General features: G+C 39.2%; 49 protein-coding genes and 1 CRISPR repeat array (2 of these 50 only partly in view). Of the genes, 34 read left to right on the top strand and 15 right to left on the bottom strand.

Annotation, left to right across the window (positions count from 1 at the left end; genetic code table 11):
• The 4 genes from fumC to DI060_RS16225 all read left to right on the top strand — a co-directional run.
• Positions 1-863, top strand: partial view of a class II fumarate hydratase gene (gene fumC, locus DI060_RS16240; RefSeq protein WP_108978189.1) — the 3' portion only. The gene continues 517 nt to the left of window position 1, outside the view; the window shows 863 of its 1,380 coding nt (coding positions 518-1,380); the start codon falls outside the window, past its left edge; it ends in the stop codon at positions 861-863.
• A gap of 211 nt (positions 864-1,074) precedes the next feature.
• Positions 1,075-2,529 (top strand): Lcl domain-containing protein, encoded by a 1,455-nt coding sequence (locus DI060_RS16235; protein ID WP_108977967.1) that lies wholly within the window; start codon positions 1,075-1,077, stop codon positions 2,527-2,529.
• 157 nt (positions 2,530-2,686) lie between these two features.
• Positions 2,687-3,220 (top strand): hypothetical protein, encoded by a 534-nt coding sequence (locus tag DI060_RS16230; protein WP_108977966.1) that lies wholly within the window; start codon positions 2,687-2,689, stop codon positions 3,218-3,220.
• A 6-nt stretch (positions 3,221-3,226) separates the two neighbouring features.
• Entirely contained in the window at positions 3,227-4,783 is a 1,557-nt protein-coding gene (locus DI060_RS16225) for a 7TM diverse intracellular signaling domain-containing protein (RefSeq protein ID WP_369689630.1), read from the top strand.
• Between the two features lie 71 nt (positions 4,784-4,854).
• Here DI060_RS16225 and DI060_RS16220 read toward each other — a convergent pair whose 3' ends face one another.
• The 3 genes from DI060_RS16220 to DI060_RS16210 all read right to left on the bottom strand — a co-directional run bounded on the left by DI060_RS16220 (position 4,855) and on the right by DI060_RS16210 (position 9,436).
• Positions 4,855-6,036, bottom strand: a complete 1,182-nt coding sequence (locus DI060_RS16220) for a hypothetical protein (protein WP_108977964.1) — start codon at positions 6,034-6,036, stop codon at positions 4,855-4,857.
• 50 nt (positions 6,037-6,086) lie between these two features.
• The gene (locus DI060_RS16215) at positions 6,087-6,950 is read right to left on the bottom strand and encodes a hypothetical protein (RefSeq protein ID WP_135355080.1); all 864 of its coding nucleotides are present in this window, start codon (positions 6,948-6,950) and stop codon (positions 6,087-6,089) included.
• Positions 6,951-7,132: 182 nt separating this feature from the next.
• Positions 7,133-9,436: a sigma-54 interaction domain-containing protein gene (locus tag DI060_RS16210; protein WP_108977962.1), complete on the bottom strand. Its 2,304-nt coding sequence runs from the start codon at positions 9,434-9,436 to the stop codon at positions 7,133-7,135.
• A gap of 409 nt (positions 9,437-9,845) precedes the next feature.
• Here DI060_RS16210 and DI060_RS16205 point away from each other — a divergent pair, with 409 nt between their 5' ends.
• The 6 genes from DI060_RS16205 to DI060_RS16180 all read left to right on the top strand — a co-directional run bounded on the left by DI060_RS16205 (position 9,846) and on the right by DI060_RS16180 (position 13,041).
• A complete protein-coding gene (locus DI060_RS16205) occupies positions 9,846-10,175 on the top strand; it encodes a TRL-like family protein (protein ID WP_108977961.1) in 330 nt (109 codons plus the stop codon).
• Between the two features lies 1 nt (position 10,176).
• The gene (locus DI060_RS16200; RefSeq protein ID WP_108977960.1) at positions 10,177-10,506 is read left to right on the top strand and encodes a TRL domain-containing protein; all 330 of its coding nucleotides are present in this window, start codon (positions 10,177-10,179) and stop codon (positions 10,504-10,506) included.
• Positions 10,503-11,033, top strand: coding sequence for a TRL domain-containing protein (locus DI060_RS16195; RefSeq protein ID WP_108977959.1), 531 nt, complete (start codon positions 10,503-10,505; stop codon positions 11,031-11,033). Before DI060_RS16200 ends, DI060_RS16195 begins: the two co-directional genes overlap by 4 nt.
• 175 nt (positions 11,034-11,208) lie before the next feature.
• Positions 11,209-12,063, top strand: coding sequence for a helix-turn-helix domain-containing protein (locus tag DI060_RS16190; RefSeq protein ID WP_108977958.1), 855 nt, complete (start codon positions 11,209-11,211; stop codon positions 12,061-12,063).
• 59 nt (positions 12,064-12,122) lie between these two features.
• Positions 12,123-12,644: an SRPBCC family protein gene (locus DI060_RS16185; protein ID WP_108977957.1), complete on the top strand. Its 522-nt coding sequence runs from the start codon at positions 12,123-12,125 to the stop codon at positions 12,642-12,644.
• On the top strand, positions 12,613-13,041 hold the full coding sequence (locus DI060_RS16180) for a hypothetical protein (protein WP_108977956.1): 429 nt from the start codon (positions 12,613-12,615) through the stop codon (positions 13,039-13,041). Before DI060_RS16185 ends, DI060_RS16180 begins: the two co-directional genes overlap by 32 nt.
• Before the next feature lie 41 nt (positions 13,042-13,082).
• On the opposite strand, the gene DI060_RS16175 is transcribed toward DI060_RS16180, so the two are convergent.
• The 4 genes from DI060_RS16175 to DI060_RS16160 form a co-directional block, all read right to left on the bottom strand.
• Positions 13,083-16,844 (bottom strand): hypothetical protein, encoded by a 3,762-nt coding sequence (locus DI060_RS16175; RefSeq protein WP_108977955.1) that lies wholly within the window; start codon positions 16,842-16,844, stop codon positions 13,083-13,085.
• Between the two features lie 208 nt (positions 16,845-17,052).
• On the bottom strand, positions 17,053-18,666 hold the full coding sequence (locus DI060_RS16170) for a fumarate hydratase (RefSeq protein WP_108977954.1): 1,614 nt from the start codon (positions 18,664-18,666) through the stop codon (positions 17,053-17,055).
• Between the two features lie 56 nt (positions 18,667-18,722).
• Complete coding sequence (locus tag DI060_RS16165; RefSeq protein WP_108977953.1) at positions 18,723-19,166, bottom strand: DUF1801 domain-containing protein; 444 nt, start codon at positions 19,164-19,166, stop codon at positions 18,723-18,725.
• 67 nt (positions 19,167-19,233) lie between these two features.
• Entirely contained in the window at positions 19,234-19,848 is a 615-nt protein-coding gene (locus DI060_RS16160) for an NADPH-dependent F420 reductase (protein ID WP_108977952.1), read from the bottom strand.
• Between the two features lie 122 nt (positions 19,849-19,970).
• Here DI060_RS16160 and DI060_RS16155 point away from each other — a divergent pair, with 122 nt between their 5' ends.
• A complete protein-coding gene (locus tag DI060_RS16155) occupies positions 19,971-20,372 on the top strand; it encodes a winged helix-turn-helix transcriptional regulator (RefSeq protein WP_108977951.1) in 402 nt (133 codons plus the stop codon).
• 45 nt (positions 20,373-20,417) lie between these two features.
• Here DI060_RS16155 and loa22 read toward each other — a convergent pair whose 3' ends face one another.
• Positions 20,418-20,978, bottom strand: coding sequence for an OmpA family outer membrane lipoprotein Loa22 (gene loa22 / locus DI060_RS16150; RefSeq protein ID WP_108977950.1), 561 nt, complete (start codon positions 20,976-20,978; stop codon positions 20,418-20,420).
• 59 nt (positions 20,979-21,037) lie between these two features.
• Between loa22 and DI060_RS16145 the strand changes: the two genes are divergently transcribed.
• The gene (locus tag DI060_RS16145) at positions 21,038-21,976 is read left to right on the top strand and encodes an RluA family pseudouridine synthase (protein ID WP_108977949.1); all 939 of its coding nucleotides are present in this window, start codon (positions 21,038-21,040) and stop codon (positions 21,974-21,976) included.
• A 41-nt stretch (positions 21,977-22,017) separates the two neighbouring features.
• Here the strand turns inward: DI060_RS16145 and DI060_RS16140 are convergent, their stop codons facing one another.
• Positions 22,018-23,130 (bottom strand): hypothetical protein, encoded by a 1,113-nt coding sequence (locus tag DI060_RS16140; protein ID WP_167837031.1) that lies wholly within the window; start codon positions 23,128-23,130, stop codon positions 22,018-22,020.
• A gap of 109 nt (positions 23,131-23,239) precedes the next feature.
• On the opposite strand from DI060_RS16140, the gene DI060_RS19020 reads away from it, so the two are divergent.
• The 4 genes from DI060_RS19020 to DI060_RS16120 all read left to right on the top strand — a co-directional run bounded on the left by DI060_RS19020 (position 23,240) and on the right by DI060_RS16120 (position 26,835).
• Positions 23,240-23,962, top strand: coding sequence for a S1C family serine protease (locus DI060_RS19020; protein WP_209452060.1), 723 nt, complete (start codon positions 23,240-23,242; stop codon positions 23,960-23,962).
• A 54-nt stretch (positions 23,963-24,016) separates the two neighbouring features.
• Complete coding sequence (locus tag DI060_RS16130; RefSeq protein ID WP_108977946.1) at positions 24,017-25,471, top strand: hypothetical protein; 1,455 nt, start codon at positions 24,017-24,019, stop codon at positions 25,469-25,471.
• A 54-nt stretch (positions 25,472-25,525) separates the two neighbouring features.
• Positions 25,526-26,263 (top strand): TerC family protein, encoded by a 738-nt coding sequence (locus DI060_RS16125; protein WP_108977945.1) that lies wholly within the window; start codon positions 25,526-25,528, stop codon positions 26,261-26,263.
• A gap of 86 nt (positions 26,264-26,349) precedes the next feature.
• A complete protein-coding gene (locus DI060_RS16120; RefSeq protein ID WP_167837028.1) occupies positions 26,350-26,835 on the top strand; it encodes a DUF1569 domain-containing protein in 486 nt (161 codons plus the stop codon).
• Here DI060_RS16120 and DI060_RS16115 read toward each other — a convergent pair whose 3' ends face one another.
• Positions 26,836-29,022: a hybrid sensor histidine kinase/response regulator gene (locus DI060_RS16115; protein ID WP_209452059.1), complete on the bottom strand. Its 2,187-nt coding sequence runs from the start codon at positions 29,020-29,022 to the stop codon at positions 26,836-26,838. It abuts the gene before it with no gap.
• 111 nt (positions 29,023-29,133) lie between these two features.
• Between DI060_RS16115 and DI060_RS16110 the strand changes: the two genes are divergently transcribed.
• Genes DI060_RS16110 through DI060_RS16095 form a run of 4 tightly spaced genes read left to right on the top strand, consistent with a single transcriptional unit; the run spans position 29,134 to position 32,377 of the window.
• Positions 29,134-29,835 carry a response regulator transcription factor gene (locus DI060_RS16110; protein ID WP_244594454.1) on the top strand — a complete coding sequence of 234 codons (702 nt, stop codon included), beginning with the start codon at positions 29,134-29,136 and terminating at the stop codon, positions 29,833-29,835.
• Positions 29,836-29,880: 45 nt separating this feature from the next.
• Positions 29,881-30,393: a SixA phosphatase family protein gene (locus DI060_RS16105; protein WP_108977941.1), complete on the top strand. Its 513-nt coding sequence runs from the start codon at positions 29,881-29,883 to the stop codon at positions 30,391-30,393.
• Positions 30,390-30,911 (top strand): hypoxanthine phosphoribosyltransferase, encoded by a 522-nt coding sequence (hpt, locus tag DI060_RS16100; RefSeq protein WP_108977940.1) that lies wholly within the window; start codon positions 30,390-30,392, stop codon positions 30,909-30,911. Before DI060_RS16105 ends, hpt begins: the two co-directional genes overlap by 4 nt.
• Complete coding sequence (locus DI060_RS16095; protein WP_108977939.1) at positions 30,908-32,377, top strand: adenylate/guanylate cyclase domain-containing protein; 1,470 nt, start codon at positions 30,908-30,910, stop codon at positions 32,375-32,377. The genes hpt and DI060_RS16095 overlap by 4 nt, the downstream gene beginning before the upstream one ends.
• Here DI060_RS16095 and DI060_RS16090 read toward each other — a convergent pair.
• Complete coding sequence (locus DI060_RS16090; RefSeq protein WP_108977938.1) at positions 32,355-33,272, bottom strand: phosphate ABC transporter substrate-binding protein; 918 nt, start codon at positions 33,270-33,272, stop codon at positions 32,355-32,357. The genes DI060_RS16095 and DI060_RS16090 overlap by 23 nt on opposite strands.
• Here DI060_RS16090 and DI060_RS16085 point away from each other — a divergent pair.
• Entirely contained in the window at positions 33,271-34,614 is a 1,344-nt protein-coding gene (locus DI060_RS16085) for an OmpA family protein (protein ID WP_244594453.1), read from the top strand. The two genes, DI060_RS16090 and DI060_RS16085, sit on opposite strands and share 2 nt — an antisense overlap.
• A 3-nt stretch (positions 34,615-34,617) precedes the next feature.
• Here the strand turns inward: DI060_RS16085 and DI060_RS16080 are convergent, their stop codons facing one another.
• The 3 genes from DI060_RS16080 to DI060_RS16070 are packed head-to-tail and all read right to left on the bottom strand — an operon-like array spanning position 34,618 to position 41,374.
• Complete coding sequence (locus DI060_RS16080) at positions 34,618-35,883, bottom strand: lysophospholipid acyltransferase family protein (protein ID WP_108977937.1); 1,266 nt, start codon at positions 35,881-35,883, stop codon at positions 34,618-34,620.
• 50 nt (positions 35,884-35,933) lie between these two features.
• Entirely contained in the window at positions 35,934-38,234 is a 2,301-nt protein-coding gene (locus tag DI060_RS16075; RefSeq protein ID WP_108977936.1) for a sulfatase, read from the bottom strand.
• A 26-nt stretch (positions 38,235-38,260) separates the two neighbouring features.
• On the bottom strand, positions 38,261-41,374 hold the full coding sequence (locus DI060_RS16070; RefSeq protein ID WP_135355077.1) for a beta strand repeat-containing protein: 3,114 nt from the start codon (positions 41,372-41,374) through the stop codon (positions 38,261-38,263).
• 143 nt (positions 41,375-41,517) lie between these two features.
• Between DI060_RS16070 and DI060_RS16065 the strand changes: the two genes are divergently transcribed.
• From DI060_RS16065 to DI060_RS16035, 7 genes are all read left to right on the top strand, one after another.
• Positions 41,518-42,384, top strand: a complete 867-nt coding sequence (locus DI060_RS16065; RefSeq protein ID WP_108977934.1) for an alpha/beta hydrolase — start codon at positions 41,518-41,520, stop codon at positions 42,382-42,384.
• Between the two features lie 12 nt (positions 42,385-42,396).
• The gene (locus DI060_RS16060; protein WP_108977933.1) at positions 42,397-42,834 is read left to right on the top strand and encodes an FAS1-like dehydratase domain-containing protein; all 438 of its coding nucleotides are present in this window, start codon (positions 42,397-42,399) and stop codon (positions 42,832-42,834) included.
• Positions 42,835-42,851: 17 nt separating this feature from the next.
• On the top strand, positions 42,852-43,271 hold the full coding sequence (locus DI060_RS16055; RefSeq protein ID WP_108977932.1) for a MaoC/PaaZ C-terminal domain-containing protein: 420 nt from the start codon (positions 42,852-42,854) through the stop codon (positions 43,269-43,271).
• Positions 43,272-43,414: 143 nt separating this feature from the next.
• Complete coding sequence (locus DI060_RS16050) at positions 43,415-43,840, top strand: PH domain-containing protein (RefSeq protein WP_108977931.1); 426 nt, start codon at positions 43,415-43,417, stop codon at positions 43,838-43,840.
• A 364-nt stretch (positions 43,841-44,204) separates the two neighbouring features.
• A complete protein-coding gene (cas12a, locus tag DI060_RS16045) occupies positions 44,205-48,020 on the top strand; it encodes a type V CRISPR-associated protein Cas12a/Cpf1 (RefSeq protein WP_108977930.1) in 3,816 nt (1,271 codons plus the stop codon).
• A 105-nt stretch (positions 48,021-48,125) separates the two neighbouring features.
• On the top strand, positions 48,126-48,233 hold the full coding sequence (cas2, locus tag DI060_RS19340; protein WP_108977929.1) for a CRISPR-associated endonuclease Cas2: 108 nt from the start codon (positions 48,126-48,128) through the stop codon (positions 48,231-48,233).
• Positions 48,234-48,460: 227 nt separating this feature from the next.
• Positions 48,461-49,241: direct repeats of the CRISPR family, unit length 36 nt; unit sequence CTCTAAGAGAAGGTATAAATTTCTACTGTTGTAGAT.
• Between the two features lie 100 nt (positions 49,242-49,341).
• A complete protein-coding gene (locus DI060_RS16035) occupies positions 49,342-49,917 on the top strand; it encodes a Crp/Fnr family transcriptional regulator (RefSeq protein ID WP_108977928.1) in 576 nt (191 codons plus the stop codon).
• Here DI060_RS16035 and DI060_RS16030 read toward each other — a convergent pair.
• Positions 49,868-50,683 (bottom strand): type 1 glutamine amidotransferase domain-containing protein, encoded by an 816-nt coding sequence (locus DI060_RS16030; protein ID WP_108977927.1) that lies wholly within the window; start codon positions 50,681-50,683, stop codon positions 49,868-49,870. The two genes, DI060_RS16035 and DI060_RS16030, sit on opposite strands and share 50 nt — an antisense overlap.
• A 167-nt stretch (positions 50,684-50,850) precedes the next feature.
• Between DI060_RS16030 and DI060_RS16025 the strand changes: the two genes are divergently transcribed.
• From DI060_RS16025 to DI060_RS16000, 6 genes are all read left to right on the top strand, one after another.
• Complete coding sequence (locus tag DI060_RS16025) at positions 50,851-52,473, top strand: alpha-amylase (protein ID WP_108978187.1); 1,623 nt, start codon at positions 50,851-50,853, stop codon at positions 52,471-52,473.
• 178 nt (positions 52,474-52,651) lie between these two features.
• Complete coding sequence (locus tag DI060_RS16020; RefSeq protein WP_108977926.1) at positions 52,652-53,803, top strand: FecR family protein; 1,152 nt, start codon at positions 52,652-52,654, stop codon at positions 53,801-53,803.
• Between the two features lie 187 nt (positions 53,804-53,990).
• On the top strand, positions 53,991-55,043 hold the full coding sequence (locus DI060_RS16015; RefSeq protein ID WP_108977925.1) for an NAD-dependent epimerase/dehydratase family protein: 1,053 nt from the start codon (positions 53,991-53,993) through the stop codon (positions 55,041-55,043).
• Between the two features lie 25 nt (positions 55,044-55,068).
• Positions 55,069-56,157, top strand: a complete 1,089-nt coding sequence (locus DI060_RS16010; protein ID WP_244594452.1) for an AraC family transcriptional regulator — start codon at positions 55,069-55,071, stop codon at positions 56,155-56,157.
• 452 nt (positions 56,158-56,609) lie between these two features.
• The gene (locus DI060_RS16005) at positions 56,610-57,038 is read left to right on the top strand and encodes a hypothetical protein (RefSeq protein ID WP_108977924.1); all 429 of its coding nucleotides are present in this window, start codon (positions 56,610-56,612) and stop codon (positions 57,036-57,038) included.
• A gap of 7 nt (positions 57,039-57,045) precedes the next feature.
• On the top strand, positions 57,046-57,671 hold the 5' end (the start) of the coding sequence (locus tag DI060_RS16000; RefSeq protein WP_108977923.1) for a hypothetical protein. Its footprint extends 991 nt past the window's final position; only the first 626 of its 1,617 coding nucleotides appear in the window; it begins with the start codon at positions 57,046-57,048; its stop codon lies beyond the right edge, outside the window.

The raw sequence follows: 57,671 nt of genomic DNA, 5'->3' as shown, positions 1-57,671 counted from the left end.
ATGTGGATGATTTCTCAGAAATTATTAAGATTGGCCGCACACATTGGATGGATGCAACTCCCATAAGCCTAGGGCAAGAATTTTCAGGCTATGTGCAACAACTAAGGTACGGGAAAGCAAGGGTAGAAAAAGCTCTACCTGCGGTTTTGCGTCTCGCAATCGGAGGGACTGCCGTGGGAACTGGCCTAAATGCCCATCCCGATTTTGCCAGAGTTGTAGTTAATGAAATCAACAAGGAAACCAATCTAGCCTTTACCAATGCGGACAATTTTTTTGAAGCACTTGCGGCCAATGATTCTCTTGTAGAATTGAGCGGAAGCTTAAAATCACTAGCTGCCTCTCTATTCAAAATAGCAAATGATATTCGTTATATGGGATCTGGGCCCAGAGCTGGTCTATCTGAGTTGATTTTGCCTGAAAATGAACCCGGATCGTCGATTATGCCTGGAAAGGTTAACCCAACCCAGTGTGAAGCATTGAGTATGGTCGCACTACAAGTATTTGGGAATGATGTAGCCGTAAATATGGGAGGGGCTTCCGGACATTTTGAACTCAATGTATTTAAACCTCTTATTTTTATAAATGTCTACCATTCCATCCAATTACTTTCCGATGCTATGCAATCGTTCCAAAAACACTGTATTGAAGGTTTACAACCAAATACAAAAAAAATGAAACTATATCTTGAGCAATCTTTGATGTTAGTAACTGCTTTGAATCCTTACATTGGCTACGATAAGGCAGCTGAAATTGCGAAATATGCTCATAAACAAGAATTGAGTTTAAAAGAGGCGGCCTTCCAGCTCGGTTACGTAACGGAGACGGAGTGGGCCTTATGGATGGACCCTAAAAAGATGATTTAGCAGAGACTCATGAGTCATTATTTTAAAGGAAATTGCTGTCTCAGCCTGCACATAATACCTTAAAAATATTCGAAATTCTGATACTGAAATAAGTTCTTCCATGATTTTTGAGCTAAAAAAATTCTTTTAATGCATTTTTTGGTATAAAAAAAATTTCAATAAAGTAAACTTATTGGGGACTATCTTTCAATATAGATGGCACAGAAACTAAATGAAATATTCAAATTTATTCTTCCGCCAAAAGATAATAATCATCTCAGTTATCCTGCTTCCCTTCATCTTTCATACCTCTTGTCAAAGACAGGAACTAAACAATCAGTGCGATCCCAAATCAAGTCAGTTTAATAGTTTACACATAAGAAAATATATAAATGGCGAGACAGCCTTTTCTTGCTGGTCGCCATTACTAACTTTTTTTTCCAATCAAAATGATATAACAACGTTTATCTTCAAAGATTCCACAAACGAACTTTCGAATACTTATGTAGGTAAAATCGAAGGTTCAAGTATAACGGTAAATTTACCATATGGTATCATTTCGTCTGCTATTCCGTCTTTCACTACCAATGCTCGTACGGTAACGATAGGAAATGAGGTGCTGACAAGCGATACCTCTAGTGTGGATTTTTCTAATCCGATCATGATTAGGACTAGCTCAGAAAATGGCAGTTTCAAAATTTACAAGATTACCGTTAATCCTATTTTTCCGCTCACTGACACAGGACAAATTGGTTGTTGGGACGCAGGTGGTAACCCACAGACCTGTGTAGGCTCAGGAAATGATGGTGAGTTTACCAATACTCCGAATGGTCGCGCCTTTTCTGGACCTAAAGCTTCAAACGAGTATCCAAATGATTATACAACTCGGAACAAAGTTTCAGGACTTCTTTGGAAAACTTGTACAGAGGGAAAATCAGGTTCTACTTGTTCCGGAGGAACCGCCACGACTCAGTTTTGGACTTCCTCTTCAAATTTATGTTCATCTCTTAATTCTTTAAATAATGGAGCAGGCTTTGCTGGAAAAAAAAATTGGAGGCTCCCAACCATTCTAGAACTCGCAAGTTTAAACAACTACCAGAACACTTCACCTACAATAGATAATAATTTTTTTCCCCAATCTGTTGGATCAGGATATTGGTCAAATACAGTAAACAAATCAACTGTAGGTAATTATCAATATGTGAATTTTCTGAATACCACCATAGGTGATTTTCCCGACGCAACAGCGGGTAATGCTCGATGTGTTTCGGGAAATCTTCCTCCAAACCAGAGTTTTACGGACAATGGAGATGGTACCATTACAGATAATCGCACATCTCTTTTATGGCAAAAATGCTCAGACGGTTTATCGGGAACAAATTGCACCATAGGATCGGCAAATAATTCTACTTGGACAATTGCAAACTCTAACTGCATAGGATTGACCACAAATGGAAAGAGTTGGAGATTGCCAAATGTGATTGAGCTTTATAGTATATTTGATGAAAGTATAAGCACAAGCCCATACATAAATTCTTTATTTCCAAATACAACTTCAACTCAGTATTGGTCTTCTACAACATATACATCTGCAACCACTACAGGTGTTCTAGTTTATTTCAATACTGGAAGCGCAGCAAATTTATCAAAAGCAACGACTAGACCCTTCCGCTGCGTGAGTAATTAGCAGAGTATACCAGCCTTACTTTAACTCCCAGTGCTTTAAAATCCAATCCCAAACCTTCCCTTCCTGAGTTGCGGCAAAATGCGCAAATCACTCAAGAATTTAAAATAACGATTGTTTGTAATTTCAGGTATGTTTTAATTTGAACTGCAAATTTCGAATGAAAGTAAACCTGATCTTTATCTATCTTTGCAGTGTCTTAATCTTTCCGAATTGTTACAGAAAAGATACGAATCCAAATCCTCTTGTGCAGTCGGGGATGATTGACCTATCACAATCTAATTTTGAAGATGGTTTCATTTATGATCTGAATGGGGAATGGCAATTTTACTGGATGGATTTTTTGAAACCTGGCGCCGAGGATCAAAGAAAACGAAATTATCTAAACGTTCCATCCGAATGGCAAAACAATGGCTATCCAGAATTTGGTCATGCAACATATAAGCTCGACATAAATCTGCCTGCCAAAACAACAGACCTTGCCCTTGATCTACGAAGTGTAGCTTGTTCCTATGAAATATATGCCAACGGTGATCTGCTCGGCAAACAAGGAAAAATAGGAACGAATGAAGGAGAAAGTATCCCGCTTATCAGACATTCTATTTATACGATCAAAGAATCTTTGCTAGAAGATAATAGGTTAACAATTATCCTATATGTCAGCAATTACCATTATTTTAAAGGTGGGCTCTAGGATACAATTAGCATTGGTTCAGCACATCAACTTTCAAAGGATAAAAATCGTAAATTTATCCTGGATCTTTGCATTCTAAACTGTTTAATGTTTATGGGATTCTATCACCTAGGACTTTATTTTACCAGACGGAATGATAAATCTCCTCTTTATTTTGCTCTTTTTTCTTTTATCGTAGCAATTCGAACTTTAAGTATAGATGATCGATTGCTCTTAGATTTTGCTCCGTTGTTAAATTTTTCGGTAATTAACAAGATTGATTATTTTACTTTTTTTATTAGTGGTACTTTTTTTCTAAAATTTGTAGAATCTTTGTTCCCAGATGAATCGAATCCTAAACTTTCTCGATGGCTTCATTTTTTTTATCTTCCACCATCATTACTTGTTTTGTTTACCTCTATGTATACGTATGGTCGGGCAGTTACCTATGTGGAAATAGGAATATTTTTATCAATTATCTATATTGCCCATATCATAGTTAAAGCATTAAAAAATCATAAAGTAGGAGCAAAGTTATTCCTTTCTGGATTTATTATCCTAACAATCACTGCCATAAATGATATTCTAAAAGGGAAAGCAGTCGTATACACTCCGTACACATTGGGATATGGATTTACAATTTTTATCATTTTTCAAGCATCTATCTTAATTAGAAAGTATTCGTTTGCTTTTATTAAATCCGAAGAATTAGCAAGGGATTTGGAGGATAAGGTAATCAAAAGAACTGCAGAATTGCAGACTACATTAGAGCAGGTGAAAGAACTGAAGTTTCAACAGGATGGAGATTATTTTTTGACATCCCAATTATTAAAGCCTTTGAGTAAAAATAAAGCAGATTCAACCTCTATCAGTATAACGTTTCTTACTCGTCAAAAGAAAAGATTTCAGTTTCGGGAATGGCATGAAGAAATTGGAGGAGATCTTTGTATGTCAAACCAGATAATACTTGGAGAAAAGAAATATACAGTACTAGTTAATGCAGATGCAATGGGAAAGTCTCTGCTGGGAGCAAGTGGAGCACTTGTATTCGGAAGTGTTTTTGAATCTATCATAAATCGAAATCAAAATACAAAGGAGACCCAATATGAGACTCCTGATCAATGGATAAAGCAAACATTTCTCGAATTACATCGCGTTTTTGAAACATTTGATGGTTCTATGCTTGTGTCTCTAGTGCTTGTTCTCATTGAAGAAAAGTCTCGGTCTCTTTTTATGATCAATGCTGATCATCCTCCTGCAGTTTTGTATCGTGATGTTAAGGCGGTATTTTTATCGCCCGAACAATTTTTAAGAAAACTGGGTACAATTGGTGCCAATGAAAATATCTCAGTGTTACAATACCAACTTTTCCCAAATGATATACTGATTTTAGGATCAGATGGTAGAGATGATTTATTAATTAAATCAAATGATGGAACATTTCTTTTCAATGAAAATGATTCATTATTCTTATCACAAGTAGAGAAATGTAGAGGCGACCTTGAGTCTATTTATAATGAAATGATGAAGATTGGAGTATTATATGATGATCTAACTTTGATAAAAATTAGTGTGCATTCTTAATCAAATTAGATCTCGATCGACCGTTTACTTCATATCATTCCAAATAGATTCGTGCTTGTTGGCTACCTTACCTATCTATCTTTAAGAGCCTTCAATTCCGCTATACGATTTTGTTTCTCATCTGATTCATATATATCCGCTTTAAATTCTGAAAGTAAATATGCCTTTGTGGTAATTTCATCATCCCAATACGGGATTAGCTTTTTCTTTGGTCGATCATCTCTAACGGATCGGAGAGCTATATCAACTTGTTCAGGGGGTAAAGACAACATATCCTCTTGGATCACATCCGTATTCAATTCTCCTCTCAAAAAAGTCATATGGAAAGGACCATTTTCTCTACGTTTGGTGATAGCTCGACCGAAAAATAACAATGCGACTCTCTGTTTTCCCGTATTTAATTTCTGGTCTCGTCTAGCGTATGCGATTGGTTCACCAGTTTCTGTCATCAAATTTGCTTCTATTGTATATCGTCCTACCTCTTTCACATCCAATTCAACTTCAATCAAAAGGGATCCTTCTGATAAATAGTCCTCATACCTTCCTGTGAAGTTTGCAGGTGCGATTGGTGAGGAAAAAAAATGATGGCTTAAGCTGTGAATTGAATGGGTTTCATCTGCATCAATCGTAAACTTTGTCGTCAGATAAAAATCTGCCCAATCAGTTCTTTGTGGGCGAAAATGAAATGTATACACAAGATCCCCTTTCCTTTCATCTCCATCCATACCACTATCATTTGCCTGGAGAGAAGGAGGGAATATGCTTCGATTCCCGGCCTTTCCTTTTAAGTCCGATTCAATAATTTTGATGCTTTCTCTATTTGCAGAGCCAGTGCGAAAACAACTCAAAAAGATACGTAGTGTCTTTCCTTCTGTTACAGAGTGGTATTCAGGTTGTAAACTACATGAGAATCCAGAGGCCTTAATACTCCCTTTTTCCAAAATGGGCATTTCTTGTGTAACCACTGGAATCACTTTTGGGTTTAATAGATCAGTGTGAGATTCATGGAGAGGCCGACTATTGGGCGGGTATTCGGCCCAGGACATATAATCATCTATCACCTGTTCAATATCGATTTCAGTACTCTGCTCTGACAAATAGTTTTGATCTGATACTATTAAAGAAGGATCACCTTCATATCCTCCCAGCTTCTTGCTATTGCCTTCCTTCTGTATTTGTGATTTTGTTTTCCAAACTAGTCCAATGCCTACTAAAAGAAGGAGGACAAATAGAATGATGATCCTTTTCCTCATATAATTCTCCTTATGAAAGGATAGTGTTGAGAACACTATCCTCTTTAGCTTTATCGTATTGGTTCTTGGTAACGAACGTCATCATGGCCTTGCATATGACCAATCGCCAAACCTGTATTTGGAATCAATGGATGCATTCTATGTCCCTCCCATGGAGTCACATTCACTGCCCTCTCCCAAAAACATAGATCGCAAGATTTAACTTTTTCACCCATACATCTAGAAAATGCTCCGGCTTGGCGGTAACCGCAAGAACTATGCATTGCAACGAGAGAGTCGTCCTTACCGGGTAAAAATGGTTCTGCAATAAAGATTGATTTCGTCGCCGAAAGATGATAAAAAATAGTCCCATTATTTCGATTGTGATCGAAACTAGATCGTGCCTTTGTTACAACCAAGGCTTGAATGGCATCCCTTGAGTCAGCTAGTTGATCAAGAGGTCCAGATGTAATGCCGAAAACCAGTCGCAAAATTTCTATGGCTTTATCTCCAAGACTGGCTACCTCTGAGCCACCCTCTGCTGATACAAGTTGTGTTGCATACAGAATATTATAAATACCTGACTGGTTGTATTTAGAGATTGTGGCCGCTGCTGTGAAACCACCCAGAGATTCGGAAACCAATCGGCATGACTGGCCTCTATCCTTGCGACAGTATTTGTTAAGCATTTGCAATAGTCTGACTGTACCAGATGTTGGTTCTGCAAGCAGCGGATCCCTTCTTCCATCATAGCCGACTAAGACATAGTCGCCAACGGGTGTAATCCCTTTCCAAACATTGCAGTTAGGAACGCCGACTCTCTGGTCTTGGCAAGCCTCGTTGGATTCAACAAGGTTCATGCCATGGGTATAAATCACCTTCTCTGCAAATAAGGAAACCTGCAGACTTAAAAACACGAGTATCCACTTTATCATTTTCACAAACTCCTTGGGAATGTTTCTCCCTGGAGGACAAATCTCAGCAAATCTCGTGCCAAATGACCAATATATCGCAAAAACCTGATTTACAAGGCATTTTAGTGGCAAAATAAAGAAATAAAAGAATCTTCGTCAGAAAACTGACGTCAATTTTTTGACGATCGTTAATTTTCTGCCGATTAATCCAATATCCCCAAATCCTTCATCTTGTATCTTAGAGTCGTTCGTTTCAATCCTAAACGTAATGCTGCCTTAGTCATATTCCCTTTTTCAAGTTCTAAGGCTTGTAAAATCCTATCCTTTGACAGTTGTTCCAACTCTTCCTCTAGCTTCAGTCCTCGCGGCAAGGAGAAAGCATGATTGTCCCTATCATTTCTGAGTGTTCTGAGGAAGGGAAGGTCGGACTCTTCAATAAGCTCTTTGGGAGATTGTGTCAGTGTTTGGATCACCGTGTTCTGCATCTCTCGAATGTTCCCAGGCCAAGGATATTGAAGGATAGCCCGGAATGCATTCTGACTAATCTTTGGTTTTGTCATTTTGTATTCATTGCAAAAGGATTCCGTAAAGAAATCCCAAAGGTACGGAATGTCCTCTTTTCGATCACGAAGTGGGTTCAAAGGAATATTAAATACTTGGATACGGTATAGTAAATCTTCGCGGAATAATTTCTTTTCTACCATTTCTGATAGGTTTTGGTTTGTTGCAAAAATAAAACGACAATTTGCTATGTGCTCTTTGTTAGCACCTAATGGCGTGTAAGTTTTTTCTTGCAATAGACGCAACATTTTTGCTTGGATGGGCAAAGGCATCTCTCCAATTTCGTCAAAGAACAAGGAGCCACCATCAGCTTCTTGGATTCTACCTTTTCTGTCTACCTTTGCATCAGTAAACGAGCCTTTCTTTGCGCCAAAGATTTCAGCTTCCCATAAATTTTCTGGCAAGGTTGCACAGTTGACTGCGACAAATGGTCCATTCTTATTTTCTCCCAATTGATGGATCATTCTTGCAGCCAATTCCTTTCCAGAACCAGTCTCTCCAGTAATCGTAACAGGGTGAGGAAACCTCGCCGCCTGCTCTACTTTTTGGATTGTCTTTTCAAAAATACTACTTTTGTAAACCAATGAGGTATTTCCTATCTCCAATGTTTTGGGTTTGCTAGACAGATAGGATTCTAAAAAATCAAAAGTTTCTGAAACCTCTGGTAAATCCTTTTTTGCCTTTTGGATCATATCGGCTATGCGAAAGAGGGCATTCCGTAAAACCCCAAATTCAAAACTCTTTGGTGAATCTCGACTTTCTATACCTTGGAATTCCAATTTGATTTCTTCCATCAACTGCTGAATCGGTAAGAGAAAACTTTCTTTAAAGAAAATGGGAAAAAATAACAATACCAAGATCGAAAGGCAGATTTGAAACCAAACTGATGGAAGAATCAAGCTATGAATTGACTCTCGATACTTGAGATAATGGAAAATCTTCCACTCATTTCCATCTAACATGCGCAAGGCAATAAAGAAATTTCCTTCACGCTCAAAGAAAAAATGAGAATAGTTTCCAATATGCTGAACCTCTGCCTGAAGTCGTATTTGTTCCATCTCTAATTCCGGGATTGCCATTGTTTCCACAGTCGTATCGTATACCTGTTGCAAAATTGAGTTACGAAATAAAAATTCGTAATACCTAGATTGCAAGGTTGAAACAATCAGAAAAAAAACGAGAGACATCCCCAATAGTCTTGGGATAAATCCTGTTCTGCCCGTTGTAGAACTCGTATACAGTATTACATATCCTGAAAAGATAACGAGAATCCCTGAATTCATGATCTCAGCAAGGATCACAGCATCCAAAAGACGAGTATGGCCTAAAAAATAAATTCCAGTAAGAATCAGCTCTATGGTAGTCAGTAGGATCAACCAAATCGTCAATGATACTTCGTTTCGATTGCCTGCCAATTCACTTTGCATGTTCGTCACCTGACGTCTCTGGCTGTAAGAGGATAACAAACGTCTGATCGAAACCACAATACTATATAGATATGCGATAAAACTAAAGATAGGAATCCAAATAGATTTGAATTTAGAACCGTAGGCATGAAGCGAAAACGAAAAACCCAAAGTAGCCGAGAAACGAAACGCATAGTCCAAAAACGCGAAAGTCGCCAATATACAACCAACTCCCAAAACAAATACTCTTTCTTTTTTGAATACTTCCGAGGGAAAGGAATACGAGATTTGCAGGCGAGACAATGCTGCAAAAGCAATGGCACAGGCAAACAACCATCCGTATGATCCTATGGGATGGAAAATACTATATCCGAACCAGTAACCAAAGTTAAAGACAAACAAAAAACCAAAGTACAATGAAAACCAAAAGGAACCCAAATCTTTTGATTTTCTCTTATATAGAAAAAAAAAGCAACATAGCAGAGAGAGTATCATAGGAGCCACTCGTCCTGCGGAAAGATCAGTGAAATAAATGGACAATTTCTCTCCTAGTTGGGATTTTATTATCTAATTTCTAAGAAGAAACTCAATAAAAAAATTCCATTGTAAAGTATGATTTAGCTCTTCGGCTGATGGATGCTCGTTTCTATTTAAAACGAGATTTAAGAGCCATCGCTTTTCCCAGAAGTGTCACTCTCACTAAAAGGAAAGTATAAAGATTACTGATTGATCTTTACTTTTCTGTAACCATTCGAATACCACTCATGGTTTCATTTTCGGAAGGATTTTCTTTCTACATCTATGATTCCAGGCCAAATAGACAGATTTTATGTTTTATGCCTTGAAGTATTTCTTGGAACAAAAAACTCCTTGAAGATTCGATCGCGATAACATTTGATAACCCGTAGAAGATTGCATTCAATCATTCTGAAAACAAAAATTGGAGACTATGATGAGAAAACACAAGTTTGTAGAAAGGTTTCTACTCATTTTTTTATTTGCTGTGATGTTTACAATCCAGTGCAGTACAACAGGTTTTGGTCCGCAAGGTGGAATTTTCACCTCTACTAAAATCGGGATTCATGGAATCTCAAATACTGGAGCAAAAACCGGCTCTGCTTGTACGTATTCGATCTTAGGATTGATTGCCTTTGGAGATGCAAGTGTTACGGCTGCGGCAAATTCTGTTGGTATTGCAAAAGTGAACACAATAGATTTGGAAGGACTTTCAATTCTGGGTCTTTTCTCTAAGCAGTGCACAGTCATAAGAGGGGACTAATATGCTGCAAAGACTATCGCGAATTATGGGCTTGGGCCTGCTAACAATGATGCTTGGAAATTGTTATGCAGTCACCGTTGGCAACCCCGCAAACACTTATTTTTTTAACGATGGAAAATCAAGTTTTAGTGCATCAGGTTTTGAAGTAACAGATGCGGAAGGAGAAGCTTGTGCCAGGTCAATTTTTGCACTCGTATCAATTGGAGATGCTTCCGTAAATAAGGCGGCCGAAAAATCTTCAATCAAAAACATAAGAAGTGTAACCCATCGATTTTATCCAAATTGGTTTGGTATCCATACTTTTTGTACAGTCGTGAGAGGCTCAAGATGAAGAATTTCAGAATATATACTTTAGTTCTTTTCGTTGGCATTTTCATGAATGCTTGTATTACAATTGGATATGGAACTGGTTTTGGACCGCAAGGAGCTATTTTTAGTTCCACAAAACAAGGATTAGGTAGTCGAGGAAAGTTGGATGGCCCTTTAACTGGTAGTGCATGTGTTCACAATTTCATTCTATTGGCGGCTTTTGGGGATGCCTCAGCAGAAAAAGCGGCAAACAATGGTAGAATCACAAATATCTACACTGTGAATAGAACTACCTTCAATCTACTATCTCTCTATCAGAATTTGTGCACTGTCGTAACTGGTGACAATGTTCCGATCAAAAATGAGATTTCGAGTGGAAAAAACAATGAAGCCAACTTCAACGATGTGATCACTCTTAAAAACGGCGAAGTGATCAAAAACGTGAAAGCAGCTATTACTGCCGACTCAGTTGTCGCTGTGTCTTCAGATGGAAAAACCATAGTCTATAAGAAAAGCGAAGTTAAGGGGATTCAGAACAACGTAAAATAAATCCTCGCACTGGCAATTTTTCCATGGAATTTAGAAAGAGTCTTCTTTTGAATCCTTCATGGAAAAATTGACCAAAACTTATTACAAATAGAACCAAACATTTCCCCGATGGCAACACTTCTTTCTTCGAAAATACACTCACGAAGTAAAATGAAACCTAATAAAAAATTGTACTATGAAAAATGATTTAGCAATGCGATTGATGAGGGCTCGTCGCTACTTAGAAGAAAATTATTCAGAGACTTTACTTCTTTCCGATGTGGCGAAATCTTCGCATCTTTCTGTTTTTCATTTTCATAGGCTTTTTAAATCCTATTTTGGGCAAACATGTATCGACTACCTTAACCAGGTACGACTTGAGAAAAGTATTCAACTTCTTCTCATGACAAATGTATCGATTGCCGATATCAGTTTCGAAATTGGATTTGAGAATACGGAAACATATATTCGAAATTTTAAAAAATTGTTTCATCTCACTCCGCAGGCCTATCGAAAGGCAAAAGAATCTGTTCCGTTCCCAGGAAGGAGCATACTGACTCCCATCCAGTCCAAAATTTTAAAAAATCCATTCCGGAAAAGTGAATACAGAGACATGGAAAATGTTTGTATGATCAGGCATTCAGGATCGAACGGAAGTTATAGAAGAACAATGCAAATACTTTTGGATAAAAGTTTACAACTAGGATTATTTCGAGAACCATTCCTCATCTATGGACGGAGTATCGACCCACCCAAACTAGAAGATACAAGCCTTCGGAGAATCGAATTTGGAGTGCCGATTCCAAAGCATTTTAGAAAAGAGATTCCCTTTCCATTGGAAGAAGTCAAATTCAGAAAAGGTAAGTATATATCTTTGTATCATACGGAGAGCATTGCAAACTTAGAAGCAACGTATAAGATTGCGTACCATTTTTTATTGCAAAATCCAAACCTTTCCCTTTCTAATGAACCTGCTTGGGAAATTTATCATAAAATCCCACCCTTCTATCGAAACACAGAAATCGAAATCCTATTCCGCCTGAAAGATTAGCAAGAATCGTCAATTGGTTTTTCCTTAAGTCTGCTATTTTAGAAGTTAAGGAGATCAATATGAAAATCATACTAATCGTTGTCGGCATCCTCTTTGCTCTGGTAGCTTTTCTTGTAGTTAAGGCACCGGAAAAGCGCCTTGTGAAAAAGGAAGCGAGGTTCTCTACCAGTATAGAGCAAGTGTGGAAACAAATTCGAAATATCCAGGGGCAAACATCTTGGCGAAAGGACGTGGAATCAATCGAAGTGATTTCGCAAAATCCCGAAGTTTGGGTTGAAATCGCAAAACAAGGAATCCATACTAAATTCCAAACGATTGAGACCAGGGAACCTAACTATTGGAAAATGAAAGTTTTAGAGCCCGAATATTTGGATGCCGAATGGATAGGCATCCTTGAGAAAGACGGTGATGGAACAAAAGTAATCTTCCAGGAATCCGTGCGAGTTCCCTCTATCTTTTATAGAGTGATTTCATATCTTTTCTTTGACGTGAATCAGGTAATGGAAGTCTATCTAAAAGATTTGAGTTTGGCACTAGGAGAAACATTCGATGAAAGAAAAATCAAAACAACCATGGAATGATAAGCTAAATAAAAAGGCGGAGCCAAAAGTTAAACATATTGATAAACGATTTTCAGACATTGAAGAAGACTCAGATATGTTAGTGGCTACTCCAAAGATATTTGAAGAGTACATTCGAAAAATTCCCAAAGGAGAATTTGTGGATATCAAAAAGGTTCGAAAGGATTTGGCAAAAAGGTTTAAGGCAGACGCCACTTGTCCGGTCACCACGGGATTATTTTTGAGAATCGTTGCAGAATCTGCCTTTGAGAAGTACCAAGGAGGAACGAAGGCTAACGAAATCCCACCTTTTTGGCGAGTGATTGCACCTAACTCAAGCATTGCGAAAAAACTCAGCTTTGGTACTGAGTTTATCAGTTCTATGCAAAAAAAGGAAGGTATTGAGATTTCATCCTAATATGCAGAGGCAAACCATTTAAGTTTGCCTCTGGTTGTTTCTTAATTTTGAGGAAGTTTTCCTAAAAATGATGCCGATTGAGATGATGGGTTAGTAAGCAACTGATTGCTTTCAAAATAAACGTTTGTTCGCTTACTTCCCGAAACAATTACCGAATCATTCATATCCAGAGTAGTAGAGAGAAAAAGCCCTCCATCGCCAGAATACATTGATTTTATCCATTGTGCGATTCCTTGTGAGTTAAGTTTTAAGAGAATCGGATAGGATGTGCTCATAGGAAAAGTGATCTTTACGCCGTTTCCGTAATCAAAAGTGGCAGAGCCAGCATTGCTTCCAGCAGCATATACATTACCACTTACATCAGAGAACACAGAGTAAAAGTTAGCGGAAGAAAAACTTCCGTTTGGTTCCCCAGCTCGCAACCAACGAAATGTACCATTTGCTGCATAACTTAAAATGATACCTCTCTCTTGGCTATTTGTAGATAAGGTTGTTCCAATTGCGTAGCCTACTGTCGTATTTGGATATTGAGTTCCAACTACATAGATTTGGTTTTGGATATCTAGAGCCACTGAATTAAAGGTTGCTCCACCTTGTACGAATATAGAGGGCTGGTTAGAGGTGATTGTTCGATAGAATAATAAATTTCCAAATGAATTGATCTTCAAGACAAAAGGATTTGGACCAGTTGAGGGAGTAGTATGTATGGAGTTTCCGAACTGAACATTCCCATTTCCTTCTTGCACTCCAACTGCAATGACATCCCCATTTGTATCAATGGCTAATCCTTTGATCTCAGAGTGTCCAGGTGATGTTGTCACAGTTCTTGCCCAAACCGCTGTACCGTTCGCATCATACTTTACGATAAAAAGATTTCGAAACCCTGCCACTCCTCTTATCGGACCAGATCCATAGTTATAAGTTTCTCCATCCTGGTATCCGCCGACATAGACATTCCCATTGTTATCCACTTTAACAACAGAGAAAGTTGAGTAACTTCCACTACTCCCCACCAAAGACTTAGCCCATAAAGCATTCCCATTTGGATCATATTTTACTAAGGTCGGGTTCCATCCATTGGTGGTTCCAGTCAAAAATACACCTGATCCATAATGGAAACTACTCTGGCTATTTTGACCACCTGCAACATAAACATTGCCGGCGGAGTCCGTAGCTACCGAAGAATAAAATGACTCTTGCACACTATTGCTAACTGACCTAGCCCAAAGAGCATTCCCAGCTGAGTCGTATTTTACAAGTACTGAGTTTGAATTTGCAGATGGGGATGTGGCTGTGACTCCAGGACCATAGGTATAGTTGTCTTGTCCTCTTTGGGTTCCAGCCGCGTAAATATTTCCATTTGGATCAGTAGTTACTGCATCAAATGTTGAACCATAGAGACCCGTAGTAATGGACCGTGCCCATGAAAATTTTGGGATCACATTTAGTACAATACTTGCGACGGCAGTTTTTGCCACTCCTCCACAAATACCAGGATCATCCGTAAATTTGATCTGAAATGTATACCTTCCGATGCGATCAGGAATAACATTCGCATTTAATGTATTGCGGTTAATAATGTTAGAGCTTAGCAAACTAGAATTTGTTGGTTTTGATGTAACTTCCCATTCATATAAGTAATTGCTAATATTTGCATTACAAGCAGAGGCATCTCCATCCGCGACAATAGCACGTAGTTGAATTGAGTCTCCTTTCCCCCATTCGAGTTGGTAAATATTCATAACAACCGTTGGAGTGAGATTTGTTCGCGAAGTACTTGCAGAAACCACTGAGGTCCAGTTGCTAACATTTCCAACATCATCGTAAGCGATCACGCAGAAAAAATATTGTGTGTTATCTGAAAGACCACTAACTACTGCATTCAAAGGTAAGCCTGCAGCAACAGGTGTGACAGCGTGAGAAACTGCGATAGACGATTGGCAAGAATCAAGAGTAGCGATTACACCCGTTGATCTATATATCTCGTAAACCGAAGCAATTCCTGTTCCACCATCGTCTCCTACTGCGTTCCAGCTGAGTTGAATCTGGCTACTTCCTAGTGCAGTTGCAGTTAATGATGTGATTTCGGATGGAGGACTTGTATCGGGAGCAGAGAATGTTCTCAATGAGACCGTCATTGGTGGCCATTGATTAAAATTCCCGCTATCATCCATAGCTTTTATACAGAAATAGTAATCGGTATTTGGTACGAGCCCAGCGATATTTAATGATTCTCTGGCACCAGATTGTTTTGGTACTAAGCCGTGGGGAATTAAAGTTCCCGTACAAGTGGCATTGTTAGTGATCGGATTTAAGGACCGAAAGATCAAATAACCTGCTGCTTTTCCACTACTTCCATCATCTCCTGGTGCTGTCCATTCAAGTCTGCCTCTATTCTGAGATGTTGCGAAAGCAATAAGATCTGTTATATTATTTGGGCCAAGACTATCTCTCACAACTACTACTGCCTGTGCATTTCTCCCGTCTACTGTTGCAGTCACAGCCGCAGAGCCAGGTACGGACGGAGTGAAAACGTTTGCTACAATATTACCTATGTTCGAACCATTGAGCCCAATTCCGTTAGCCGTTATGTTAGCATTTACCATTCTAGGGTTGCCAAGATAACTTGCGCTAACACCGAACAAAACTTTCTCAGACAAGTCCATTGTAACTTCTGAAGGAAAAATTGTGAGAGAATCTATTTGTGGGTTTGCTTCTCCGTTAGGCGTTGTATCATCTGAGTTTGGTATTCCATCAGAGTCAGAATCTATTACAGAAGAAGCATCTGCACTTGTTGTATCAGATCTCCCGTTATCTCTTTCCCAAACGCAAAGCAAGCCATCATTGTCTGCATCTATATCATAGCCAGATATAAATGTCGAAACATTTGAACTTTCAGGGTAAATGAAAACATTGTTGCCGGGAACAAAGGAGGTATTTCCGAAGGAATCCTTGGCTGAAATTTGCATCTTTATCCCTGCTTGGCTAATTGCTTCATACGGGATAAGGGTAGAATACCAATTTGTACTTCCCTCGCGAGTCATACGGATAGCAAACGAACCACCATTTTTTGGTCCTGTAAGTAAATAAACCTCTAGCGCATCTCCGTCCGGATCAATCACCTGAGTTCGAATCATATAAGGAACGAAACTACATCCAGGTTTAAATACGTAAAATGCACCAGAATTAATAGGAGCTCTATTGCCTATTGGAGGGCTAGCAAGTCCGAAAATTGAAAATGTGTTTGTTGTAAACACTACTTTGTCGCCATTTACGCTTGTCTGGTGCATACTCCAGCTTGGCATTTTTCCTGCATTTTCTTCAGCACTTGTTGTACTATACGAAAACGCGAGCGAGTTTGATTTTTCTAAATTTAAAGATTGTATCTTTGTAGTGTCCAATGACATAGAAATCGTCACTGGTTTTTTGAATTTATAAGAAGGAGAAATTATATAGGCTGGGCTCGTTGGAACGTAGCTGGATGGATATGTTGTATCTTCCGGCGTGTATCTACTGATTTGAAATTCAATATTAGAATCTACTGCACCCTCGGGAAAATCTATGGTGATCATACCATCATTCGAGCGTAATGTGGTACCAGTAGATGTCACCTCACCCGAACCAACGGGAGTAGAAACGACGGTGTCTTCTAAATTTGTTGAATTGGGAGAAACGGCACCAAGAAGTGCACCGAAAAAGTTAACAAATCCTTTGGTAGACGATTTCGATAACTCGCCATTTATCACTGCAGCACACGAAGAAAATCCGAAAGAGAGCAAAAGCGCAAAAATAAGTTTTCTCATAATTTTTCCTAATCATTTTCAGTTAGCGTCCAGTTCGAAATGTACTAAAAAAAATGAAAAGGATTTTTTGAAATTTTCTCTGTGTAACACCCCTGCTATGGAGTCTCTCCAATCAAAATCTGGGCAGAAAGTTATTGAACGAGGATCAAACAAGTGTTCAGAGACCTGAACACCTTACTCCATGCCACACTAAGAGAATTTTGACAGCTCAGTTTAACATTTGGAAAAAATCATTTCCTTTATCATCTACCACAATAAAGGCGGGGAAATTCTCGACTTCAATGGCCCATATAGCCTCCATACCCAATTCTGGGTAATCAAGAACTTCCACCTTTTTTATGTTCTCTTTTGCTAGAAGGGCTGCGGGGCCACCAATCGAACCGAGGTAGAAACCTCCGTTCTTTTTGCAACTGTCGGTCACCAATTTGGAACGGTTGCCCTTCGCCAATGAAATCATCGAATAACCTTTCTCTTGGAAGAGGGGCACATAGCTATCCATACGACCTGCAGTGGTCGGGCCAAAGGATCCAGATGGCATTCCCTCTGGAGTTTTGGCGGGTCCTGCATAATAGATGGGATGGTTTTTGAAATAATCAGGGAGCGATTCACCCTTATCCAATCTTTCCTTTAATTTTGCGTGAGCAATGTCGCGAGCCACAACTAGCCTACCGGACAACATAACTCGTGTCTTGACGGGATGTTTGGATAAAATTTGAAGAATATCCTTCATAGGTTGGTTGAGATTGATATGGACTGCCTCACTCTTCGCTTCTACGTCATCTACACTTGGAAGGAATTGTGAAGGATCATATTCTAGTTGCTCTAAATAAATCCCCTCTTTGGTGATCTTTGCTTTGATATTGCGGTCAGCACTACAACTCACTCCCAATCCTACTGGGCAAGAGGCGCCATGCCTTGGCAATCGAATGATTCGAAAATCATGGGCCAAATACTTGCCACCGAATTGTGCCCCAATACCAGATTTTTGTGCGGCTTTGAGCATTTTCTCTTCTAGCTCTAAATCTCGGAAGGCAACACCTTCTCTGTTGCCTTTTGTAGGTAAATGGTCTAAGTAGCCAGCAGAGGCTAGTTTTACGGTTTTTAAATTCATCTCGGCGCTTGTACCACCTATAACAACTGCTATGTGATAAGGTGGACATGCTGCGGTTCCAAGACCTGCCACTTTTTCTGAGATGAATTTTTCTAATGATGCTGGATTTAAGAGAGCTTTTGTTTCTTGGTAGAGGTATGTTTTGTTCGCAGACCCACCACCTTTTGCAAGAAAGAGAAAACTATATTTGTCGCCAGGAGTACTATAAATATCCACTTGTGCTGGTAAATTTGATCCCGAATTGACTTCTTCGTACATAGAGAGTGGTACCACTTGTGAATACCTTAAATTACGATTCACATACGTGTTATAGATACCTTTCGAAAGTGCTTGGGCGTCGTCTCCACCTGTGATTACATATTCTCCTTTCTTTGCGACGACAATGCCAGTGCCTGTATCCTGGCAAGAAGGAAGGAGTTTGTCGGCGGCAATTACTGCATTCTTGATGAGTGCCATCGCCACAAAACGATCGTTCTCTGTTGCCTCTGGATCGTCTAGAATCTTGCGGACCTTTTTTAAATGCTCTGTTCGTAGGTAAAACGAAACATCTTCCATTGCCTTTTCGGCAAGAAAGGTTAAACCCTCGGGATCCACTTTTAAAATTTCTTTGTCTCCAAAGGGAACAGTAGAGACGTAGTCTTTTGTCAAAAGTTTGTAGGTAGTTGTATCAGTACCTAACGGAAATGGATCTGAGTAAAAAAATTCGGGCATGGCTTCCTCGTTTTGAAAAACAGTTTCCTATCTTTAGACAAACCGTAAATGGTTTTTTAAGGGAGCAATTTCTTTTCGTATAGACCTATCCAATCTTTCACCGTTAGCTTTTCCACGAGCTCCCCAATCAATGCGTAGGGAATCTCATCCATTTTTTTGAAGCGGATGCAGCTCTTTCCCATATCCAATTTAGATTTGCAATGCTTCGGATATTCTGCTTGGAACCATTGTAAAAGTTTGGGATCCGCATAGATTCCCATATGGTACAAAGCGATGAACTGCTTCTGAGAGGCTATTTGAAGGAAAGGTAAGGGAAGAGATTTGTCGCAATGGTATCCATTTGGGTAGATCTTTTTAGGTACCACATAGCCTACCATTTTGTAAATGATTGTCTCTTCAAATCCTTTCGGTAATTGTTTTTTGATGATGGCCCGTAGTTTTGAAAAGGCAAGCTTGCGATCTTCTGGGAGACTTTGGATGTATTCGCTGACCGTGTTCATAAGGATTGAACCGTAAATACAAACGGTACGATTTCAATCCTTATTCTAAGTGCTAATAAGAAATCAGTTAACGTTTTAAAATTTTGAACCCAATCTCCCGACCAAGGCCTTGGAACATTGCCAGGTTGATCCAGAAATTTGCAAAATGTTCCATGAGTTCAAATTTATCATTTCCGCCCACATCTATACAGTCGGCAAAACCCATATCCAACGCTAATTCTTTTGCGACTGCCTTGCCACGTATAGAATTACCTGCCACAAAGGCATCTATTGCAGCAGACGGGTATTGGGGATTTGCAATGTTGTTTGCTCCTGTAGTATTGAAACATTTCACAATATCTTGGCTTTTTGTATGGGCGAGGATGGCATCTGCAGTATTGGTAAATCCTTCAGGTCCTCGTTTCATGACAACATTCATGGTATCTATGATGACCTTAGAACCCGTGTCTCCTAAGGACCGAGCCACTTCAATGGCAGCCACCGCAGGTGTTGCTAAAATCACTGTCTCTGCCTTCTGAACGGCTGCTTCAATGCTTGTCACTTGCAATCGTTCCAAGGGAAGGCTTTCTTTGCCTTTAAACGTATCTTGGTTTCGCACACCAATGAAGACTTCATGTTTTTTGGACAGGCCACGAGCAAGTGCACCGCCTACATTTCCCGTTCCGATAATCGCAATTTTCATACATGCCTCTAGGCTTAATATTAAGAATCGAGACTATGTTTTGAATCTAATTTTTCTTGAAATATGCGCAATTTTATCTATACCATAATATATTGTAAGTAACTTACACATTGGTGAGTGTAATGCCAGAATTTAAATACAAAGACAAAATCTATTTTAATCCCGTGGAATTTCTTTTGGACTGGATAGGCGGTGCCTGGAAGATGCCCATCTTATGGCGACTCAGAGAAAAAACTCTAAGGTATAGCGAGATCAAAAAAACCCTCAACCATATCTCGGACAAGATGTTGGCACAATCATTACGAGAATTAGAGGACTGTGGCCTTGTCTCTAGAAAGGTGTATGCCGTCGTTCCACCAAAAACAGAATATAGCCTAACAGAGCTAGGGAAAAAAACAATACCTTTGATTTCGGACATGCGTGAGTTGGGAAATGTTTTGATGAAGAGTTCTGGCATTTATGTTGAGGACCAGACTTCCTTTCCCAAAGAAAAAGTGAGTCGAAAGGCAAACAAAAAAAAATAGCCCGATCTGCACCGGGCTATCTCAATCAATCCTTGTTTCTGTGGATTATTTAGAAACGACTTGGAAGGTTACCCTTCTGTTGATCGCATCTGTCTCAGAGAAACCAGAAATAGGGGAAGAAGATCCTGCAGCCTTCGTTACGATACGATTTGCTGGAACACCTTGTTTCACAAGAGCATCCTTCACTGCATCGGCACGGATTTGAGAATAATATCCGTTACCTTTTTTGTTGCCTTCTGCCTCTTCTGGTCCAGAAGCATCGGCATGGCCAATGATCTGTAGAGAGTAGTCTTCAGGTAATTTTGTGAGAGCTTCTTTAATATACGCTACGTTATCCTTAGCCCATAGATTGAAGTCTTCTTTTTGGATATCAGCTTGTTTATAAGCGAAACCTCTTTTTCGAGCTCCATCTGGGTATCGATAATCTTTGAGAGCTGTATTGATCTCGTCTAACAGAGCCATGTTTAAATCTCTAGATGATACTTTAGTATCCGCAGCTGGCTCTTGCGTTGTTGTTTCCGTTTTTGTCTCAGCCGAAGAACAATGTACGATAATGAGAGAAATTCCGGCGATGAGCGCAAGTTTCGTCAAAATTGCTTTTTTCATCAGTTGACCTACCTTCGATCGTCCATGATTTTGTTCTTTTCACTAGATAACAACCGAAAATGCAAATTCAACTGACTGTTTCCGAAGATTACGCTGACGCAAGGCTGGACCTTTTTCTAAAAGACCAGGCGGGAGATGATCTGTCCCGTTCCACGGTACAAAAATGGATTGAATCGGGTTGGGTAAGAGATGCTGAAACAGAAGAGATTTTGGGTAAAAATGGGCTGAGGCTCCGTGCCGACCAAAAACTCAACATCCAACTCCAGCCCAAAGCGGAGTCCCATTTAGAGCCCATCCCAATGGACATTCCCGTCCTCTATGAAGAAGAGGAATTTATGGTAGTCCATAAAAAACCAGGGATAGCCGTGCACAGCGGCCCTGGGGATGACCAACCTTCCCTCGCCAATGGACTTCTCTATCAATTCCAACAGTTGTCTTCTGTTGGTGGAAACCGCAGGCCAGGAATCGTCCACAGGCTAGACAAACCCACGGAAGGGGTCCTCCTCATTGCCAAATCCGACCGAGCCCATGCAAAATTATCAGCGGCCTTCCAAAATAGGCAGGTGGAGAAAACATACCAAGCATGGGTCTTACAATCACCTGTTGAGGGACAGGGGACAATGCGATTGCCAATCGGAAGGCACCCCGTAGACCGAGTGAAGATGTGCATCCGGGAGACTGGCAGGGATGCCATCACGCACTATAAAACCGAACAGATTGTCCAAACGCAAACTGGTAGAAAGTATTCGTTTTTGACGATACAGATTGAAACGGGAAGGACACACCAAATCCGTGTCCACTTACAGCACTTACATTGCCCTGTAGTGGGAGATAGTTTGTATTCTAGATCTGCAAAAGATTATGCGCAGTTTGGATTATTGTTACTAGCAAAAAAGATAAAATTCCCACATCCTTTCAGCCCAGAACAGTATTTAGAAGTGGAGATTGATCTGCCAGATAGGTTCAAAACCTTTGAACGAAAGTGTAGGAGTTATTGAACATCGGGCATTTAAAAAGCCCGATGTTCAACAGGGTCGATTTAGGTATCGAAATCTACCAAGAGTGTTTCATTGACGGCGCTGCCACCAACTGTGCCAGTGATCGTAATTGTATACTTTCCTGTATACTTCAAGGTCGAGTTGTTATAGCTGTAGGCAGCAATTGATTTCAAAACTAGATTAGATATGTTGAAGTTTGCTGTTTGTCCATTCTGTGAAATAGTGATCCCATTCGCAGAATTTGAGGTAGACGTGAATGTACCTGCTACAGAAAAGTTTGATCCAGAAATCGTCGAAGTGAATTCACTTACAGTGTTGTAACTAAGTGTACCAGTTAGCTCTGCTTCGTTATAGACACTCATGAAGTCATTGTAAAAGGTTTGGTAAGTCTCACAAGATGGCTTTGTGGAAGAAGAGGCAGCAAATGCCGCGCTATTGCCATTGTATTTTTTAAACAACGCAATGGATTTGTAGAGATCTCCATAAAGCGTTCCATATCCTGTAAATTCAACAGTTGCAGAGGATTTTGTGGATCCTGTCTTCGTTTTAAAACTTCCGTCAGTAAACTTTGCGGTTCCCTTTCGAGTGGAGGATGTTGTAAAGCTGGAATAACCTGTCACATTACAAGTCACTGTCGGTGCATTCGTAAAGGCCTTAATATCTTGAGTGACTTTGGTGTAAGCATATCCAGATACTGTGCCGCTAAAAGTATAGGAGGTATAACCCTCTGAATCTGTTGTTGCAGAACTCCAAGCGGTGAGACGTCTATTCACTTTTTGATCTTTCTGTGCAATCGATTCTGTCTGCTTCTGAAGTAAGGTTTTTAGGGCTGCTTGCGCCTCTTGTGATTCCTTACCCTTCGAGAGAATTGTATGGATTGTCAAAAGCTGGAGCTTATCCATTTCCTTTGCCTTTCGATCTCTCATCGTGAAATTCGACGTGTTAGACGTAGAAGTTACGGAGCTTGAAATGTTTGACAATATGCCTGAAACCGAGACTGCTCTACCTACAGGCGTATTTAAATCACTTGTGGATTCGGACGCCGGCCTTTGCGTTAGCAAAAATAAGGCCAAAAGATTATTATTGTCGTTGTCCTTTTTTTCATTACAATTGATGAGAAAAAGAATGATTAAAAAACTGATTATCGTTTTCATTGTTCACCTAGCACTTATAAGAATGAAGCCAATTCCTATACTTCTTTTCAAAAATGTCAATAATAAATTAGATTTTCATAATTTACGAATAAAAAAGGAGTCTAGATTCATGATCTTGCACGCGTTAATGAACAAGAGTCGACTGAATCGCATTCAGCGCATAAATAAACAATACTTCAAACTTAAACTAATGACCGCTAATTTTTTGTTTTTTTTAACTTTTTTTCCAAATTGTGCAATAAACAAAAATGATACAATCGACCTTTTATCGAAATCAACGGTTCGACTTGGAGAAAATCAAACCATTCATGTAAACAGTACTTTTGGAACAGGTTTTTTTATTTCAGATAATTCATATATTCTAACATGCTCACATTTTGTAAACCAAGTGGAGACAGTTTATGTCTACCATTTGGAAAAATCCTATAAAACCAAATTGGTTCGCAAAGATAACCGAAGTGACCTTGCCCTCTTGGAAATCCAAGGTCTGGATTTTGGTCATGGTTGGATCGAAACCGAGAAACAAATCCCAGCAGAGTATGGTTTAGAGGTTTGGGGGATGGGAAGTCCATTCGGAGAAGAGAAGTCTCTTTACCGAGGCATGGTTTCAAAGCCAGCCGTTCTGGGTGGTGATCCCACAGAACCCAACCTTTCTTTTATACAGTTTGATCAAATTTTTTTACCGGGATTTTCTGGTGCACCCTTAGTCGATAAGGCTCACGCGTTTGTTGGGATTGCCCGCTACCAAATGACTCTCTCGGAATCGAGACACTCAGGATTAGGTTATGCTATCCCTGCCAATAGAGTCAGAGAGTTTCTAGAAAAAGAATAAATCTGTAGGCAAAACCGTTGGACACGACTATATTTATATGTATAGATTCGGAACATGCTTACTTCAACTGGGTGGTTCCGGGAAGGCATTTTTTGTTGTGCCTTTTTGATTCTATTTTCCTTGCTAGGTTTCCAAACAGAAGCGATTTATTATTACCACTTTGGCGAAGTTACCAATAGTGATGCTCTCTATCCTTACCTCTTTGGACTTGATTTACATGATAGCATTCAAAATGTAAGGACTTGGAATTTTCCACCCTCTTCCACATGGATACCAGATGTACTTCTACTATGGTTTGTAGAAAGTTTCACATCGAATCTCGAAACCCTTTTCAATGTATACTTGGTGTGCGTATTGTATGGATTGGTCTACTTTCTGAGGGTTCTAGGTTTACATTTTTTGAATGGAGTATTCCTAAGTTTCTCTTTTTTACTTCTGGGAGTTACTTATCCAAGGGAGTGGGGTCAATTTTTTTTACCGAGTTTCCACGGCATGGAATTTTTGATGATGGGCATCCTTTTCCATCAAATAAAGATAAGAAGATTGGTTCGTTTTCGAGAGATGTTCCTTGTCTCTATCTTATTTAGTCTTTTTTTGCAATCTGAGCTCTGGCTTTTCGTACACTTTGTCCCTTTTTTGGCGCTCTACTTCCTATTCACCAAGAGAATTCAATCTGGAATCCTGATCCTGATTCTCACTTTGGTTGTTTTTTTAACCATGAAAAAATGGGAACGGATGGTAGGTCTCGGAAGCTTTCAAACGCATCAACTGGGATGGCAGGGAATTTTTCTCAATCTCATGCAATTGCCTACCATGGCTTTAGATGGTTTGCGTATCCATCTATTTGGGCTAACAAGCGTACCACTTTCCGAATATATGTTTCCGATGACTACAGTCTTAGCGATTTTTATGTTCGTTCTTTATAGAAAACTTGGTACTATTGAACCACTTTTACTCACTCTTTCTATCTTTCTCACATTACTCTTTCTAATATGTTTAAAGATCGAAATGAATGCAAGGTATCTCTACTCACTTCCGATAGTAGTTCTCTATTGTCCCCTTTTTTTAATCCAGAACATACTGTCCAAGTATGTTCAGATCATCGCAATGAGCCTACTCCTTTTATTCTCTTACTTATGCGTAACGAAAATTGAACCGATCAACCAACAAAAGATATCTGCCTATAAAGAAAAATTTCAAATCCGCATGGAATGTTTGCAAAAACTCGAAATAACCCTCTCGAATGAGGCTGTTTTTTCAGAGTATTGGCTCACAAAATATAGCCGTGCCTATAGTCAAAATCGGTTACATTTAGTACCCTTCACCCCAGATGGAATCTACTACCCTTGGGTTCACAATACAAAGTGGGATCAAGGGCTTGTAAGTAAGGAAATATCTTCTTTCCGCTGGAAGATCCTACGAAACCCAAATTCTGCCCAAAAAGAGAGCGGGATTTTATACCCAATCCCGTGTTTGGATTGGCAGATCATCGGTCCCAAAATCCCATAAATTTTGCTCGATTTTTTGCTTTCACAAGGTTCACTTACTCACTAAGGTTATCCTATGTTTGAAATTTTTACTGACCCTGCCTCACTCGCTGCACTTGTCTCACTAACTGCTTTGGAAATTGTCCTGGGCATCGATAATATTATATTCATTTCTATTTTGGCATCGCGACTTCCTAAGAACCAACAGAAAAATGCCAGACAAATTGGTCTTTTACTCGCAATGTTAACAAGAATCCTGCTATTGTTTTCTTTATCTTTGATTATGAAATTAACCGAACCTTTCTTTGTTTTGGTAGGCCATGAGATCAGCGGACGAGATTTAATATTGATCGTAGGTGGACTCTTTTTAATAGCGAAGTCGACAACAGAAATTCATCATAAATTGGAAGGAGACGGAGAGGATAAAGATTCGGATAGAAAGAAACTTACCTTTACAAATGTCATCATACAAATCATGTTATTGGATATCGTTTTTTCTTTGGACTCTGTGATAACAGCGGTTGGTATGACAGACCATTTGATGATCATGATATTGGCTGTCATCATCTCCGTGGGCTTCATGTTACTTGCCAGTGGTTCTATCTCAGACTTTGTCGATAGGCACCCTACTGTAAAAATTCTTGCCCTAAGTTTTTTGATCTTGATTGGACTAGCGCTTGTGGGAGAAGGATGGGAACTTCATATCCCGAAAGGATATATTTACTTTGCAATGGCCTTCTCTGTCATCGTAGAGATGTTAAATATACAATTGAGAAAATCTGACAAAAAGCCAGTTGTATTCAAGGACAAATGACGATGAATCGAAAGCGTTTTCTGAAAAATAGTATAGCGACGGGTTCAATACTGATTACGCAGCAAATATTGGGAGAAACAAAGGTTATGTTATCATCAGATCAGTTCCAAGAACGCATCTCAGGAGCAAAAAACCTAACACAGATTTACACAGTCCTGGATGAACTAAAATTATCTTATGATAAAATACATGTGGTCGGGGCTTGGGGCATAGGTAAAATTCTCTCTCATTGTGCACAAAGCATTCAGTATTCGATGGATGGTTATCCGGAAATGAAATCTGCATTCTTCCGAGGTACTGCTGGTTCTCTTGCATTTACTTTTTTTTCATTGCGTGGTAAGATGAGCCATGGATTGGAAGAACCTATCCCGGGAGCCACTGAACTAAACCCAAATGCAAATTATAGTGAAGGTAGTTTGGAACTCCAAAAAGCAATCGAAAGATTTTCCTTGGCAAAAGCAGAGGAGTTAAAACCACACTTTGCCTATGGGACTTTGGACAAGGAAGAGTATGAAAATGCTCACCTTTTCCATATCAAAAACCATTTGGAAAGAGTGAGCTTAGTTTCCTAATCAACGAAAGGTCTTTGTAATACGGTCAGCCATCTTGGAGATCGGAACAAGTTTGGAAATGGACATCATCACGATTTCATCCAATCCTTCGCTTTCGATCAAATTTTCTCCGCCTGAAAGTGCTAAATCGGAACTGATAAACACGACTGGAATAAAATGTGTGCCCCGTATGGCTTCCCATTCGTGTAAGAAAGAAATACCATCCATAATCGGCATCTCTTTATCCGTAATGATCAAACTTGGTTTGATGCGGCTCAAGTGATCCAAGGCCTCTTCACCATTTCTTGCTTCAATCACGATCCATTTTCTTCGCCTTAAATCTTCAGCAAGGCTTGATCGATAGGCATCCGAATCATCGACTAACAAAACGGATCTAAGATTTTTAGAAAATTGAATTTCAAAGGTAGAGCCTTTGCCTGGCTCACTGTGGATCTTGAGTTTGGCGAAATGAGCTTCTAAAATATTCAGACAGAGTTTTAAACCAAAACCGCTTCCGAGTTCTCCGTTTGTACCAGGCTGACTTTTGGGGTTGTCCTCGCCGAATATTTTGGCAATCGCATCTTCATCCATTCCAATCCCAGAATCTTTGATCTCAATCGAGATCCAATCACCTTTCATTCGCTCTGCGATTTCAATCTGCGAATGAGGATAAGAAAATTTAATCGCATTTGTGATAATATTTTTAAAAACTTCTTCTAACAATGCTCTATCTGCAATAATAGATGTTTCACTTTGTACATTGAGTATTAAAGTGATTTCCTTTACCGTTGCAATGGGATCCAATATGGACACAACATCTTGTAAAAGAGTCTTTAGGTCAAATTGTGACTGCTGTAATTTGATCCCTTCAGAATCAAAGCGACTAATATCTAGAAGTGATTTTAACATTCGAAGAGAGTTTTGTATCCCTTCTTTTGACATATTTAGGAATTTTAACTTTTCCTCATCAGAAGTAGTACTAAATTTAAATTGGAGGACATCTAAAATCTGACTAACACCAATTAATGGTGAGCGTAAATCATGAGACATCAAAGATACAAAGTTCGCCTTCCATCGATTGGCTTTTTGCAATTCTAGTGTTCTTTCTTTCACTTTATTTTCTAAATCTTCGTTACTTTTCATCAATTGCCTAGATGCAATCTCTTCTGATTTAAAAATTTGAAAAATTGATCGCGTTAAAATATAAGTTTGCGGAACCAAAAAGAATAGTAGATTGTAATAACCAAATCCTTGAAATCCACTTACATAATTTCCATTGTAAAGAGTGTCATAGATTGATCCTAAACTAATCAGAACTAAACTAAAGAGATAAAGTAGACTATCCTTCTTTCTTTGGATGACAGCGATTACAGTTAAAATCAAACCGAGAGCGATGAATCCTATCGACCAAAACTCAAAAAGATATGTCCACTCAGCCATCTGAGCTTTTGGACTAAATAAGGTTGTTAAGATATATAGGATCACATAAAGCTTTGTTACTTTTATTAAAATCTCATACTTATGATTTAAAAAAACATGAAAAAGAACTCTTGTGGCCATATAGATACTTATAGGCAAACCTATATTAGAGAGCCGCACTAAAAGCAACCAATAGCTATCGGAAAAAGTATTAAATAAAATTCTCCCTTCAGCGAGACTCAATATCATCACCAAGATTCCGAGATATAAAAATCCTAAATAGAATGAACCTCTTTCTGAGTTTCTTAAAATATACAAGAAGAAATGATAAAGGGATAAAAGACTCAAAAAAAGAATAATAATCCAATTTGCGACATATACATCTGAAACTTCCGAATAAATATTATCGATACGACCAAGATGGATTACTTCTTTCATGCCAGCAATTTTATGGCTATAGTTCGAGATATCGATCTGTAGACGAAGGTGTTTTCTGACGCCTCTAAGGGCAATCACCTTGGTGTGAAAGGATGGCTTATGTATGTTCTCATATTCGGAAACTATACCATTCTCATAAACCAATTCACCATCAACATACAAGCGATAGGCGGTATGTAAAACGGGGATCGAGAGCGCAAGAGTCTCTCGGTTGTCAGGTAACAAAACATTGAGTCGATAGGTAGCATAACCAAAGCTAGGGAGAGGTTTTCCCTCTTTTTTCAAGGAAGTCCAGTGGGTACCTGCTTGGACCAAAAACTTCTCTTTGGGATCGACCTCATTTGGATTCAAAAATTGTTTCCAAAAGAACCTCCATTCCCCTCTAAGCTCCAAATTTGAATTGGCAATGTACCAATTCTCAGCATTTAGCAATCCATCTTGCGCTAAAATTAAGGGTTTTCCATGATTACAGGAGGAAAGGTTGGCAAAGACCAAAAGCAGAAAAATCGCTTTGCATTGGGCAATCCGTTCCATAAGTTGAAAACCAAAAGTTTTAAAGTAGCTCACGTGGAACCCATTCGAATCGCCATATTAGAAGATCATTCCGTTGTTACAGAGGGAATCCTATCCGTTCTGAAAAACCAGCCTAAATTTCAGATTGTCGGACAGTTTCGTACTGGCAATGATTTACGCCAATTTCTTTCGGAAGAAAAGCCAGATTTCCTTTTGTTAGATATAGACCTACCGGATGCAAGTGGAATTGATCTTCTGAAAGAAGTAAAACAAATTTCTCCCAAAACGAAAGTGGCAATGTTTACTCTGCATGCTGGGCAAATGTATGTAGAAAATGCTCTAAAATCCAAGGCCGATGCCTATATTTTAAAATCGGATCCAATCGCAGATCTACCTCGAGTCATTGAATCCATCTTAGACGGGGAAATGTTTGTATCAAAAGGCATCAGCAATGTTGCTCTCCCTTTTTCTGCATTTCAGATAGAGATATTGAATTTGTTAGTTCAGGGACTCTCTCAAAATGAAGTGGCCGAAAAAATCAATAAATCCAGAAAAACAGTTGAATACCACTTGAACCAAATGCGCACCAAATTCGATTGTAAAAACAATAACGAATTGATTTCTAAATACCAAAAAGAAATGCAAAAATAGCAGAACTGTCATGAGTGTCTGATTCGGTAAAATATAATTATCTTTATGAAACATTTATATTTACTCAGGCATGCAAAATCGGATTGGGATGAAGCATACGAGTCTGATGAGGAGCGTAACCTCTCTGATCGTGGGAAAAAACAAACAAAAGCCCTTCGAAACTTTCTATTAGATTTTAAGTTCCAAATCGATCTAGCCTACGTATCTCCTGCCGTACGTACTGAGCGAACCTACCACGCACTCAGAAAAGATATGATTCGATTGCCAAAGCCAGAATTTAAACCTGCGATTTATGAAGCGGATGCAGAGGATCTTTTGTTTTTAGTCCATGGAGTTCCTGAATACGTACGATCTGTTCTAATTGTTGGCCATAATCCTGGTCTAGAAGAATTTGCAACTGGCTTACTCAGAGGAAATCCTGAACGGTCGCTCTTTTCAAAATTTCCTACTTCGGCACTCGTTGGTTTGCAGTTTGCCGCAAACACTTGGAAAGAAGTGGAGTGGGGAAAGGCGGCATTGACTTTATTTTGGATTCCAGGCCAATTGGGTAAGGAATGAAAGTTCTCTATTCAGAACAACAGATAAAATCGCGTGTCGAGGAGATAGGTAAAGAGATCGCTAGAGATTTTTTAGGTGAGCAATTACTCCTGTTAGGCGTCTTAAATGGCGGATTTATCTTTACTGCCGATCTTTGTAGATCAATTGCCATCCCACATGAAGTTGATTTCATTGGAGTCAGTTCATATGGGGACGGTACAAGTTCCTCGGGAAATGTACAATACACAAAAACTCCAAAAGAAAAAATCAGAGACCAAAACATAATCCTTGTGGAAGATATAGTCGATACGGGAAATACAATAGAATTTCTTTGGAATGCATTGAAACAATATAATCCAAAAGAGATTCGCATAGCTGCTCTCTTTTGGAAAAAGGAAAAAGCGAAAAAGACGATACCTGTCCACTACCCTGGTTTTGTGATTCAAGATGAGTTTGTGATAGGATACGGCTTAGACTATGCGGGAAAGTATAGAAATCTTCCGTATGTGGGAATCTACGAGTCTAATGAATTGCAATGAAAGATGCAATCCTCACACAAAAATTTGAAAATCTCAGGTTATTTCCAAAACTAAGACCAGAGCTTTTGAGTAAGGCCGAAGGTTATATACGAAAATCTGCTACAGCAGAATTACTTCGTGTTAATCCTTTGCGATTTGCCAAAGATCAGAATGTTTCTGAAGAGGAAAGTATCGATCTCTTTGTCCATGCAACGAAAGTGGGCCTTTTTGATTTTGCTTACAATCTACTTTGCCCGCTCTGTGGCGGTATCGTACACACTCATCATAAATTAGATGAGATCCAGAATAAAGAATTTCATTGTGTAGCCTGTAATGTCTCTATCCCAACTCTGTTAGATGACCAAGTTGAGGTTGCCTTTGAATTGCACCCTTCCCTTCGAGAGGAGGAAGTGAACCCTTTTGTCAATATTGATGCCTACTATCGCTATTACTTTTCTTCCAATTTTAATAAATCTTCACAATTGCTATCTTGGATACAAAGTACGGTTCGTGATTTTTTTCCATTGGAACCTGAAACAGAAAAAAAGGTAACAGTAACACTGAAAGCAGATGCTGAACAGGGAAAAGTTGTACAAATTGTATCTATTGATCGTAATGCCGCAGTCTTTTTTAGCGTTGACCCAAATGCCAACCCTGAGCCGGAAATACAAGTAGTGGATCTCCTAGACTCGGGTTTTTTACCAAAGACGAAATCCTTACCACCAGGGACTTACACATTTGAGATACACAATCGATCTCGCTGGCATGCTGGAATCCAAGTAATCACTCCAAATCCAGACCGATTGAACGAAATTTATACTGCATTTCCAACAAAGGTAGATCCTTTTTTGACTGCAAAGGTACTATTGAACAACCAATCCTTTCGCGAACTCTTCAGAATCCACAAATTGTCACCCGACCTCAATTTAAATGTAAAATCACTTACCATTATGTTTACCGACCTTAGAGGCTCTACAGAGATGTATGACAAAGCCGGTGATCTCTTTGCTTATAAATTAGTACAAGAGCATTTTAGAATATTAACAGATACTGTTAGAGAGTTCAAGGGTGCCATTGTAAAAACAATGGGAGATGCTATCATGGCTACATTTTCTTCACCTCTGGATGGGCTAATGGCATCTGCTGAAATGTTACAAAAAATTGATAAAATGAATGATTCTTGGAAACAGGAAGGCCATGAAATCGGCCTAAAAGTTGGTTTGAATGAAGGACCAGCTCTTGCCGTGATCAACGACGAGAGATTGGATTATTTTGGACAATCGGTGAACATTGCAGCAAGGGTGCAAGGATTGGCAAGCTCAGGGGAAATATGGATTTCAGAATCGGTCTGGAATGCGCCAGGTAGCCAAGACCAAATCCAAGAAAAGGGATTTACGATAGAAAAACACAGTGCCCGATTAAAAGGAGTTGGTGTACCGACCACTGTGTTCAAACTTTCGAATGCTACTTCGGTTGCTCCACAGTAGCATTGACCTCTACTTCCGGTAGACTAGCTCTTAGATAACCAGATTTTAAAATCAGAGCCTGCCCTTGTTCACCAGTGATGAAAGTTATGAACTCGTCGATCTTTCCGCCCTGATCTGTTTTATAAACGACAAACAATTCTCTAGACAGTCTGTACTTTCTTTCATATACATTTTTAATAGATGGTGTCACATAGGGATCATTGGGTCGTTTTGCGTACTCTAAAGATTTTAATTTGTCTTTGTTGTCAATCACTGCGCTCCCCATACCCATATAACCAACAGCATTGGGGTTCTCACTGATAAACTTAGCCATCTCTGCATTGTCTTTAACGATCTTTGCTGTTGGACTAAAATTTCTTGATTTGTGTTTTTCAAAATCTGCAGGTGATAAATCTTTTTGGCGGAGAATATGATTCTCTATGTAGTCTTGCGTACCCGATTTGTCATTGCGAATGACTAACTGTATCGGAGCATCAGAACCTCCCACCTCTTTCCAATTCTTTGCTGTTCCGGAAAGTATATCGGAGATTTGGCTCAGATGCAATTTAGCGACTGGATTGGAAGGGTTTACAACAATGGCGACTCCATCGTAGGCAACACGAACTTTGTCTAAATTACCGGTCTTGCGTAAATCATCAAACTCTGCTTGGTTCAGATCTCGAGAGGAGATCGCTAAATCTATCTCGCCTTTTCGCAGGCGATCGATCCCAGATTCTGAGCCACCACCTTCAACCGTAACTTTGATAGAGGAATGGCTCTCTTCATACTCGGCTGCTAAATACCGAAACATGGAATTCATAGTCTCTGATCCAGCAATCTTTAAGGATTCTTTTTCTTTGCAGGAAAAAAGGAAGGTTGTCACACAAATGTAAAACAGGATTTGAAGGTGTCTCATGTTACCAATCGGAATGCCTTGTTCCAAAAGAGACGTCAATCTGAAAAAAAAACCCGTTCATTTTTTAACAAATTATTATCTTTTCGGATTTTACCCCGATGATGAGAAGGTGAAGAGATTTCTTTTTTTTAGTCTATTGTTATCCTTCTCCTGTTTGTTTGCGAGCGACTCCCCTAGTTTTTTGTTTCGTTGGAAATGGAATGAGGGACAAGTTCTTGAACTGAATGAATACCACGATGTCATCTTTCGTATGGGAAACCGGAGCATAGCTCGTGAGGATAGAAATCGCGTCTTATTAAAAACGCTTCGATGTGACAACAATGCTTGTGATGTATTTTCTTTCTTCGATACATACATTCGTTATGGAAAAACTGAGGGTCCTTTCCAAAAAGATAAGGCCTTCGAATCAAAATTTACGATTTTTAGAAATGGGAAATATGTTGTGCCTGATGAATACATCATGCCAAACCTTCGGAGTTTCCCAACCTTTCCAGATGCACCCATCCAAACGGGTGATAGCTGGAAATTACCAGCAGAGGAGTCTTTCGATTTTAACGGAGAAAGAATTAAGGTAAAGGTCGAACCGGAGTATATGTTGCTTGGGAGAAGTCGTTGGCAATTCCAAAATAACTCTGGGAATGCAGAAAAAATCACCTACACCTATCCTATTTTTTACGATGCACGTGAGGAAAGGAAAACACGAGGACAGGCACCAGTAAAAATATTTGGTTTTGCAAGAGGGTCTGTTTTTTTCAACGTTGAAAAAGGACTTCCTGAATATAAAGAGGTAAAACTTTCGTATACCTTCATCCTTGCGGACGGGACTATCCAAGAAGCAAACTATGATATCAAAGGGATCTACCAATACAGAAAAAGTTTAAATCCCCTTGAAAAAGAAAAAGTCACTGCAGACGTTTTAAAAGATCTAATCGTGTCAGGTGACACACCGGGGAAAGACAAAGAAACACCTGTTACTGTGAGACAAACAGAGGAAGGTGTCACCTTCTCTTTGGATTCGATATTGTTTGATTTTAATGAATCAAAACTTAAGGAAGAAGCAGAAGAAGCTGTAAAAAAGATTGCATCCATTTTAAAAAAATACCCTGATCGAGAAATCAGAGTTTCTGGTCATACAGATAATATCGGAAAAAAAGAATACAATGAAAGGCTTTCCGAAGAAAGAGCAAAATCAGTCCTAAAAGAACTTGTGCAAAAACATGGAATGGATGAGAGCAAAATTTCGTTTAAGGGATATGCTGATACTCAACCAATAGTGAGCAATGATTCAGAGGAAAATCGCGCAAAAAACCGTCGCGTTGATATCACAATCATATTAGATTAAAAGCTATCCTATATGTAAATCCAAACCAACTGAATAAGGAGGAACGATTGGTTCACTTAAATTTCTTCCTCTTTCAACTAAAGTTTCCATAGAATTTCGTATATCAGTCATTAGATGAGAAATTCCTTCTCGTTTATTGCTTTGGTAGGTTTTGAGATATTCATTCAAGGAAAAGGACGGTGCAAGAAGAACTTCGGCTTTCCTTGCTCTATCTCCAGATTTGCCAAATACATGTTTTTCGAAGCTACCTATCCATTCCATCAAACGTTCTGCACTCGGAAATTGGATTAAATTCTTTGGTTTTGTAATGATAAAGGTATAAGCTGTGTCTACCAATTGTCTTGCCCGACGGATGTTTTGGGGTGTTAAACCCTTCTCTTTTGCAAACTGAAAATCAGTATCTAAATGATCTAAAACAGCAAGCAACTGACGTATTTTATCTATAGCATGGTCTGTATCTTTAAATTTTATGTTGAGGATATTTCCTGCCTGGTTCAATGCAGTGTGCCGAGCTCTACCTAAACGATAGTCAAAATCCTTACCTTCGATTTCTGATTTTGGAACACCTAACTCAAATTCCGTTTCTTCTAAGAGAACTCTTCCTATTGTCAAAAACCTTCGCAGTATGGTGCGACCTCCAGGAAATAGTCTCAGTTTCCTTTCGATTCTCTGAAGTGAATTCTCAATCTCTCTGAGGATCGATTCTTTACTTCCCGAGATTAGGTACTTCACGAAAGCTGGTTGTACGATTAGCTCAGCACTTGGGTCTTTTTTTAGAGCATCTTCTAAACCGCCAAAGGCAATCTGTGCAACTCCAGGAAGAAAGGATGCGAGATTGTCATTCTCACCCGACATGATCCCTTCTGGATAGAGAACGAGTTTTCCAGCTGGCTCCGATAAAATCTTTCTAGCCATTTTGATGGCATCTCTGTCGGCACTTCCAGTAATGATGGAGAATGCCCCCACACGTTTGATCAATTCGCCAATCACTCCAAACCCTAAATTGAAAAGACTCCTGGATGCCATAAAATGAAAACGTGATCCCATTTCATTCGCCACATAATAAGCGATAGCTGGTTCAAGATTTGTTGGATAGTTTGATAGATAAAGTAGTCTTTTATTTTTTAATCCTGATATCAAATGTTGGTCATCTTTGTGAATTTGGATGCTATCTAAATTAAATAATAGTTTTGCAATGAAGGGAAAGCTCAGATCAAGTGTCCAGGCAAAGGGTAAATCAAAAGCGGGCGGGATAAAAGATGCTTTCATAAACTTTGGTCTATACATTCGACCGTTGGACTTGGAGTTAAAGCATTTTTTTACTCGTGTATGTAACCCCAAGTTGAAAGAATCTTTTTGACCTCTTTGCCCATCTCTTGTTGTGAACTCGATTCAGCTCCTCCACTAAAGGAACCATCATTATAGACCCAAGGCAAATGACTGCTCTCCCAGCCCAAAGGAGTCGCGTCTGAAAGAATAAATTCTTTAGGGATGGTACTGGGAAGGTTCAAGCCCTCAATCCCCCACCTTCCTGTCCGATAGTTCCAGAATCTACCATTGCGATAGCATTGGATCCTAGTCTCAAATTCTGGATTTACAGTCTCTATCGTAATATCGATGGGATTTTTTTTTGTCACTATCTCCATTTGCAAATTCTTTGCAGATGAGGACAAAAACTTTACATCTGCAGAACTTTCGTACTGGTAGATAGAGCCTAAGACATTTACGATCACTCTATCTTTGCAGGCATCATCTTCACAGGCTGGAATTTTGATTTTGATTCGATTCCTATTTAAAAATCTGGAATCCAGAAATTCGCTTCTGGCTTTAACTAACAATGGATGACTCTCATCTATTGGAACTAAATTTGTTTTTTCTTCCGGATCCTTTACTAAATCGTATAACTCTTCCATCATAAAATGAGGTTCGCCTGCTACCGTTCGCCTTACGGTTGTAAAACCAGGATATCGACGGATATATTTGTAGCTTGCTGTGCGCATAGATTCTGACATACGGCCTTCCGTATAAATTGTATTTTCTTTTGGGCAAGGTTCATCATTTAAAATACATTCAGAAAAGTTTATACCTTTAAAATCATATATATCTTGTTTGATCCCCAAAAGGCCAAGAACGGTCGGAAGGATTGAAAGTAAAGATACTTGTCCAGGGATGAATCTTTTTTTTGGAACCAAATCATTAGGCAATTTGATAAAATAAGGCACGTTGATTTCTTCATCATAGTGGGTCTCACCATGTCCAAACCGAGTTTGCATTATGAAATGATAGCTATAATCATGGTGAGGGCTAAATAACTCCCCATGATCTCCCGTGAGAATGATTAAACTTTTTTCATACAATCCCAATTCTTTCAATTTTGAGAAGAGTCGATTGACTTCTCGGTCCGTATAGTGTAATTCCCCCATATAACGCTGCACTGGTGATTCAAATCGATAAAATTCTTGAGAGGGAATCAGCTCCCGAACCGCTTTCATATGTTCAGGAGGTGGTGAATACGAGGCATGAGGTGTATTGAGATTAAAATGTAAAAAGAAGCTTTTTTCCTTATTTTGTTCTACAAATTGTATGGCTTGGTTTGTTAATACTTCTGTATCCAATATATCCATTCCGACCTGAAAAGAGTCGTGAAACCCTAAATCAACTCCTACAGTGGTATAATCCAGGAAAAAGACATTGTTCATAATAGTCTGGCTTACATAAGAATTTTTTCGCATAATATTTGCTAAATTATATCTAGGTTTTCCATAATAAACAACCCTTTGGTATGGTTTTGTTGTAAACCATGAGTTGCCCAAACCTAAATTAGAGGAGTATTCAGAATGGAAAAAAGACATCATGGATGGCTTTGTCCAATTCCCATTTGAAAAAGGATTTTCGAAGACAACAGACTCTTTTGCAAAGGCATCCATGTTTGGTGTTATGGGGTATGGGAATCCATAGGTCTGAAAAAAGTCCTTTCTGGCACTGTCCAAAACGATGAAAATCACATTGTATTTTGTCTCCGCATTCGTTTTGAGTAACAGTGGCCTACCTAAAAATAAGTGGTCAGAGTTGCTTTTCCAAATCAATTTGATCCGTTTGGAAATCTTGAGAGGTTTTGAAAGACGATTCCAGGATTCTACCATCTGGTCCTTACAGTCCCTCTTTTCTAATACTATACCATCTACTTCAATGGCCAATTCACCTTCAGAATTTTTTTGATTGGGATTGCCTTTTAACAATCCATAATAGGCTTCGAAGGTATATTGACCTTCCTTAATCTCAAACTCATAACTTGTATTTGGTGGAAAATAAATCGCATCTAGAGAGTGGTTGATAAATAGTTCTTTATCTGTATTGAAAGTGATTTGGGTATTTTGCCATTTGCGTTTAGTTGGTAGCGAGGTCTGTCTACCTGGGTTTTTTTTCCAATGGTAAACTAAAGGATCGTTTGCAACAAACTGTCCTTGGAAAGAAGTTGTTTCTTTTTCCAAGTCCAAAACCAAATCATAGGCAATGGAGAGACTTTCCTCTTTCTCTTTACATCCTGCAAAGAGCAAACAAAAGAGAATGGCAAGGATACCAATTTTGGCATTCAGATGGGAACCGGAAAAGTAATCCATTTTAGCCTAAGCTAAATTGCCAGGCCTCATTGGCAAGTCCCGTTGTATTCCAGCGGTCCTGCACTAACGAAAGTATCAGATCCAGGCCTTGCATTCCCAAAGGCATCGGTAGTCGGATTGGCAAGTGTGTTGGCAATTCTAGTAGCGGAACAGGGTGATGCCGATGTGAAGTATCGGTATAGCATTCCATAAGAAGTACTCAGTGCGGCCAATACCGGATCAACATAGACATTCAAAGTAGACGGAGTAGAGATATTGGTCGTGGCACAAGCCCCATCGCTCACAACACCTCCTGCACAAATGGAGTTTGCTTGGATGCTTGGAAATCTGACGAGGATGGGGCAACCAAAGAAAACATTTCCTCTCAGTGTTGTTAAATTTGTATTTTCGGTAGTGCCTTTGTGGTCCAAACAAATCCGAGTACTCGCACCTACCTGCGTATACAAAATATTGTTTTGGATATCGCCGAAACGAGAAGCGGTAGACTCATAGTGCAATGGCGCGGAAATATCTTCTGCTGTTCCTGAATAAAGAGTATTGTAGTATACCCCTGTGAGTATTGTGTTGTTACTAAGTGTCACTCCATACGACTGTGCCGTATTTGCTGATATAGCCACAGAACTTGAGCCACCATCGACCATGTTATTAAATATGGAAACTGGAGTATTATTTACTTGGTTTAAGAACATACCGGCGGTGTAGGCATTGCTTGAACCTGTGTTTGATGACTGTCCTGCGGATATATGATTTCGGACCAAATTGCTTCCAGATCCTAAATTTGTGAAAAAGACACCATAACTTGCACAAGCGGAACCACCACTACAGGTGCTCGTACCTCCGTAAATACGATTTCCATTTAGAGCCACCACACCTGAACCGACAAAGATCCCATAACTAATTCCCGTTGTGGATGAGCTTACATTTCCGCCATGCACTGAGTTTGAGAAAAAATTTCCACTTTGGTTCGATCGAATGCCGTAAGTGGATGAGCTGGCCACCCCTCCATAAATGGAATTTCCTGTCCGAGAGACATCATCACCAATAAACAATGGCAAGGTGGTAGTATTCAGATACACACCCATGGACGTTTCCGCTGATCCACCATTGATTTGGTTGCCATATACTTTCCCTGTAGTCGTGTTGCTGCCTACATAAAAACCAGCACTTTCGGAACTGGCAACAGAGGTTGTGATCGAACCCCCTGTGAAGGTATTGAATCGAATTGCGGTGAGGTCTGTATTGTTTCCTGTAGGCATATAAAATGCGTACGATTTGCACCCGATTGTGGAACAAGTTCCGCCAGTGATTGTACTCAATTGGACAAAAGGAAAGAGAGAAGCTGTCGTGGCAAAATAGGCAACACCTGCTGTCACACAGTTGCCTGCTGTACAGGAACCACCCGTTACCGTATTTTGGGTAAATGCACCTTGAGTAGTATCGGCTATTGAACTTCCTCCGAAGTTAAAGAGGAGAACAGCAGCAGAGGCTGTAGCAGCACCACCCACGATGGTATTGTTGGAAATGATGGGCCTTCCTCCAGCAACAGCAATCCCAACGGTCTCAGAAGAATGGCTCGCTCCCTCTATCCGAAAGCCATCAATAAACGTAATATTGGTAACAGTATTCGGGACTAAAATGGTTCGGCAGGCAGTATTTGGAAAGGTGGCACCTGTGCAGGATGCGGGAGGGCTCGTGTTTCTAACTATGGTTTGTCTAGCCCCAGCATTCCTCGTTGCAAAAGAGGAACCAGCAGTATAACCGCCATATAACGAAATGCCATTTACAACTGTAATGAAATCTTGGCCAAAATCATTGGCTTCATAGGTTCCATCTTCCACATATACAACGCAAGGTGGTGTTCCACAGGCACCCAAGACTGCAATGCCTCTTTGGATCGTCCGTACGGAAGTTGCGGGCGTAGTTCCTGCATTGACATCATTGCCAGAAGCTTGGCTTACATAAGATACTGTTGATGGGATGACAAATCGGAATGTATAGGTCCCGGCTGCTAATGCATTGCCCGCAGCGCTCGTACAATTGATTTGTTGCACAACCGAAGCTGGATTCCAAGTTGTGGATGTGGAAAGGACTAAGGTATCATTGGTGATATTGATCGTAGAAACGGCAAAAGATTGAGTCCCGCCTGTTGTGAGATTTCCTGTTCCTAATGAGCAGCTAACTATAGTTATTGGTGCAGAAAACTGAAAAACTATATTTTGGTTCGGTTGGAGTACGGAAAGATTGGCTGGGCTTGTCGCAAGCAAAGTAAAACAGTTCACCGTAATGTTTACATCTGCTGCTGCGATCGTTCCTGTATTCCCAGTTAGAGCACAGGTATGCCCACTTGGCGCAGAGGTCACAAGGACTGAGTATGTAGATCCTATATTGACATCTGTCGGAAAGACAAAGCTACCATTCCCACCTATGACAAGGTTGTCAGATGCGTTATTTGTTAAAGTGAGGGAACCAGAAGCTATCCCCGAAACAGTAGCACGGATCGCATAACCGGTCGTCGTACATGTGATGGAGATGTTTGTCACATTGCTCGACGGCATTGTACCTTGCCCGTTTGTAATCACACAAGATTGGGAGGGATGGATGGGGGCAGTGGCAACTGTAACGGAATAGGCTGTTCCGGCAGCGTAAGCGGTTGTGAAGGAAAAGCTTCCGTTTGCGCTGATAGTTTGGCGGTCATTGCCATTTGCCAATGTCAGTCCAGAACCAAGGAGCCCTGAAATGGTGCCACTCAAAGCATACAAAGCTGAACCACAATTCACCAAGACCGAGCGCACTTCACCAGAGACATAGGTCCCCGATCCTCCCGTCACGACACAATTTTGTATTGGGGAATTGGGTTGTGTTTTGACAGTGACTTCGTAAGTTTCCGATGCTCTGAGGGTACGGGTAAAGGAATACTCTCCATCTGCGGAAACGCTTAGGTCTTCAGCCCCGTTCAAAGAGAGAACCAGTCCAGAACCTAAAACGGATGTGACAGAGACAAAGACTTTCCCATTGCCGCCTTGGGCCCTAGCAAAACTTAAAAGCTCAACTAAACTGCGTTCTACCTGGGGTAGGCAAGAGCTGAAAGCCAGCATCATCAGTAGGGAAACACATCGCTTACAAACCTTCTGAATTGACATAATCTTTAGAATCCGCTCACTCAATATGTACAACAATTAAGAGCCTTATTTTTGTCCAGAGAATCCAAACCGTTCAGGAGAAACGACGAGCTCTCTGGAAAAGTTCTTTCTTTTTCCCTTTCTGTTCACGAGCCTAGCATTCTATGAGCAATTGGGAATCCGCATACAATCGGGAAGAGTCCAACTTCCAAAGCAAAGATGGCAGCAAAATTTACTACCAGGTATACAGACCAAAGTCTGGAGCCAAAAAAGCCATGGTCGTCCACCACGGATTTGGCGAGCATGGGGGCCGATACACAAACTTATTGGAAGCCCTTTCCTCAAAAAACTATGCCGTTTACCTAATCGATGCAAGGGGGCATGGTAAGTCCGATGGCCGTAGAGGCGTTGTGAATCACATCTCCGATTTTTTTACTGACTTAAAACAATTAATCGAAATCGCCAAACAAAAAGAAGGCGTAAAGAAAGTTACTCTTCTTGGCCATTCCATGGGCGCGGCGATCACCTTTCTCTATACAGGCACCGACAACTACCAAGATGATTTAGATGCGCTTGTGACAAGTGCACTCCCGATCAAAGTACAAACTGATTTTGTTATGGATGTCAAAAAAGCTATGGGCGGATTCTTAGCAAAGGTCCTTCCAACTCTTACCATTCCTGCTGGATTGGATGTCAATATGCTCTCTCATGACAAATCTGTTGTAGAAGCCTATGTAAAAGATCCTTTGGTTCACGGAAATGTCTCCACTTACCTTGGCGATTTTTTACTCAATTGTTATGAACTCGCTTTGAATACTGCAACCAGAATCAAACTTCCCATCTATATGTTCCATGGAAAGGAAGACCAAATTGCGATATCAACTGGAACCATTGATGCTTTCGAAAGGTTAGCATCTACAGACAAAACTTTGAAATTATTTGATGGATTGTACCATGAAACCATGAACGAGGTCCCTAAAGAACGAGCGATCGTCTTGAAAGAGTTAGTTGCATGGCTCGATAAACACTAAGGAGAAAAGCCAATGGCTGTTACAAAAGATATCGTTGGAAAAAAACTAGATCGTTTTGATTTCACCGTAGAACGCGGAAAGATCAAAGAATTTTGTTTAGCGATCAACGAAAAAAATCCCATTTACTTTGACATTGAAGAAGCAAAAAAAGCAGGTTACTCTGATGTTCCTGCTCCACCTACCTTTCCCACTGTCATTATGTTTTGGGGATATCCAAAAATTTGGAACGATATGGCGGAGCTTGGGATCGACCTTTCCAAAATCCTCCATTTGAAAGAAGAGTATACTTACCACAAAGTTTTGTATCCGGGCAAAGTGTACGCACAATCTGAAATATCCGATGTCAAAACGGGTCGAGCAGAAATCGTTACTTTCAAAACTACGATATACGATGAAAAAAATGATCCTATTCTCTCTGCTGAGATGGCGATTTTCATTCGTAAAGACTAATCATAGGAGAACTTACAATGGCTAAAATAGAATTTGATAAAGTAGAAGTAGGGCAAACTCTTCCTCCGATTGATGTGCCTGTGATTGAACATGCAAATTTAGTGCGTTATGCGGGAGCTTCTGGGGACTTCAATCCGATCCACAACGATCCTGACTTTGCTAGAAAAGCTGGATTAGATGGTACCATTTCACATGGTATGTATGTAATGGCGCAGGTTGGAAGGCTATGTACATCTTGGGCAGACCAAAAGGACATAGAGTTTTTTGGAGTAACCTTCAAAGCTATGACCAAGTTAGGTGAAAAGCTCACTTGTGTAGGAACCATCAAAAAGAAATTTGAAAAAGATGGCAAAAAAACTGTCACTGTTTTGGTCGAAGCAAAAAACGAAGCAGGTGAAGTAAAAGCAGGTGGCGATTTAGTCGTGAGAGCAGTTTAGAAATTTTGAATCTAAAATAAGAATCAGAAAATTTAATTTACGTCTCAAAAGGCATCTGACGAAAGTTGGGTGCCTTTTTTATTGCCAAAGTTGGAACAAACATACAGAATTGGCACTTTCTACGTTGAGGTGAAAGGAATATTATGCAAACGTCGGACCAAATCAAATCTCAAATCCAATCTTTACTTACAAATCACCCTGAAATCAATGTCGATGTTCTATTTTTGTATGTGCCGGAATTTAAAATCCTCCACCAGTTCCTCCAAGAGGATGAAACCATCCAAGGGTATACCATTGGCCTTTTGGAAACGAAACAACAAAAGCATACAGCTGGAAAATGGTTACTGGTTCTCACGAACAAACAGATCCACTTGCTCCGTAATCCAATGTTAGGAAAAGCAACGCAAATCCCAATTGAATTTGCAAAATTAAAAAACACAGCTTCAAAACTTGGTTGGTTTTTTGGACAAATCCATTTGGAAACAGAAGAAGAAACGTTTCGAATGATCCAAATTGGAAAAAAAGATTACCAATTCTTTTTGCCAAGTTTCCAACCGCATTTAGAATAATCCAAATCTTTGCGTAGCCGATTTGGGAATATAAATCGATTAAAAATTACGACATGTTCGCATAACGAACGTAATATCTTTGCTTCGAATCGATTCTTGGAGCCTCGAAATGATAGCTCATTCGAAATCGATTCCAAATCGACCGCGCTTTACGCTCCAATCTTTCGCTTCACGAAAGGATTTCCATTGCTATCGATTCCGCAAAAAAAATTACCGTTCGCTCTTAGTTTGTCCGGTAAACAGAAATATAGTGTAAAATATACTATGGTTAGATGTTCAAATAGCAGTCGTAATGTTTAAAAAAAGATTGCATTGCTTTGCTAAGGTCTAATCAAATTGTCTCTCAGATAGATGGGGACAAAATATGAAGAATCTCGCAAACTTTACAAATTTATACAGCTTACAGAAAACACTTCGTTTTGAACTAAAACCAATTGGAAAAACTTTAGACTGGATCATCAAAAAGGATCTTTTGAAGCAGGATGAGATTCTTGCAGAAGATTATAAAATAGTCAAAAAGATTATAGATCGTTATCATAAAGATTTCATAGACCTTGCATTTGAATCCGCCTATCTACAAAAGAAGTCCTCCGATTCCTTTACCGCGATCATGGAAGCATCTATCCAATCGTATTCTGAACTTTATTTTATAAAAGAAAAGTCTGACAGAGATAAGAAAGCCATGGAAGAAATTTCCGGAATAATGCGAAAAGAAATAGTAGAATGTTTTACTGGAAAGTATAGCGAAGTTGTTAAAAAGAAATTTGGCAATCTTTTCAAAAAAGAGCTTATCAAAGAAGATTTACTGAATTTTTGCGAACCAGATGAATTACCTATCATCCAAAAGTTTGCGGACTTCACTACCTATTTTACTGGATTTCATGAAAATCGGGAGAATATGTATTCTAATGAGGAGAAAGCAACAGCTATTGCCAATCGACTCATCCGCGAAAACCTACCGAGATATCTAGATAACCTAAGGATCATTCGATCAATCCAAGGCAGATACAAAGATTTTGGTTGGAAAGATTTAGAATCCAATCTGAAGCGGATTGATAAAAATCTCCAATATTCGGATTTCCTTACAGAAAATGGCTTTGTGTACACTTTTTCCCAAAAAGGCATAGACCGGTACAATTTGATCCTGGGAGGGCAATCGGTCGAGTCGGGAGAGAAGATACAAGGACTTAATGAACTTATCAATTTGTATAGACAAAAGAATCAATTGGATAGAAGACAACTTCCAAATTTAAAAGAACTGTATAAGCAGATACTTAGTGATCGAACTAGACATTCTTTTGTACCAGAGAAGTTTTCATCTGATAAAGCACTGTTGCGATCTCTTCTGGATTTTCACAAAGAAGTGATTCAAAATAAAAATTTATTTGAGGAGAAGCAGGTAAGCCTTTTACAGGCAATCAGGGAGACACTTACTGATTTAAAATCCTTTGACCTAGATAGGATATATTTAACAAACGACACAAGTCTCACTCAAATTTCAAATTTTGTATTTGGTGATTGGTCAAAAGTTAAGACAATACTAGCAATCTATTTCGATGAAAACATAGCTAATCCTAAAGACAGACAAAGGCAATCGAATTCATATCTAAAAGCAAAGGAGAATTGGCTCAAAAAAAATTATTATTCAATACACGAATTGAATGAGGCAATTTCGGTATATGGAAAACATTCTGATGAGGAATTGCCTAACACAAAGATCGAAGATTATTTCTCTGGTCTTCAAACTAAAGATGAGACTAAAAAGCCAATAGATGTACTCGATGCAATTGTCTCTAAATATGCTGACTTAGAGAGTTTGCTTACGAAGGAATATCCTGAAGATAAAAATTTAAAATCAGATAAAGGTAGTATCGAAAAAATCAAGAACTACCTAGATTCGATTAAACTATTACAAAATTTTTTAAAACCTCTAAAACCAAAGAAGGTTCAGGATGAAAAGGATTTAGGCTTCTACAATGATCTTGAACTTTATCTGGAATCACTAGAATCAGCTAATAGCCTTTACAATAAGGTGCGAAACTATCTAACTGGAAAAGAATACTCAGATGAAAAAATCAAATTAAATTTTAAGAACTCTACACTTCTTGATGGATGGGATGAGAACAAAGAAACATCGAATTTGAGTGTTATCTTCCGAGATACCAACAATTATTATTTAGGGATACTGGATAAACAAAACAATAGAATTTTTGAATCAATACCAGAAATCCAATCTGGGGAAGAAACGATCCAAAAAATGGTTTATAAATTACTTCCGGGCGCAAATAATATGCTTCCAAAAGTATTCTTTTCAGAAAAAGGATTATTAAAATTTAATCCTTCTGATGAAATTACCTCATTATATTCTGAAGGCAGATTTAAAAAAGGAGATAAATTCAGTATCAATTCACTCCATACACTCATAGATTTTTATAAGAAATCTTTGGCAGTGCATGAGGATTGGAGTGTTTTTAATTTCAAATTTGATGAAACTAGTCATTATGAAGATATCTCACAATTTTATAGACAAGTTGAATCACAAGGGTATAAGATAACATTCAAACCGATTTCAAAAAAATATATTGATACTTTGGTAGAAGACGGTAAACTATATCTCTTTCAGATTTACAATAAGGACTTTTCTCAAAATAAAAAAGGTGGCGGAAAACCTAATTTACATACCATTTACTTTAAATCTTTATTTGAAAAAGAAAACTTAAAAGACGTTATTGTTAAGTTAAACGGACAGGCGGAAGTATTTTTTCGCAAAAAATCTATACACTATGATGAGAATATCACACGATACGGACATCATTCTGAACTCCTAAAAGGAAGATTCAGCTACCCTATCCTTAAGGACAAACGATTCACAGAAGACAAATTTCAGTTTCACTTTCCCATCACACTCAATTTTAAATCAGGAGAAATCAAACAGTTCAATGCACGAGTAAATTCCTATCTGAAACATAACAAAGATGTGAAGATCATTGGAATTGATCGCGGGGAACGCCACTTGCTGTATCTATCTTTAATCGACCAAGATGGGAAAATACTTCGGCAAGAATCCTTAAACTTAATAAAAAATGACCAAAATTTTAAAGCCATAAATTATCAAGAGAAATTGCACAAAAAAGAGATAGAAAGAGATCAGGCAAGAAAATCGTGGGGGTCCATCGAGAATATAAAAGAGTTAAAGGAAGGCTATCTGTCCCAAGTGGTACATACAATTTCAAAGTTGATGGTAGAACACAATGCCATTGTTGTTCTAGAAGATTTAAATTTTGGATTTAAACGTGGTCGCCAGAAAGTAGAACGGCAAGTCTATCAGAAATTCGAAAAAATGCTCATTGAAAAGCTAAATTTTTTGGTTTTCAAGGATAAAGAAATGGATGAACCAGGAGGTATCCTAAAAGCATACCAACTAACGGATAACTTTGTGAGCTTTGAAAAAATGGGAAAACAAACAGGTTTTGTTTTCTATGTTCCTGCTTGGAATACAAGTAAAATCGATCCTAAAACAGGTTTCGTCAATTTTTTGCATCTAAACTATGAAAATGTAAACCAAGCAAAAGAATTGATCGGGAAATTTGATCAAATTCGATATAACCAAGATAGAGATTGGTTTGAATTTCAAGTTACGACTGACCAATTCTTTACTAAAGAGAATGCTCCAGATACGCGTACCTGGATAATTTGTTCAACCCCAACCAAACGTTTTTATTCAAAACGAACAGTGAATGGTTCTGTTTCAACAATAGAGATAGATGTGAACCAAAAGTTAAAAGAACTTTTCAATGATTGCAATTACCAAGATGGTGAAGATTTAGTAGATAGGATTCTTGAGAAAGATTCCAAAGATTTTTTTTCGAAGCTCATTGCCTATTTACGAATCCTTACATCGCTTCGTCAAAATAATGGTGAACAGGGTTTTGAAGAAAGGGATTTTATACTCTCTCCGGTGGTGGGCAGTGATGGTAAATTCTTTAATTCACTAGATGCTAGTTCTCAAGAACCAAAGGATGCAGATGCAAACGGCGCCTACCATATCGCATTAAAAGGATTGATGAATCTACATGTTATCAATGAAACCGATGATGAATCCTTAGGTAAACCGAGTTGGAAAATTAGCAACAAAGACTGGCTAAATTTTGTATGGCAAAGGCCAAGCTTGAAAGCATAATCCATTGAGATCATATGGAATCCTACATCCCGATTTCGTTCCTTCATGCGAAATAAACCGATCGAAGAGTTTCCTATATTTGATGTTGAAGCAAAGGAGTAAGCTATGTTATTAATCTCGTACGATATAAGTGACACTAAACTTCGGACTAAATTTGCTAAATATTTGAAAAAGTATGGTGAGAGGCAACAATACTCGCTTTTCTCAGGATGATAGCATTATGATTTTTCAGATGAGCAAACAATGCAAGATCACAAGGTATGGATATGCAAAAAACCAAGAATCAGACCTTCTCATTGTCTGAAATGCAAACCTCCGTCTTTATGAACAAAATCTACCGAATCGAAGGTTTGTTGCCTATATTCTGTTTATTTTTTAGGCAAAAACCGGTTAAACTCCTTGCAAATTTACAAAAATACTGCCTCATCCTAGAAATACCTCTCTAAGAGAAGGTATAAATTTCTACTGTTGTAGATCTAAAGACAAACAACGTATCCGAACACTCTAAGAGAAGGTATAAATTTCTACTGTTGTAGATCTAGGCGCTCTTTCGAATTCGTATGTCTCTAAGAGAAGGTATAAATTTCTACTGTTGTAGATGTCCAGTGTCTGTCGTAAAGTAAAAGCTCTAAGAGAAGGTATAAATTTCTACTGTTGTAGATCCGAAAATGCGTCCAGACCAGTATTTTCTCTAAGAGAAGGTATAAATTTCTACTGTTGTAGATACTGAATAGAAAGAAAGCCATTAGACTCTAAGAGAAGGTATAAATTTCTACTGTTGTAGATCACGTGTTTTTGGATGAGGGCAATGCCTCTAAAAGAAGGTATAAATTTCTACTGTTGTAGATTCCATGCGTTCCAACTTTTCCATGACCTCTAAAAGAAGGTATAAATTTCTACTGTTGTAGATTTTTAATGTGCCCTTACCGTTCAAACTCTAAAAGAAGGTATAAATTTCTACTGTTGTAGATGTTCCAAGCCTTGCGTAATTGACCAGGCTCTAAGAGAAGGTATAAATTTCTACTGTTGTAGATATTGCACTGATATTTATTTATATAACTCTAAGAGAAGGTATAAATTTCTACTGTTGTAGATTTGGTCAGATATGGGGGTGATTATACTCTCTAAGAGAAGGTATAAATTTCTACTGTTGTAGATGTAAACTTTTGGTCTTCCTGTGACTTGCTCTAAGAGAAGGTATAAATTTCTACTGTGGGGAAGTTCTGATTGGTATCTATCGAACAGGTCATCCGGATTTTCGCCATCTCCGACTAAAAGGCTTGTAATCCATTCACCAAAGATGCAAAGTTCTACTCATTAGATGTTACCTAAGTCCCAAGAAGCACTCCTCTCCCTCTTCCACTCAAAAGGAAGGCTTATTTCCTTACGGAAAAAAGAACTATTCGCAAAACAAGGACTAGCTTTGGATTCAATCGGATACATAGTGTCCGGTTGCTTTAAACTTGTATACAAACGTGGGAAAAAAGAATGGATCAAATCCTTTGTCTTTCCAGGAGGTCTTTTGGGAAGTATCCCAAGTATCTTACAAAAAAAACCGTCTACTTATTTGATCCAAGCCATGGAAAGGAGTGAAGTGATTGTGCTTCCCTCACGACTCTTGTTCGAAACCTTATCCCAATCCAATTCCTACCTTTCTATTTTGAATGATTTTCTCTCCGAATTGTATTTAAAAAAAGAAGAGAGAGTTGCCGATTTTCTCCTTCTGGAACCAGAAGAACGGTATAAAAAATTCCTAGAACAATACCGAGAGCATTTGGATTCCATCTCCCAGATAGACCAGGCGGCCTACCTAGGGATTACAAATGTCGCCCTAAGCCGAATCAAAGCTAGGGTTTTTGCGCCAAAGAGTCCAAAGCCTCGACATACAGTTCGGTGAAGCGTGTACCAGAAAACGGATTCTGGGATGTCACCAAATTGCGGTCTCGGACGGCGTACGGCCTACCGGGTAAAAAGGAAGATTCATAAACCATACCTCTTTTTTCAAGTAGAGAGGATATCTTTCGCACCTTTGGAGTACCTTTCATCACAAAAGTTTCAATGAACCACTCTTCCATACTTGTCACAGAGTTCACTCTGTACCCTTTAAATAGAAAGTTCTCAGCATCCCCACTTTGGTCTAAAGTTGTGAGCAAGGCTGGTGCATGGCAAACAAGTCCAATGGCTTTGTTCTCTTTTTGAAACGTCTCGAGTAATTTAGGAAGAGTGGGATCATACAAAAGGTCTGACATCAATCCTTGCCCACCTGGGATCAGTAAACCTTGGAACGACTTACTTTTAGGAAGTACCAATTCTAAAACCTCTGGATTTTGGAAGGAGGCGTTCCTTTGTAAGAAACGAATGGCTTCTTCTTTTGCTTCTTTGCTTTCCCAATATTTATCCTTTAAGCTTTCAGGATCCATAGTAGCTGGTTTTCCCTTGGGACTTGCAAAGACCAAGTCGTATCCTTTTTGGTCAAGGGTGCGAATGGGTTCATAGAGTTCATTTATAAACACTCCCGTTGGGTAGCTTGGGTTATTATCCAAGGCCAATGTGGATGCGGCACTCATCACGATTAAGATTTTTGGTTTGGCAGACACTGGGAAAAATCCTCCCGAGAGAATGCTGATGATGAAAAGGGAAATGAGCTTTGGCTTAAGATTCATTGTTTTTCTCCTAAAGAATAGAGAATTGCAAAGGCTTGTTTTTTTTTAACTTAGGTTAAAATCTTATCATATTCTTGGAGACAGGGAGAAAAGAAATCCTTGTTTCTTTCCCTTGGTTCGTGTATGCTCCTAAGATCTTACACAAATCCATTCGATTTGGGGGCCGTATGTCTTCCTTCCATTCATTCCAATCCGAATTCCAAACCAGAACCAAGTCATTGCCCTTGGGTGCAGAGGAAATAGCAACTGAGTTAAAGACATGGTCTGTCGATCATATAGGTTCAATAGAGGCCAGAAAACCTTCAGAAGAGTTCAATGGAACAATGATGCAATTCTTCCATTGGTATTATCCTTCAGATGGTTCACTTTGGAAATTTCTCTCCGAGGAAACAGAGAATTTAGCTAAGGTAGGATTTAGTGCCCTCTGGCTTCCACCCGCCTACAAAGGTTTAGGTGGGGCCAATGATGTGGGCTATGGAGTGTATGATTTATTTGACCTAGGTGAATTTGACCAAAAAGGAACAGTCCGTACGAAATATGGAACCAAATCAGAATATGTGAATGCTGTGAAACTACTGAAAGAAAAAGGAATTCAGACATATATCGACGTCGTTCTAAACCATAGAATGGGAGCAGACTTTGAAGAAGAATTTGAAGCTACACCATACCATCCACAAAACAGAAATCATTCCTTAGGCGAGACAAGAAAAATCCGGGCATGGACTGGATTTCAATTTCCAGGCAGAAGAGATCAATACTCCACCATGAAATGGAATTGGCAACATTTTGATTCTGTAGATTACAATTCTTTAGATCCAAATTTTAAAGCAATTTGGAAAATGAAGGGAAAGGATTTCGAAGGAAAAGTTGATTTGGAATCAGGTAACTTTGACTATTTGATGGGTTGTGATTTAGATATGAATCACCCAGAAGTCATACAAGAACTCATTCATTGGGGGAAGTGGTCTTTAGATCTATTAGGAGCAGATGGCTTTCGTTTGGATGCTTTAAAACATATCAATGGAGATTTTTTTAATACCTGGTTGGATGCATTGGAAGCTTACGCAAAAAAAGATTTATATTGTGTGGGTGAATATTGGACCTATGATCTTCCAACTCTTGCTTGGTACATTGGAAATGCAGGAGGACGAATGGATTTATTTGATGCACCTCTGCATTTGAACTTTCATAAAGCGAGTCGCTCGGGTGGGAATTTTGACATGCGCACCATCTTTGACAATACCTTGATGAAGGAGTTTCCGCTCTTTGCCGTGACCATTGTTGAAAACCATGACACACAACCCTTGCAAGCCCTGGAATCTCCAGTCGAAACTTGGTTTAAACCATTAGCATATGCGATGATACTCTTACGTTCCCAAGGTTACCCATGTATTTTTTTTGCTGACTACTATGGTGCTCAATACGTTGACAAAGGAAAAGATGGCAACCAATATGAAATCAACATTCCATCTTTACGATCAAAATTAGATTTACTGATGAGTGCGAGGCAATTCTACGCACATGGCCCGCAATACGATTATATTGATCATTTCAATTGCATAGGATGGACAAGGTTAGGTAGTCCGAGTCATCCTCATAGCTTGGCTGTCCTCTTAAGCGATGGTGCCGAAGGGAGAAAGTGGATGGAAACAGGGAAACCAAACCAGAGATACAGAGATCTCATGGGGGAATGTCCAGATGCGATCCAAACAAATGAGCATGGTTGGGCAGAGTTTGTCTGTAGAGGTGGTTCTGTTTCGGTCTGGATCGAAGAAGGTATTCCAATTTAGGAAAGAAATGGAAGATAGGGAGCAGACAAACTGTTCCTTACTGCATTTACCGTTTGAGAATGAACAGATTTTATCTTTAAGTGTTGAATCTTCACTCTTAAGGAGATCAAAATAGAAATATTTTGCTTGGCTAATCAAAAAAATTTGACTCACTTAATTGTATGACTAGAGGAACACTATGATTCACAAATTAAAGATCTCATTAGCAATTCTTTTATTATTTTCCTTAGCTTGTAAGAAGGGTGAAAGTCAATCAAACGGGACTACAGACTCAAAATTTGAAAACTCATCCACCTCAAATCAAACGAGTGCAGTTGTCATTTTCGTTGTGGGCGACGTTAGGACCAATGACAAAAAACTTTCGCTAGGCGATACAATAACAGAATCCGATGTTCTCCTCACTGGCAAAAAATCTCTTTGTGATATGCAGATCCTTGATTCTGATTCAGGAGTTGTGATCCGTGTCAAAGCCGATTCAGAATTTTCTCTATCGCCTTCAAATCTTCCTGATAAAAAAGAAGTCAATCTCGTACTCAGAAAAGGTACGGCACTTTTTAAAATAAACAACAAACTTCCCAAAAATCATAAGGTATCGGTTACGATGCCGACAATGGTTGCAGGCGTTCGAGGGACTAGTTTTTCTGCCAAGATCAATAACAGTGGTGATGTCGACTTACAAGTGCTAGAGGGAGCTGTTGCTACAAGACCGAATATTTCTGAAATCGAGGCGTTACCAGATGAGCTAAAAACAAAATCGCAGGCTGTAAATGCATTGGTCACTACACTTCAAAACAAAGAACAAATCATTGAAGCAGGTCAAAAAGTAACCATTACGAAAACGTATACGGATCAAATTTTAAAAGACACAGGATTGAGAGAGAGTTTACCAAAAATAAAAGAATCTCTAAAAAAGGGAGATATTTCAGCGGCCTCTCAAAAACTAGATGAGGGAATCAAAAGCCCAGAAGAAGTAAAAACAAAAATAGTAGATAAAGTTGCAAGCCAATCGCCAATCAAAGTTGAGTCCTCAAACAATAAAGATGTACAAACACAGCTGAAAGAGTTTGAAGAATTAATTGCGATAGAAAAACAAAAACTAGAAAGCGAAACAAGCCGTAAAACAGAGATTAGCGTAAGAACAAAAGAAAGAAAGGAGTCTTTGCTTAAACGTATAGAAGAAATCACAGGTAAATCTACCGAAACACTCATTCTTAAGAATGGAAACCGTATCCAAGGCGTGATCATCCAAGAAGGTACGAATTATCATGTCCTCACTACCGAAGGTAAAAAAACATTCAAACAATCTGAAGTAGACGGAACAGAATTCTAGGATAGAATTTGGATCTTGTGGCGGGTATTTTGCAAAAATGTTCGCTACAAGAAATTTCTATACTCTTACCTAAAAGCAAACTTCGAAATTTTTCTAGCGAGAGATCGGTTTGGGTGGAAGAGAGTTTTCACTTGGAAGAAAGATTAAGGTTGCCGACTAAAGCACACTCGAAAGACTCGAAACTACCATGGTCAGTATCAATCCCAAATCACCTATCTTAGTAACAGGGGGAGCAGGTTACATCGCTTCTTGGATCATTCGTTATCTGTTAGAAGACGGAAAAACAGTTCACGCTACTGTTCGTAAATTGTCAGAACACGGAAAAATCGAACACCTCCTCGATTTGCAGAAACAATACCCAAACCAACTAAAATTCTTTGAAGCAGATCTCCTACAAGCCCGGAGTTTCCATGAGGCAATGAAAGGTGCAGAACTTGTAATCCACACTGCTTCGCCATTCTTCATCTCAGGGATCAAGGACGCACAAAAACAATTGATAGAACCTGCATTGGAAGGCACACGTAATGTACTACAGACTGTCAATGAAACATCTTCTGTCAAACGAGTTGTCTTAACATCCAGCGTCGCAGCAATCCTTGGAGACAATATTGATTCACTTTCCGTTCCGAACCACACATTTACAGAAGAACACTGGAATACAACAAGCTCTCTTACAAACCAACCTTATTCTTATTCAAAGACAGTAGCGGAACGCGAGGCTTGGGAAATTGTAAATAAACAAAATCGTTGGGATCTTTTGACAATCAATCCATCGTTTGTGATGGGCCCTTCTCTCTCAAAACGACTGGATGCCACAAGTGTAGATTTTATGAGAAATATGCTTAAGGGTGCATTCCGTCCTGGTGTACCCAACACACGCATGGGATTTGTAGATGTGAGAGATGTAGCCAAAGCACATGTATTAGCTGGATTTAGAGCAGAAGCAAAAGGTCGGCATATTCTCTCTAACCAGGTTCTACCTATGTTAGGTGCTGCTGATATCTTAAGAGCTCATTATGGAAAAAGATTCCCATTACCAACGGGTAATTTACCAAAATTTTTAGTATATCTTATTGGTCCGTTTTTTGGACTCAATTGGTCTTATACCGAGAAAAACGTAGACCAACCCCTGGAAATCGACCACAGTTATAGTGTAAAGGATTTGGGATTAGAATACCGCCCACTTTCCGAAACTTTTGTTGACCATGCAGAACAATTATTAGCAATGAAACTGATTTGATTCTTCGCTTGCTCGTGGAAATTTTTTGAAAATCCAGATAGCGAATCCTTTGGTTGATTCTTTTCTATTAGGTTCAGCAATTACCGCACTGATGTATTCTGTGGGAGAGTTTTTTAGCTACCACAGAACACGGAAACAAACTCTCTTGGGAATTGTATTTTTCTTTACGGCCTATATTCTTTTCCAATTCTACTTACTTTCCACACGCTTGATTTTAGAGGTGCCCTTCTTTTATCTCTCGGAGGCAGTTGCCGTTACCTTGTTAGGTGCATTTTTGGATGAATACCTACTAAGTGTCACGAGCGGCTCCGTTCGATCTTTTCGCAGATTAGGATTAAAACTCATTCCTTCTTCGATTCTACTGTTAAGTCTCGTCGCCTGGAAAGTATACCAAAAAGAGATAAGGATCGAGTATCTGCCAGAGGGATTAGCAGACCGTCCCAGGATGTTTGTTTCTATCTCTCTGCTTGTTTACTTTTTCTTTTTGATAAAAGCTTTCTTAAGACTCGTTCAGCAGTTTAGTTGGCAATCTCTAAAACAAAGTACAACAATAAAAATTGGACTTATCATTATCCTTTTTTGTCTCCTCGAAGCATTCAATGCTATTTGTATTCTCATACGTGGAGCTCAGATAGATTACCGCATGACGGGATTTACGATAGGGACTTTTTTGATTATCCTTTATATTCTCAGGCAAGCCTTCCCGGACTTTTTTTTGGAAGTTCGAAAAATTGTAGCCGAAGAAAAAAAAGCAAAAATCTCTCAGATCGGAAAACTAGATTTGAAAGAACTCAGGAAACAGTTGGAGAAGCTCTACCGCGATGAAAAAATCTACCAAGAAGAAAAACTAAGTCTGAGAGAGATTGCAGATCGCTTGGATCTATCTACACATCAGATTTCAGAATTTTTAAATACAGAGATGAAGATGAGTTTCTACCAATATACCAACCAATACCGCATTGAGGAGGCAAAAAGATTGATCCAAAAAGAACCTGATCGATCTTTTTTAGCCATTGCATATGACGTAGGGTTTGGGTCGAAGTCCTCGTTCAATGAAGCATTTAAAAAAATCACAGGACTTTCTCCGAGAGAATTTCGAGAAAGACAATTGTAATTCCAAGGGAGAGCCTTTGGTTATCAATCCATCGTCTTTGCACCAATATCCTTTCATTTTCTTATGATTCAATCAATCAAAGAAACGAAGCTTAACGGTAACCTAATCCGTTTCATGTTCTAGCTCAGGGATCGGTTTCACAAGGTAAACACAGCAATGACCCAAGTGCGTGGGAAGGGAAAGATTTCTACTGAAGCACTTGTGGACGCATGTATAAATCACTTCCAAGTTTGCCGAATCTTTGTTAAAGGATGGCTAGGGCATAGCAATGAAAGACCATTTGTGTTGGTTCTGAATAAAATACCACAACTTGTCCACTTCGATCGAAGCGGACATTCTTTTTTGCCTCCTTCGATCCAAGACGATGAACTTTTTTCCCTGAAGCCGTATCCTAAGAGTGTGATGAGGTTCTCTCACTGAGAAACCATCAAACAAAACATAAGGATTTCAACATGAAAAAAAACATTAGTTTATTAGTCGTTTTTGCCTTCTTTGTGCAAACTGCCTTTGCAGAAAGCATTAGAACACAAAGCTCCGTACCGGAAGTAGCACGATCCATCGTAAAAAGTGGGATGAGTGTGAAGGAAGCAAATGCCTATGTGCAAGCACATGTCTCTCCAGCAGAATATGCAAGGATTACAAAGGCAATCAAGGATGCAGAGTTTGCGGGTACCCTAGACCAAGATTGGGATAAGATCGTAAGTTCTGTAAAATTGCAGAAAGCAACGGGAAGTTATCTTCACGGAGATAATTTTGATGTATTCAAAAACACAGCTGCATCTATAACTGTCGTCGCTCTCGTTGGTTTAATCATCTCTTCAGGCGGAGCAACTACCTTAGCAACCGGCAAGCTGTATGAAGCATCGGTAGTGGGGCTATAAATTGAAAATGAATCCGTTTCCAAAGCTAAAAAACTTTGGAAACGATTCGCTTTGGCAAGCAACTATGATATTCAAATTCTTAAACAGATCTAGGCATTCATTCCAGTTTGCTATTTTATGTTTCGCATTAACAAGTGTAAGTCAAATTTTGGCAAATGAACCAAAAGTGAGTATCCTCGATTGGGAAACAAACAAACGAAAGTTTATGACTCGAGAGATTCCGATTACTGAATTACATCTATCCTCAGAGAAAAAACTCATCTTTGAACATTTCGAAATCCACAGAGGCATGTCGGAAGAGATCATATCTTTGGAAGAAGCAATGAAAGATAAGAGAATCATGACCTTAGTCTATCATCTTTCCAAAGCAGAACAAAATTTTATCGGGATCTTAGACAAGTTGGATCAGAAAGATGCGAAATCTCTACCAAGGGCAATCATTCGAATTGATGCTCCCTTTGCATTCTCTCCCAATGAATACACAGATAAAAACGTAAAATTACGCAACACTGCATTGACCATCCCCCCAAGCCAGTTCAACCAGGACTCTGAAATCTGGTTCGGTCAAAAATGGTCCTTTCCAGGCATCAGTCTGTTTGCAAGTGATAGAATTATTGATACAGCCTCATGTCC

This window comes from Leptospira ryugenii (assembly GCF_003114855.1).
Lineage (GTDB): Bacteria > Spirochaetota > Leptospiria > Leptospirales > Leptospiraceae > Leptospira_A > Leptospira_A ryugenii.
Note: the sequence above shows the minus strand (reverse complement) of the source record. Positions and strands in the feature narration are given on the sequence as shown.

What these genes read in the sequence shown, in the direction of transcription:
- DI060_RS16015 (WP_108977925.1), top strand. Translation starts at nt 53,991, where the DNA reads ATGGTCAGTATCAATCCCAAATCACCTATCTTAGTAACAGGGGGAGCA.
- DI060_RS16190 (WP_108977958.1), top strand. Translation starts at nt 11,209, where the DNA reads ATGAAAAATGATTTAGCAATGCGATTGATGAGGGCTCGTCGCTACTTA.
- DI060_RS16130 (WP_108977946.1), top strand. Translation starts at nt 24,017, where the DNA reads ATGCTTACTTCAACTGGGTGGTTCCGGGAAGGCATTTTTTGTTGTGCC.
- DI060_RS16055 (WP_108977932.1), top strand. Translation starts at nt 42,852, where the DNA reads ATGGCTAAAATAGAATTTGATAAAGTAGAAGTAGGGCAAACTCTTCCT.
- DI060_RS16160 (WP_108977952.1), bottom strand. Translation starts at nt 19,848, where the DNA reads ATGAAAATTGCGATTATCGGAACGGGAAATGTAGGCGGTGCACTTGCT.
- DI060_RS16180 (WP_108977956.1), top strand. Translation starts at nt 12,613, where the DNA reads ATGAAAGAAAAATCAAAACAACCATGGAATGATAAGCTAAATAAAAAG.
- DI060_RS16215 (WP_135355080.1), bottom strand. Translation starts at nt 6,950, where the DNA reads ATGATAAAGTGGATACTCGTGTTTTTAAGTCTGCAGGTTTCCTTATTT.
- loa22 (WP_108977950.1), bottom strand. Translation starts at nt 20,978, where the DNA reads ATGAAAAAAGCAATTTTGACGAAACTTGCGCTCATCGCCGGAATTTCT.
- DI060_RS16230 (WP_108977966.1), top strand. Translation starts at nt 2,687, where the DNA reads ATGAAAGTAAACCTGATCTTTATCTATCTTTGCAGTGTCTTAATCTTT.
- cas2 (WP_108977929.1), top strand. Translation starts at nt 48,126, where the DNA reads ATGTTATTAATCTCGTACGATATAAGTGACACTAAACTTCGGACTAAA.
- DI060_RS16140 (WP_167837031.1), bottom strand. Translation starts at nt 23,130, where the DNA reads ATGAAAACGATAATCAGTTTTTTAATCATTCTTTTTCTCATCAATTGT.
- DI060_RS16060 (WP_108977933.1), top strand. Translation starts at nt 42,397, where the DNA reads ATGGCTGTTACAAAAGATATCGTTGGAAAAAAACTAGATCGTTTTGAT.
- DI060_RS16155 (WP_108977951.1), top strand. Translation starts at nt 19,971, where the DNA reads ATGCCAGAATTTAAATACAAAGACAAAATCTATTTTAATCCCGTGGAA.
- DI060_RS16235 (WP_108977967.1), top strand. Translation starts at nt 1,075, where the DNA reads ATGAAATATTCAAATTTATTCTTCCGCCAAAAGATAATAATCATCTCA.
- DI060_RS19020 (WP_209452060.1), top strand. Translation starts at nt 23,240, where the DNA reads ATGATCTTGCACGCGTTAATGAACAAGAGTCGACTGAATCGCATTCAG.
- DI060_RS16035 (WP_108977928.1), top strand. Translation starts at nt 49,342, where the DNA reads ATGTTACCTAAGTCCCAAGAAGCACTCCTCTCCCTCTTCCACTCAAAA.
- DI060_RS16075 (WP_108977936.1), bottom strand. Translation starts at nt 38,234, where the DNA reads ATGGATTACTTTTCCGGTTCCCATCTGAATGCCAAAATTGGTATCCTT.
- DI060_RS16120 (WP_167837028.1), top strand. Translation starts at nt 26,350, where the DNA reads ATGTTATCATCAGATCAGTTCCAAGAACGCATCTCAGGAGCAAAAAAC.
- DI060_RS16105 (WP_108977941.1), top strand. Translation starts at nt 29,881, where the DNA reads ATGAAACATTTATATTTACTCAGGCATGCAAAATCGGATTGGGATGAA.
- DI060_RS16095 (WP_108977939.1), top strand. Translation starts at nt 30,908, where the DNA reads ATGAAAGATGCAATCCTCACACAAAAATTTGAAAATCTCAGGTTATTT.
- DI060_RS16220 (WP_108977964.1), bottom strand. Translation starts at nt 6,036, where the DNA reads ATGAGGAAAAGGATCATCATTCTATTTGTCCTCCTTCTTTTAGTAGGC.
- DI060_RS16070 (WP_135355077.1), bottom strand. Translation starts at nt 41,374, where the DNA reads ATGTCAATTCAGAAGGTTTGTAAGCGATGTGTTTCCCTACTGATGATG.
- DI060_RS16165 (WP_108977953.1), bottom strand. Translation starts at nt 19,166, where the DNA reads ATGAACACGGTCAGCGAATACATCCAAAGTCTCCCAGAAGATCGCAAG.
- DI060_RS16020 (WP_108977926.1), top strand. Translation starts at nt 52,652, where the DNA reads ATGATTCACAAATTAAAGATCTCATTAGCAATTCTTTTATTATTTTCC.
- DI060_RS16125 (WP_108977945.1), top strand. Translation starts at nt 25,526, where the DNA reads ATGTTTGAAATTTTTACTGACCCTGCCTCACTCGCTGCACTTGTCTCA.
- DI060_RS16025 (WP_108978187.1), top strand. Translation starts at nt 50,851, where the DNA reads ATGTCTTCCTTCCATTCATTCCAATCCGAATTCCAAACCAGAACCAAG.
- DI060_RS16090 (WP_108977938.1), bottom strand. Translation starts at nt 33,272, where the DNA reads ATGAGACACCTTCAAATCCTGTTTTACATTTGTGTGACAACCTTCCTT.
- DI060_RS16200 (WP_108977960.1), top strand. Translation starts at nt 10,177, where the DNA reads ATGCTGCAAAGACTATCGCGAATTATGGGCTTGGGCCTGCTAACAATG.
- DI060_RS16065 (WP_108977934.1), top strand. Translation starts at nt 41,518, where the DNA reads ATGAGCAATTGGGAATCCGCATACAATCGGGAAGAGTCCAACTTCCAA.
- DI060_RS16050 (WP_108977931.1), top strand. Translation starts at nt 43,415, where the DNA reads ATGCAAACGTCGGACCAAATCAAATCTCAAATCCAATCTTTACTTACA.
- DI060_RS16185 (WP_108977957.1), top strand. Translation starts at nt 12,123, where the DNA reads ATGAAAATCATACTAATCGTTGTCGGCATCCTCTTTGCTCTGGTAGCT.
- DI060_RS16145 (WP_108977949.1), top strand. Translation starts at nt 21,038, where the DNA reads ATGCAAATTCAACTGACTGTTTCCGAAGATTACGCTGACGCAAGGCTG.
- DI060_RS16005 (WP_108977924.1), top strand. Translation starts at nt 56,610, where the DNA reads ATGAAAAAAAACATTAGTTTATTAGTCGTTTTTGCCTTCTTTGTGCAA.
- DI060_RS16170 (WP_108977954.1), bottom strand. Translation starts at nt 18,666, where the DNA reads ATGCCCGAATTTTTTTACTCAGATCCATTTCCGTTAGGTACTGATACA.
- cas12a (WP_108977930.1), top strand. Translation starts at nt 44,205, where the DNA reads ATGAAGAATCTCGCAAACTTTACAAATTTATACAGCTTACAGAAAACA.
- DI060_RS16175 (WP_108977955.1), bottom strand. Translation starts at nt 16,844, where the DNA reads ATGAGAAAACTTATTTTTGCGCTTTTGCTCTCTTTCGGATTTTCTTCG.
- DI060_RS16080 (WP_108977937.1), bottom strand. Translation starts at nt 35,883, where the DNA reads ATGAAAGCATCTTTTATCCCGCCCGCTTTTGATTTACCCTTTGCCTGG.
- DI060_RS16205 (WP_108977961.1), top strand. Translation starts at nt 9,846, where the DNA reads ATGATGAGAAAACACAAGTTTGTAGAAAGGTTTCTACTCATTTTTTTA.
- hpt (WP_108977940.1), top strand. Translation starts at nt 30,390, where the DNA reads ATGAAAGTTCTCTATTCAGAACAACAGATAAAATCGCGTGTCGAGGAG.
- DI060_RS16030 (WP_108977927.1), bottom strand. Translation starts at nt 50,683, where the DNA reads ATGAATCTTAAGCCAAAGCTCATTTCCCTTTTCATCATCAGCATTCTC.
- DI060_RS16110 (WP_244594454.1), top strand. Translation starts at nt 29,134, where the DNA reads ATGATTACAGGAGGAAAGGTTGGCAAAGACCAAAAGCAGAAAAATCGC.
- DI060_RS16085 (WP_244594453.1), top strand. Translation starts at nt 33,271, where the DNA reads ATGTTACCAATCGGAATGCCTTGTTCCAAAAGAGACGTCAATCTGAAA.
- DI060_RS16195 (WP_108977959.1), top strand. Translation starts at nt 10,503, where the DNA reads ATGAAGAATTTCAGAATATATACTTTAGTTCTTTTCGTTGGCATTTTC.